The sequence below is a fragment of the Mesorhizobium sp. WSM4823 genome, from assembly GCF_055811195.1.
Map to the genome: position 1 here is coordinate 58537 of NZ_JBVVQL010000007.1, position 56245 is coordinate 114781.

Annotated in this window: 55 protein-coding genes (2 of these 55 running past the window's edge); 17 read left to right on the top strand and 38 right to left on the bottom strand. The window is 61.5% G+C overall.

Annotation, left to right across the window (positions count from 1 at the left end; translation table 11 throughout):
- The 8 genes from AC0L26_RS18835 to AC0L26_RS18870 all read right to left on the bottom strand — a co-directional run.
- A protein-coding gene (locus AC0L26_RS18835; RefSeq protein ID WP_473633909.1) for an efflux RND transporter permease subunit crosses the window boundary here: on the bottom strand, positions 1-1654 show its 5' portion. Its footprint begins 1550 nt before the window's first position; 1654 of the gene's 3204 nt are visible here — the first part of the coding sequence; the start codon lies at positions 1652-1654; its stop codon lies off the left edge, out of view.
- Positions 1651-2757, bottom strand: coding sequence for an efflux RND transporter periplasmic adaptor subunit (locus AC0L26_RS18840; protein ID WP_473634117.1), 1107 nt, complete (start codon positions 2755-2757; stop codon positions 1651-1653). The genes AC0L26_RS18835 and AC0L26_RS18840 overlap by 4 nt, the downstream gene beginning before the upstream one ends.
- Positions 2758-3450: 693 nt before the next feature.
- Positions 3451-4143: a hypothetical protein gene (locus AC0L26_RS18845; RefSeq protein ID WP_473633910.1), complete on the bottom strand. Its 693-nt coding sequence runs from the start codon at positions 4141-4143 to the stop codon at positions 3451-3453.
- A gap of 29 nt (positions 4144-4172) precedes the next feature.
- Complete coding sequence (locus AC0L26_RS18850; protein WP_473633911.1) at positions 4173-5372, bottom strand: gluzincin family metallopeptidase; 1200 nt, start codon at positions 5370-5372, stop codon at positions 4173-4175.
- A 64-nt stretch (positions 5373-5436) separates the two neighbouring features.
- Positions 5437-6165 (bottom strand): TfuA-like protein, encoded by a 729-nt coding sequence (locus AC0L26_RS18855; protein ID WP_473633912.1) that lies wholly within the window; start codon positions 6163-6165, stop codon positions 5437-5439.
- Positions 6166-6169: 4 nt separating this feature from the next.
- A complete protein-coding gene (locus AC0L26_RS18860) occupies positions 6170-7327 on the bottom strand; it encodes a YcaO-like family protein (RefSeq protein ID WP_473633913.1) in 1158 nt (385 codons plus the stop codon).
- A 25-nt stretch (positions 7328-7352) separates the two neighbouring features.
- Positions 7353-10514: an ATP-binding protein gene (locus tag AC0L26_RS18865; protein WP_473633914.1), complete on the bottom strand. Its 3162-nt coding sequence runs from the start codon at positions 10512-10514 to the stop codon at positions 7353-7355.
- Positions 10515-10976: 462 nt separating this feature from the next.
- On the bottom strand, positions 10977-12407 hold the full coding sequence (locus AC0L26_RS18870; RefSeq protein ID WP_473633915.1) for an NAD-dependent succinate-semialdehyde dehydrogenase: 1431 nt from the start codon (positions 12405-12407) through the stop codon (positions 10977-10979).
- Positions 12408-12516: 109 nt separating this feature from the next.
- Between AC0L26_RS18870 and AC0L26_RS18875 the strand changes: the two genes are divergently transcribed.
- From AC0L26_RS18875 to AC0L26_RS18925, 11 genes are all read left to right on the top strand, one after another.
- Positions 12517-13197: a GntR family transcriptional regulator gene (locus AC0L26_RS18875; protein WP_352931064.1), complete on the top strand. Its 681-nt coding sequence runs from the start codon at positions 12517-12519 to the stop codon at positions 13195-13197.
- 3 nt (positions 13198-13200) lie between these two features.
- Positions 13201-14193 carry a proline racemase family protein gene (locus tag AC0L26_RS18880; RefSeq protein ID WP_473633916.1) on the top strand — a complete coding sequence of 331 codons (993 nt, stop codon included), beginning with the start codon at positions 13201-13203 and terminating at the stop codon, positions 14191-14193.
- Between the two features lie 30 nt (positions 14194-14223).
- Complete coding sequence (locus tag AC0L26_RS18885; RefSeq protein ID WP_352931068.1) at positions 14224-15066, top strand: transporter substrate-binding domain-containing protein; 843 nt, start codon at positions 14224-14226, stop codon at positions 15064-15066.
- Positions 15067-15140: 74 nt separating this feature from the next.
- A complete protein-coding gene (locus tag AC0L26_RS18890; protein WP_352931070.1) occupies positions 15141-15797 on the top strand; it encodes an amino acid ABC transporter permease in 657 nt (218 codons plus the stop codon).
- Positions 15794-16657, top strand: a complete 864-nt coding sequence (locus tag AC0L26_RS18895) for an amino acid ABC transporter ATP-binding protein (protein ID WP_473633917.1) — start codon at positions 15794-15796, stop codon at positions 16655-16657. Before AC0L26_RS18890 ends, AC0L26_RS18895 begins: the two co-directional genes overlap by 4 nt.
- Positions 16658-16754: 97 nt before the next feature.
- Positions 16755-18233 carry an aldehyde dehydrogenase family protein gene (locus AC0L26_RS18900; RefSeq protein ID WP_473633918.1) on the top strand — a complete coding sequence of 493 codons (1479 nt, stop codon included), beginning with the start codon at positions 16755-16757 and terminating at the stop codon, positions 18231-18233.
- Positions 18234-18248: 15 nt separating this feature from the next.
- Positions 18249-19943, top strand: a complete 1695-nt coding sequence (locus tag AC0L26_RS18905) for a GMC family oxidoreductase (RefSeq protein ID WP_473633919.1) — start codon at positions 18249-18251, stop codon at positions 19941-19943.
- A 17-nt stretch (positions 19944-19960) separates the two neighbouring features.
- Positions 19961-20743 carry an HpcH/HpaI aldolase family protein gene (locus tag AC0L26_RS18910; RefSeq protein WP_473633920.1) on the top strand — a complete coding sequence of 261 codons (783 nt, stop codon included), beginning with the start codon at positions 19961-19963 and terminating at the stop codon, positions 20741-20743.
- A 17-nt stretch (positions 20744-20760) separates the two neighbouring features.
- Positions 20761-22026, top strand: a complete 1266-nt coding sequence (locus AC0L26_RS18915) for an NAD(P)/FAD-dependent oxidoreductase (RefSeq protein WP_473633921.1) — start codon at positions 20761-20763, stop codon at positions 22024-22026.
- Positions 22027-22084: 58 nt separating this feature from the next.
- On the top strand, positions 22085-23524 hold the full coding sequence (locus AC0L26_RS18920; protein ID WP_473633922.1) for an NAD(P)-dependent oxidoreductase: 1440 nt from the start codon (positions 22085-22087) through the stop codon (positions 23522-23524).
- Between the two features lie 571 nt (positions 23525-24095).
- Positions 24096-25289, top strand: a complete 1194-nt coding sequence (locus tag AC0L26_RS18925) for a DUF930 domain-containing protein (RefSeq protein ID WP_473634118.1) — start codon at positions 24096-24098, stop codon at positions 25287-25289.
- A 164-nt stretch (positions 25290-25453) separates the two neighbouring features.
- Here AC0L26_RS18925 and AC0L26_RS18930 read toward each other — a convergent pair whose 3' ends face one another.
- Entirely contained in the window at positions 25454-25870 is a 417-nt protein-coding gene (locus AC0L26_RS18930) for a GFA family protein (protein ID WP_473633923.1), read from the bottom strand.
- A gap of 23 nt (positions 25871-25893) precedes the next feature.
- Positions 25894-26370, bottom strand: a complete 477-nt coding sequence (locus tag AC0L26_RS18935; RefSeq protein ID WP_473633924.1) for an SRPBCC family protein — start codon at positions 26368-26370, stop codon at positions 25894-25896.
- A gap of 105 nt (positions 26371-26475) precedes the next feature.
- Here AC0L26_RS18935 and folP point away from each other — a divergent pair, with 105 nt between their 5' ends.
- Positions 26476-27309: a dihydropteroate synthase gene (folP, locus tag AC0L26_RS18940; protein ID WP_473633925.1), complete on the top strand. Its 834-nt coding sequence runs from the start codon at positions 26476-26478 to the stop codon at positions 27307-27309.
- Positions 27310-27318: 9 nt separating this feature from the next.
- Here folP and pqqE read toward each other — a convergent pair whose 3' ends face one another.
- The 4 genes from pqqE to pqqB are packed head-to-tail and all read right to left on the bottom strand — an operon-like array spanning position 27319 to position 30423.
- Positions 27319-28440, bottom strand: coding sequence for a pyrroloquinoline quinone biosynthesis protein PqqE (gene pqqE / locus AC0L26_RS18945; protein WP_473633926.1), 1122 nt, complete (start codon positions 28438-28440; stop codon positions 27319-27321).
- Entirely contained in the window at positions 28437-28733 is a 297-nt protein-coding gene (gene pqqD / locus AC0L26_RS18950; RefSeq protein ID WP_473633927.1) for a pyrroloquinoline quinone biosynthesis peptide chaperone PqqD, read from the bottom strand. Before pqqD ends, pqqE begins: the two co-directional genes overlap by 4 nt.
- Positions 28730-29488, bottom strand: a complete 759-nt coding sequence (pqqC, locus tag AC0L26_RS18955) for a pyrroloquinoline-quinone synthase PqqC (protein ID WP_473633928.1) — start codon at positions 29486-29488, stop codon at positions 28730-28732. Before pqqC ends, pqqD begins: the two co-directional genes overlap by 4 nt.
- On the bottom strand, positions 29485-30423 hold the full coding sequence (gene pqqB / locus AC0L26_RS18960) for a pyrroloquinoline quinone biosynthesis protein PqqB (RefSeq protein WP_473633929.1): 939 nt from the start codon (positions 30421-30423) through the stop codon (positions 29485-29487). Before pqqB ends, pqqC begins: the two co-directional genes overlap by 4 nt.
- Positions 30424-30643: 220 nt before the next feature.
- Between pqqB and AC0L26_RS18965 the strand changes: the two genes are divergently transcribed.
- On the top strand, positions 30644-30781 hold the full coding sequence (locus AC0L26_RS18965) for a hypothetical protein (RefSeq protein ID WP_164547143.1): 138 nt from the start codon (positions 30644-30646) through the stop codon (positions 30779-30781).
- Between the two features lie 58 nt (positions 30782-30839).
- Here AC0L26_RS18965 and AC0L26_RS18970 read toward each other — a convergent pair whose 3' ends face one another.
- The 4 genes from AC0L26_RS18970 to AC0L26_RS18985 all read right to left on the bottom strand — a co-directional run bounded on the left by AC0L26_RS18970 (position 30840) and on the right by AC0L26_RS18985 (position 34885).
- Positions 30840-31391, bottom strand: a complete 552-nt coding sequence (locus AC0L26_RS18970) for a PQQ-dependent catabolism-associated CXXCW motif protein (protein ID WP_473634119.1) — start codon at positions 31389-31391, stop codon at positions 30840-30842.
- Between the two features lie 28 nt (positions 31392-31419).
- On the bottom strand, positions 31420-32283 hold the full coding sequence (locus tag AC0L26_RS18975; RefSeq protein WP_473633930.1) for a substrate-binding domain-containing protein: 864 nt from the start codon (positions 32281-32283) through the stop codon (positions 31420-31422).
- A gap of 1 nt (position 32284) precedes the next feature.
- Positions 32285-32809 carry a c-type cytochrome, methanol metabolism-related gene (locus AC0L26_RS18980; RefSeq protein WP_473633931.1) on the bottom strand — a complete coding sequence of 175 codons (525 nt, stop codon included), beginning with the start codon at positions 32807-32809 and terminating at the stop codon, positions 32285-32287.
- Positions 32810-32983: 174 nt separating this feature from the next.
- On the bottom strand, positions 32984-34885 hold the full coding sequence (locus AC0L26_RS18985) for a methanol/ethanol family PQQ-dependent dehydrogenase (RefSeq protein ID WP_473633932.1): 1902 nt from the start codon (positions 34883-34885) through the stop codon (positions 32984-32986).
- 688 nt (positions 34886-35573) lie between these two features.
- Here AC0L26_RS18985 and AC0L26_RS18990 point away from each other — a divergent pair.
- On the top strand, positions 35574-35927 hold the full coding sequence (locus tag AC0L26_RS18990; protein ID WP_352931115.1) for a hypothetical protein: 354 nt from the start codon (positions 35574-35576) through the stop codon (positions 35925-35927).
- 27 nt (positions 35928-35954) lie between these two features.
- Here AC0L26_RS18990 and AC0L26_RS18995 read toward each other — a convergent pair whose 3' ends face one another.
- The 6 genes from AC0L26_RS18995 to AC0L26_RS19020 all read right to left on the bottom strand — a co-directional run bounded on the left by AC0L26_RS18995 (position 35955) and on the right by AC0L26_RS19020 (position 40736).
- A complete protein-coding gene (locus AC0L26_RS18995) occupies positions 35955-36818 on the bottom strand; it encodes a quinoprotein dehydrogenase-associated SoxYZ-like carrier (RefSeq protein WP_473633933.1) in 864 nt (287 codons plus the stop codon).
- 117 nt (positions 36819-36935) lie between these two features.
- A complete protein-coding gene (locus AC0L26_RS19000; protein WP_473633934.1) occupies positions 36936-37907 on the bottom strand; it encodes a quinoprotein relay system zinc metallohydrolase 2 in 972 nt (323 codons plus the stop codon).
- Between the two features lie 36 nt (positions 37908-37943).
- Positions 37944-38702 (bottom strand): ABC transporter ATP-binding protein, encoded by a 759-nt coding sequence (locus AC0L26_RS19005; RefSeq protein ID WP_473634120.1) that lies wholly within the window; start codon positions 38700-38702, stop codon positions 37944-37946.
- On the bottom strand, positions 38671-39492 hold the full coding sequence (locus AC0L26_RS19010) for an ABC transporter permease (protein ID WP_473633935.1): 822 nt from the start codon (positions 39490-39492) through the stop codon (positions 38671-38673). Before AC0L26_RS19010 ends, AC0L26_RS19005 begins: the two co-directional genes overlap by 32 nt.
- Entirely contained in the window at positions 39489-40490 is a 1002-nt protein-coding gene (locus AC0L26_RS19015) for an ABC transporter substrate-binding protein (protein WP_473633936.1), read from the bottom strand. Before AC0L26_RS19015 ends, AC0L26_RS19010 begins: the two co-directional genes overlap by 4 nt.
- 36 nt (positions 40491-40526) lie before the next feature.
- Positions 40527-40736, bottom strand: coding sequence for a hypothetical protein (locus AC0L26_RS19020; protein ID WP_473633937.1), 210 nt, complete (start codon positions 40734-40736; stop codon positions 40527-40529).
- Between the two features lie 643 nt (positions 40737-41379).
- On the opposite strand from AC0L26_RS19020, the gene AC0L26_RS19025 reads away from it, so the two are divergent.
- Positions 41380-41760: a c-type cytochrome gene (locus tag AC0L26_RS19025; protein WP_473633938.1), complete on the top strand. Its 381-nt coding sequence runs from the start codon at positions 41380-41382 to the stop codon at positions 41758-41760.
- Between the two features lie 132 nt (positions 41761-41892).
- Here the strand turns inward: AC0L26_RS19025 and gph are convergent, their stop codons facing one another.
- The 10 genes from gph to AC0L26_RS19075 all read right to left on the bottom strand — a co-directional run bounded on the left by gph (position 41893) and on the right by AC0L26_RS19075 (position 51916).
- Positions 41893-42594 carry a phosphoglycolate phosphatase gene (gene gph, locus AC0L26_RS19030; RefSeq protein WP_473633939.1) on the bottom strand — a complete coding sequence of 234 codons (702 nt, stop codon included), beginning with the start codon at positions 42592-42594 and terminating at the stop codon, positions 41893-41895.
- Positions 42591-43148 carry a thioredoxin family protein gene (locus AC0L26_RS19035; protein ID WP_473633940.1) on the bottom strand — a complete coding sequence of 186 codons (558 nt, stop codon included), beginning with the start codon at positions 43146-43148 and terminating at the stop codon, positions 42591-42593. Before AC0L26_RS19035 ends, gph begins: the two co-directional genes overlap by 4 nt.
- A gap of 23 nt (positions 43149-43171) precedes the next feature.
- Entirely contained in the window at positions 43172-43858 is a 687-nt protein-coding gene (gene rpe / locus AC0L26_RS19040) for a ribulose-phosphate 3-epimerase (RefSeq protein WP_473633941.1), read from the bottom strand.
- Positions 43859-43920: 62 nt separating this feature from the next.
- Positions 43921-44859, bottom strand: a complete 939-nt coding sequence (gene cbbX, locus AC0L26_RS19045; protein ID WP_352931135.1) for a CbbX protein — start codon at positions 44857-44859, stop codon at positions 43921-43923.
- A gap of 7 nt (positions 44860-44866) precedes the next feature.
- Entirely contained in the window at positions 44867-45301 is a 435-nt protein-coding gene (locus tag AC0L26_RS19050) for a ribulose bisphosphate carboxylase small subunit (protein ID WP_473633942.1), read from the bottom strand.
- An 18-nt stretch (positions 45302-45319) separates the two neighbouring features.
- The gene (locus AC0L26_RS19055; RefSeq protein ID WP_473597607.1) at positions 45320-46813 is read right to left on the bottom strand and encodes a ribulose-bisphosphate carboxylase large subunit; all 1494 of its coding nucleotides are present in this window, start codon (positions 46811-46813) and stop codon (positions 45320-45322) included.
- A 21-nt stretch (positions 46814-46834) separates the two neighbouring features.
- Positions 46835-47914 carry a class II fructose-bisphosphate aldolase gene (gene fba / locus AC0L26_RS19060; protein ID WP_095489014.1) on the bottom strand — a complete coding sequence of 360 codons (1080 nt, stop codon included), beginning with the start codon at positions 47912-47914 and terminating at the stop codon, positions 46835-46837.
- A 30-nt stretch (positions 47915-47944) separates the two neighbouring features.
- The gene (gene tkt, locus AC0L26_RS19065; protein ID WP_473633943.1) at positions 47945-49966 is read right to left on the bottom strand and encodes a transketolase; all 2022 of its coding nucleotides are present in this window, start codon (positions 49964-49966) and stop codon (positions 47945-47947) included.
- A 10-nt stretch (positions 49967-49976) separates the two neighbouring features.
- Entirely contained in the window at positions 49977-50849 is an 873-nt protein-coding gene (locus tag AC0L26_RS19070) for a phosphoribulokinase (protein ID WP_354487363.1), read from the bottom strand.
- 5 nt (positions 50850-50854) lie between these two features.
- The gene (locus AC0L26_RS19075) at positions 50855-51916 is read right to left on the bottom strand and encodes a class 1 fructose-bisphosphatase (RefSeq protein ID WP_473633944.1); all 1062 of its coding nucleotides are present in this window, start codon (positions 51914-51916) and stop codon (positions 50855-50857) included.
- Positions 51917-52038: 122 nt separating this feature from the next.
- Between AC0L26_RS19075 and AC0L26_RS19080 the strand changes: the two genes are divergently transcribed.
- The gene (locus AC0L26_RS19080; RefSeq protein ID WP_473633945.1) at positions 52039-53010 is read left to right on the top strand and encodes a LysR family transcriptional regulator; all 972 of its coding nucleotides are present in this window, start codon (positions 52039-52041) and stop codon (positions 53008-53010) included.
- A 146-nt stretch (positions 53011-53156) separates the two neighbouring features.
- Here AC0L26_RS19080 and AC0L26_RS19085 read toward each other — a convergent pair whose 3' ends face one another.
- Positions 53157-53444, bottom strand: coding sequence for a GIY-YIG nuclease family protein (locus AC0L26_RS19085; protein ID WP_123148570.1), 288 nt, complete (start codon positions 53442-53444; stop codon positions 53157-53159).
- A 392-nt stretch (positions 53445-53836) separates the two neighbouring features.
- Between AC0L26_RS19085 and AC0L26_RS19090 the strand changes: the two genes are divergently transcribed.
- The gene (locus AC0L26_RS19090) at positions 53837-54037 is read left to right on the top strand and encodes a hypothetical protein (RefSeq protein ID WP_352931147.1); all 201 of its coding nucleotides are present in this window, start codon (positions 53837-53839) and stop codon (positions 54035-54037) included.
- A gap of 27 nt (positions 54038-54064) precedes the next feature.
- Here the strand turns inward: AC0L26_RS19090 and AC0L26_RS19095 are convergent, their stop codons facing one another.
- The 3 genes in view from AC0L26_RS19095 to AC0L26_RS19105 are tightly spaced (at most 35 nt apart) and all read right to left on the bottom strand, a layout consistent with a single transcriptional unit that may run on beyond the window.
- Positions 54065-54700 (bottom strand): hypothetical protein, encoded by a 636-nt coding sequence (locus tag AC0L26_RS19095; RefSeq protein ID WP_473633946.1) that lies wholly within the window; start codon positions 54698-54700, stop codon positions 54065-54067.
- A complete protein-coding gene (locus tag AC0L26_RS19100) occupies positions 54700-55536 on the bottom strand; it encodes an ABC transporter permease (protein WP_473634121.1) in 837 nt (278 codons plus the stop codon). The genes AC0L26_RS19095 and AC0L26_RS19100 overlap by 1 nt, the downstream gene beginning before the upstream one ends.
- 35 nt (positions 55537-55571) lie before the next feature.
- Positions 55572-56245: the 3' portion of an ATP-binding cassette domain-containing protein gene (locus AC0L26_RS19105; RefSeq protein ID WP_473633947.1), read on the bottom strand. Its footprint extends 79 nt past the window's final position; the window shows 674 of its 753 coding nt (coding positions 80-753); its start codon lies off the right edge, out of view; the stop codon is at positions 55572-55574.

Here is a 56245-nt window from a genome sequence, read left to right on the forward strand (position 1 = left end):
TGGCGGCCATCGTTATCCACGAGCCGACCAGCACGCGGATGATGCTCGAATACCAGTGGGCGACCCTGTCGAAACCGCGATTGAAGCCGTCGGCGAGCGCCCGTCCGAACCGCGCCAGGAAAAAGCGCGGCGGCGCCGCCGCGGCGTGGTGCGGCTTGAACAGCAGTGCGGCCAGCGCCGGCGAAAGCGTCAGCGAGTTGAATGCCGAGATCGCCGTCGACACCGCGATGGTGATCGCAAATTGCAGGTAGAACTGCCCAGAAATGCCGGGGATGAAGGCTGTCGGTATGAACACGGCTATCAGAACCAGCGAGATCGCGATGACCGCCGTTCCGACTTCGTCCATGGTCAGGTGCGACGCCGGATTGGGCGCCAGCCCTCTGGCGATATTGCGCTCGACGTTCTCGACCACGACGATCGCATCGTCGACGACGATGCCGATCGCCAGAACGAGGCCGAACAGCGTCAGCATGTTGAGCGAGAAACCGGCGGCGTAAAGCACCGCCAGCGTGCCGATCAGCGACACGGGGATCGCCACGATCGGCACGATCGCCATGCGCCACGATTGCAGGAAGACGATGATGACGATGATTACCAGCAGCATCGCCTCGAGGATCGTCTTGTAGACCTCCTGGATCGACTCGGCGACGAACTCGGTTGGATTGTAGACGATGTCGTAGCTCAACCCCTTCGGGAAGTCGCGGGAAAGCTCCTTCATCTTGTCTTGAATCTCCGCGGCTGCGGCGAGCGCATTGGTGCCCGGCCGCTGAAAGATGGCGAGCGCCACCGCCGGTTTGCCGTTGAGATAGGAGTTGGTGACGTAATCCTTGGCGCCGAGCTCGATGCGCGCCACGTCCTGCAGCGAGATCAGGCGGCCGTCGTCGGTCGATTTGACGATCACGTATCGGAAGTCGCGTGCGTCGTTGAAGCGGCCTTGCGTGGTGACCGTATACTGGAACGCCGTGCCGGTGTTGGTCGGCGGCGCGCCGATCGAGCCGCCCGACACCTGGACGTTCTGGTCGCGCAGCGCCTGAACCACATCGCCCGAGGTCATCCCCAGAGCGGACAGTTTCTCCGGATCGAGCCAGATGCGCAGCGAATATTCGCGTTCGCCGAAGATGATGAGATCGCCGACGCCGTCCAACCTGAGCAGTATGTCGCGCACCCGCGAGCGGGCGTAGTTCGAGACGTAGAGCTGGTCGTAGGTATTGTCGGGCGACAGCATGTGCACGACCATCATGAGGTCGGGCGAGCTCTTGATGGTGGTGATGCCGAGGCGGCGGACTTCTTCGGGCAGGCGCGGCTCGGCGACCGACACGCGGTTCTGCACCAGCACCTGCGCCTGGTCGAGATCGGTGCCCAGCTTGAAGGTGATGGTCAGCGCCATCGCCCCGTCGCCCGACGAATAGGACGACATGTAGAGCATGCCTTCGACGCCGTTGATCTCCTGCTCGATAGGCGTTGCCACCGTCGCTGCGACCGTCTCGGCGTCGGCGCCCGGATACTGCGCGCGAACGACGATGGTCGGCGGCGCGATCTCGGGATATTGCGCGATCGGCAGTTGAGTATAAGCAATCCCGCCCAGGATCAGCAGGACGATGGAAACGACCGATGCGAAGATCGGACGGTCGACGAAGAAATGTGCGAACCTCATTGCGGCAACCCGGCGGTCTCGGCCTTGGGCGGCAACGTCACCATCTCGACCTTCACCTTGGTGCCGGGCCTGGCGTGCATCAGCCCGTTGACAATGATCGTCTCGTCGCCGGTCAGGCCCCCGCGGATCACCCGATAGCCGTCGAGAAGCGGGCCGGTGCGCACGGGCTTCGCCGAGACCATCCCGGACTCATCCACCAGGAACACGATGCGGCGATCCTGATCGGCGCCGATCGCCTCGTCGGGCACCAGCACGCCGCTATGCGGCAGCGACCCCGGCACGTTGATGCGCCCGAACATGCCTGGCTGGAGAACGCCGTCGGCGTTGGGAAACGTTGCACGCACCCGCATGGTGCCGGTCGCGTTGTCGATCCGGTTCTCGGCAAAATCGAGCTTGCCTTTGAATACCGCCTCCGCGCGGTCGGCGACGCGAACCACCACCTCGAGCCCGCCGGCGCCTTCCTGCATGCTGCCGCCGCGCTCCTTCGCGTCGCGGGCATAGCTGAAATACAGGCGCTCATCGACGTCGAAATAGAAGTCGATCGGATCGCGCGTAACGATGGTCGTCAGCAAGGTGGAATCCGGCTGCACGAGGTTGCCGACCGACACCAGCCGGCGGTCGATGCGGCCAGACAAGGGCGCCTTGATCTCAGTGAATTCCATGTTCAGGCTGGCCGTCGTCAGCGCCGCCGTCGCCCCCTGCATCTGCGCCTGCGCCGAGAGGTATTCCCGCCGGCGGTCGTCGACCGTCGCGGTTGAGATATTGCCGGTCTTGGCGAGTTCGTCGGCGCGATCCAGCTGCATCTTGGAGAATTCGAGCAGGGACTTGGCGACGTCCACTTGCGACTTGGCGGCATCATAAGCCGCCTGGTACGGACGCCGGTCGATGGTGAAGAGCAGGTCGCCCTTGTTGACCAGTGCGCCGTCCTGGAAGCTGACCTTGTCCAGATAGCCGCTGACGCGCGAACGGATGGCGACCTCGTCGACGGCTTCGAAGCGCCCGACGAACTCGTCGTCTTCGACGATTTCACGGACCACCGGCTTGGCCGCCGTCACCACGGGTAGCTGCTGGTCCTGCGCAAACGCATTGCTGGTGAAAGCCATGCCGAGCAGGAATGCCGCCGACACGGCGGCGCGGGCAAGCAAGCCGGCCGATCGACGGCGTCGCCCGCCCGCGTCGCGATACAATTGACCATTCTCTGGGGTATCCAATTGCGTCCTCGTTCGCTGGACCCGGAGGTCGGTTGATCCGCTTCTACGTTCAGGCTTTTCGTCGAGATCAGAGCACTGCAGTATTGTGCATGGCAACATGATCATTTTCCATGTGGGCTGAAATGTCCATCCTTTGGCTGCCCGCCACCGCGCTAAAGCCAGTCGCGATTTAAAGGATTCAGGATTCCTTTGGTGGACGGCTTATAATTCATATTGGTCGAAGGAGGTCGATATGGGCATTACCCCGCCGGCCGGATTCAAATGGACTGCAACACTGCGGCATCGCAAGCAACGTCGTTGTGGCCAAGATGGGGCGCCAGCGGAATGCCATCTTCTGGCTAGTTCGTCCCAGAACCGGGCCCGTCCGCTTCCGGCCCAATTGCCGCCGTTCTGGAGCATGTCTCCGAACGTTCGCAAACGAAGCGACCCGGGACCGAGCCTGGGGCGCCAAGCCCCGAAGTTGATTGGGGAGCGCCGCAGCCAGCTCGACGCCCCAAGCTCCGCGAGGTTATCGTTTCTGACTGCACCAAGCTCGGGCCGGCCGACACAACCCCTCGACGGGCCGCGAAGTAGCAGGATCTATCACTACTCAGTCAGCCTGCCACTACGGTGCCCGAGCGCCTGCCTCGCAGCATACATGGTCGGTGAGCGCTTGCCCGGAAGGTTAGCCTCCAGAACAAGCTGTTCGACAAAACCTTGGTTAATTTCAATCTCCACGCATTGGTCGAGTTTGTCAACGATCCAGACAGCATAACCTTCGTCTTCTTTCAATTTATAGTCGGAGTCATCCTTTGGAATCTGCAATTCTGGGAATTTATTAACTAGCATTATCTTGGGTTTTGGCAGGTCAAATGTATGACCTTCGTAGGCGTAGCCGACAATCAACCCGCAAGAAAGCTCTTTCTCTGGCTTGCTGCCCAGCATATATGTTTGTGCAGTTACAGTCACAACGGCTGTGCCAAATTCCTTTATATCCAATTTAATACTGAAGCTGGCTCTTATCGGTATACTGGGCAAATTGCCTTGGCCGAGCATTATGCTGCGACGGATCTTATTCGATGTGGCTTTCTTAAGTACTTCTTTCGCCGCGTTGACTTCCCGTTCGTCGGCGCTAACGCCATGTGCTGTTTGGACATAAATGTTGGTGTTCGAGATTTCGCTGGCCTGTCCGGGAATGGAAATACCAATTTCCGCCTCAATTCCGTAGAGCCTGACCTGCGTTGCATTGTATGCCCCGTTGGGGAATGTCAGTGTCGGACGGTGATAGTCGTCACTCATGTCAGTCCTCCTCGCTTTGACAATTCAGTTCATGAAATTTCTCGCCACCTGAAGTTTTCCTCGAACTTAGCGCCCAGCGCCGGCGCGATGCGGCTGCCGGCTTCGGCAATGGCCATCGCGGCATTCTCAAAAGTCAGATCGTCCGCTTCGAGGCTGGACCAGGTCCGGGCGAGGGTCAGCGCCACATCGTCCCGCGCCCGGGTAAGCGCGCTCTTGAACAGGAACGGCCTGGCACGAAAGGCCAGCGCCGTGAAATCCGAGATGCGCTGCATGGCGGCCTCGTCGATATCCCTGATGTCGATATCGAGAAGCCGTTCGTCGGCTAGTCCATCACCCACGAGATTCGCGTGGTAGGTGTCTACGATCGTGTCGAATACGGCCCCGGTGAAAGGCCGCGACCTGTCATGGATTTCGTCGGAGACTTCAGACATGCGGCGCGAATTGCTGGCGAGGCGAATCTGTCGGTCACCGATCAGTTCGGCGATGCGATTGAGTTCGTTCAGGACGAGGAGGTTGCCGTTGCAGTGGCGCAGCAGCCGGTCGAGACCGCTGTCGAAATGCAGGAAGGACAGAAGCGACGTTATGTCGGCGCTCGCCTCATGGAACGACGCGAAGTCGCCGGCCCTCAAGCCATTTGCCGGCACTCCAAAAAGGGAAAACAGAATCGCATGGCCGACCTCATGCGCAATCGTATCGAAGTTGAGGGCATAGGGATAATTTCGACCGTCGGGCGCCCTGTCCACGCCGAGTTCCAGATAACCGTAGCCAGACTGGGCGTTGTTCCAGTCGACCCACGGAATGATCTCCAGCCGCTCATAGGTTTCGGCGAAGTACCAGGTAATCGGCCGCCCAAGGTAGCTTTCCCAGATGTCCAGGACCCGGCTGACTGCCCCGAAGGCGTGTGCCGCCAGGAACTGACGTGAATTCAATGAAATCTGGTCGAAGTGACCGTCGTAGGCGGGTTCCGCCGGCGGGAAGGCCTCGCCAACGAAGGGCGGCAGGTAGGGATACTCGTAAGGCTCCTTGTCGAGGAGCGGATCGCGGACATAGATGCGATGGTCCTCCGGACCGGAGCGTAACCGGCCCGGCGGGGTCGATATCCAGACGGTCTCGGGTGTGCCGTAATCGGCAAGGTGGGGCACCTGCGGAAATAGTAGGAAGCGCGTGCCGACGGAGCGACTCTGGCCGTTGGATCGATCGAGCGTTCCTAGTAGCTCAGCCCCTCTCATTTTAATACATTAGCAAAGTGTCACGTATTGTAAATTGAGATTGAGAATTCTCGCGCTGATGCCTTCAAATCTCTAACCCGGCTTCGTCGAGATCCCTAAGGAAAGCCGCCGTCAATTGGAAATCCGGCAGGGGTGCGGGCTCTTTGAATAAACCGTGATGCAATAGCCGGAGCGCATCACGCGCATCCTGCTTCTTTTGCTGAACGAAAGCTGCGGCGAGGATCTCCTGATATTTCTCGACAACAAGATCACCTTCGCATGACAAGGCGTCACCGACCATGCGGGCGAGCGTGCGCTCGCGAAAATTGAGAGTTCGCGCGGCGCGCTCCAGGCTGATTCTGTATTCAGCCGAAATGATGCCTCGACGGCAGGCCCTGCGAACCGTCATGCGAAGATCGATCAGCGCGTGGGTTATGGGCGCGGAGTTTACCCCCCATGGTCCGTGCAGCACGGCCACTGCATCGTCAGGCGCAAACGCAAAACGACGATACCACCGGTAGATGAGCCCCACTCCCAGCATGTATGGAAAGAGTTCTGCAGCGCGAAGAGCCCCCATGCTCGCTGCGCCTATTACCGGAACACCTTTCGCTACTGCCCAAAGGATTTCCTTGTGCCTGACCGCCGGCTCCGATTGAAAGCCGCCGTCGATGATGACTATCGCACTCGGATCAAAATGCTGCACAGCCGCAATGATCGAACCCTGCACAGCCGGCGGAAGGCAGATCGCCTCCACCACTTCCAGCACTTCGCCCTGTGACAGGGTGGGACCGGCAAAGACCAGCTTGGGACGCATTTGCCTAGCCATGCAACAGAGGCGTTAAGGCCGGTATGACGATCCTGACGACCGACAGGTCGCCGAGCGGTCTCGTATCGAGCTGAATCATGTACACTGTATCGATTCCTGCGCCCTCGATCTGTGCGAGAAGAGCGGACATCCTATTTCCCGCGCTGGTGCAATTCTGCCCGGCAATCGCATGGAAATGTACGTCGCGGGGGCCGTCCGACAGGAGGCGTCGGTGCGCCGTAATTTTTTGCCAATCGGGATATTTTGGATAGGACGCGCGCGTCAGGTCATCACGGGCGCCGGAGATCGCCGTCAGTCGCGACTGCGCCGCCTCGTAAATTGCGTGAACGATCGCGGACGCGGCATCGAAACCTGCAGCCGAGCCCTCTGCCGGATAGTGAAGAATTGCAGTTTCCGGCGGCCGATCCTCCATGAGATGGCACCAGATCACCGGTAGCCCCAGCGGTGAGGGGGCGTGCCAAAGCCCCACTAGCAGGCCTTTGGCTTCCAGGCTTTCGAGAAGGCTCGCAACCGTTGGATCGTCGATCGTCCTCGGGTCAATTCGACGGCGCTGGAAAAAGCCATGGATTCGCTCCGCCCGCGTGAGTGCGTCGCGCTCGATGCACTCCATTATCCCGTGCAGGATAGAGTCCGTTTCCTCGAAGGAGGCCGCCAGGCCGGACGTCGATGAAGCGAAGATTTCCTCATGGCGCCGCGGCGGGAACACGTAGGCAGTGTGTACAAGCTCGAATGGGACCCAATCCTGCAGACCACCCTTGAGGATATTCTCGGCATGAATCCAAGCTATTTCCCTCCTGCGCCAGCCCGGGTCGACACCAGGCTGGAGATGGGCTTCGAATCTTTCAGGAGGAATATTCAGGGAGTCTGCGGAGGCCGCGATGGGGTCGTAGTGCGCCAAGCGCTCGGCAAAGTAGGACTCTGCGGCCTCGAGGATGGCCGATACTGCAGCGTCGGTTCTGGTCGGCCCCTTGCCTTGCGAAACGGAATTTAAAAGGGAGAAAGGCCTGACCGCCTGAACCACGGGTATGTCGAGCACGTCGAGACCTGTGATGTCTGCAATCCGTGTGATCCCCAAGACCTCGCGCATCGTAATTAGCCGCATGAATGCTTCGCGCGACGGAGGACCCGAGCGCTCGTATCGTTCCAGCATGGAGGCTTCCTGATCTCCGCGCGGGCTAGTGGCGCAGGCTCGGTTCTAGATTGACGAACAACGCCGCGCCTTGCTCGATGGTTGATTTCGCCAGTTCGACGCGACTGCGGTACTGCCGGGATAGTTCCTCTGATACGCCCCATGTTTCGAGCATCTCGTATGCATTGAGCAGGATTGGCACCGCGTTTTGCTCATCGGCGGTAGCCAGGCTTTTGGAGAGCGCGGCAACAACATCCATGCCTGAGGAACCTCTAAGTAGAAGGAGATGGGCCTTTCGCCGATAGAGTTCGGCGAGCCAAGAAAGACTGCCGCCTGCTTCGGCTTCCGCAGCCGCGGAAGAGACAAGCGTAAGGGCCTCCTCAGTCTCGCCTGTCCGGGCCAGAAGCTCCGCCAGCATGCCGTAGTAGACAGGATAGTCTTCCGGCGTCTGGAGTTCGCCGTGGATCGCAAGGCCCTCCTTAATCTGGTCCCTGCCTTGTTCTACCCGAGCAGCATTTCCTTCGCACCAGCCTTCGAGAATTTGCGCCAAGGCGGCAAGGGAGGGCAGATGGTGGCGCTTCGTCAATTCGCGGATATCGGCGATGACGTCTCGCAGCGCCGAGAAATCGCGGCGATAGCAATCAAGCATCGCTTCGTTGATGTAGACATGGGCGATACTACCAACATGCGCCGTTTGCATTGCCCAGCGCCTGGCTTCAGCCAACGACCGAACTGCGCTTGCGGCCCGGCCGGTAAACCATTGAGAGAGAGCCCTATGCGACAGGCCGCAGACCCTGGCGTCGTGGCCGCCGAACAGAGTGGCATTCCCTGATCTTTGGCCCGTCCCATAGAGCGCAAGTCCTTCGTCGACCGCCGCGATGCAATTCCTGTGATGCCCAAGATTGAATTCGATCGCCCAAACGCAGTGTCTGGCCTGAAACTGCACTTCGGGGTCGTCGACATCCCTCAGGTCGGTGAGGACAGTTCGTGCGCGTTCCCCGTCGATGGTGGGGCCGGTGAACCACCAACCCCAGTAGATCGGAAACCACTTCGCACGCTCGGCGAGTGGCCGCCGCCTGGCGATCTCTACCCCGTCCTCGTAAAGTTTGCGGGCCGGCAGCGAGTTTGGACCTTCCGTGGCTGTAAGTATCGGCCCGAGCGGCATCATCGCGGCGAGGCGCAAAACATCCTGCTTGTCCGGCCCTCTCACTCGCTGGCAAAGGGCCACGGCATGGTCGAGAATCTGTCTCGCCTCGGCCATTGCAGAGCGGACGTAACTTTCCCGGCCGGCTGAGATGAACTGATCGATAGCTTCCTCGATAAGGCCAGCGCGTTCAGCATGTTCTGCCAGTTCAGCCGTACCCAGCCACGGGGCCAGATTTCGGTCGCGGCCGACAGCGGAGAAAAGCGACTGATGGAGGGCCTGCCGTCTCCTCCGCAGCAATGCATTGTAGATTGTCTCCCGGATCAGGGCATGACGAAATCCATAGTCGGGCTCGCCGGAAGGCCTGACCCGGATCAGGAATCCCGCCTCGATGAGGGTGTCCAGTGCATTCGCGATCGTCTCGTCGCTGTATTCCGGCGACAGCTTCTGGAGCAATTCCAGATTGAAACGATTCCCGGCGACGGCGGCCGCTCGTGCCACATCCTTTGCAGGGCCCAAGGCCTCCAGCCTGGCTTGAAGGATGCTTTCAAACACCGATATTCGGCTTGATGAACCGGCTGGCGCAAGGCGATCCGTTATGGAGGCCGCATTCTCGGCGATCCATTGGCAAATTTCCTCGATGAAAAGAGGCACGCCCCCGGTTACCTCCTCCACCATGCTGATGAGTTCCGAATGCGCGGCTGACCCGATTTCCGGCCGCATGGCCATGATTGCCTGTCGCGTTTCCTCGCGATCGAGCGGCTTCAGAGTAATATGCGGCAAGTCCCGGAACCCTGAGTAAGTCTCAGATCCAGGTCGCGCAGTCATTATGAGGAGCACGGGCACCCGATGAATGAAGAGTGCAAGTTCCGCCAGCAATTGTCTCGACGTGAGGTCGATCCAATGTATGTCTTCGACCACCAGGATGAGTGGTCCGTGTTCGCATATGGCTTCTATGCTTCTGCGAACTGCCCAGCTGGCTTTCTCCCGGATAACCTTGAGATCAGCCTCCTTCAGAGCGGGATTCGATCCTTCAGCCCCAAGTAGAAACGAGAAGATGTCGACCACTTCGTCTTCGTGAACGCCTTGATTTGCGAAGACCTCCGCTACGTCTGAAGTCTCCAGCCGACCCTCTTTGCCAGCCAGGTCACTCCGAACATTTTGCAGCAGAGGATAAAGGGCTGAGTGGGAGCCGCCGGGCTGACATTGAAAAAGCAGCAATTTTGCCCGCTGAAAGCGTGTCCTCTTGCGGACTTCATATAGCAGGCGAGACTTGCCGATACCGGCCTCACCCTGGACTAAAATGACGCCGCCCTTGCCGGCGACCGCATCATGCCAACATGCGGCGATGGTGGCCAGTTCGTCCCCACGGCCTATAAACGTATTGTTCAAGCGCCCGAAGGCGAAGAAGCGGTCAACATCCCGCTTATGGCTGATGGCCCGCCAAGTCCGCTCCGGCTCGGCGAAACCCTTAATAACGTGAATGCCACGAAAACTAAAAACGTGGGACCGCCGTGCCAGATTTCGGGTCTCGTCGGACACCAATATTGCATCCGGCTGAGCCATAGCCTGAAGCCGCGTCGCCATGGCCAAAGCCGGGCCCGTGACGCTGGCATGCGCCGGGTCACCGCCGTCGCCGTGAACGAGGGTCATGGATGTAGCAATCCCGACCCGAACATGTAGGTCCGTATGGTCTTTCTCCAGCCCGACCCGCTTGCACGCTTCAATGATTTCGAGTCCTGCCCGGATCGCTTGCGAAGCCGCGTCCTTTGCCTCCATCTCTGCTGGAAAAAGTGCGACACCGCCGTCGCCGGCCTCGCCGACGACAACGCCCGAGCACGATGAGATTGCCTGTCTTGCCGCACGCCGAAAGGCCGACATCAGTTCTTCATAGTCCTCGATATCCAGAACTGCGAGCAGGTCGGTTGATCCGACCAGATCATAACAGAGAGCTGTCATAACGCGCCGCTCGCTGCGAACGTCGGACACACTACTGTCGTCCTTGCTCAGAACGCCCTTGGCAAGGGCCACGATTGGAGGCCCTACTCGACGCTTTTCCGACATGCTACAGTGCCTTGGCTGGCGGAGTGAGAGCGATACTATCAAATGTGCTAATATTCACCAGAGCGCTCGGACGACCCTCATCTAAGCGATACTTCGGACGATGTGCGTCACGCTCCCTGACCGCCTAATCTCACGAGATTGCCGAAAGCAGGATGAGTAGCTCGCAGTTCGGCCAACTCAGCCACGTGCCGCCTGTCCGAATCCTAAATTGCCGAGCAGCGCGCATTGGGTAAGCTGGTTCGCGGAACCATACGGAACGATAGGGGAAGGATGTCTGACCTGTGCCCACAATAAAAAATAGCTATTTGAGGACATCCTCCGGGGCATCATTATCGTTATTTATCAACAAGTTGATATATTCCTTGGCTGGATTAGCCAAGGTAGCAATGGCGACCTCCGTAGATCCCGTCGAATGCATTGATTATGGTGGGCTTCCGAGGACCGCCATCGATTGCTGCACCCTTACATCTCGGTTACGAATTTTGTCCGCAGATATGCATCGAGGCCTTCGACGCCGCTCTCCGAGCCATAGCCGGATTCATTGACGCCACCAAACGGCGTTTCCGGTGTCGACACCATCATATGGTTGACGCCGACCATGCCGGCTTCCAGCGCCGCCTCGGTCTTTTGGGCAAGGGTGAGGTTGCGGGTGAAGACAAAGGAGGCCAACCCGTAAGGAAGCGAGTTTGCCCGCTCGATCATGTCGTCGAAGGTTGAGAAGGTGGTGGTCGGTGCGATCGGCCCAAACGGCTCCTCCGACATAATGCGCGCGGTGTCCGGCACGTCTTTCAGCAATGTCGGCGCGTAGAAATAACCCTTGTTGCCGATCCGCTTGCCGCCAGTGACGACCGTCGCGCCTTTCGCGGTTGCATCGCCGACGAACGCGTCCATGGCATCCAGCCGCCGCGGCGCGATCATCGGGCCCATCTGGACGTTTGCGTCGAGGCCGTCTCCGATCCTCAGCTTTTCTGCGCGGGAGGCAAAGCCGTCGATGAAGCGGTCGTAGACGGCCTCATGCACATAGAAGCGGGTCGGCGAGGTGCACACCTGGCCGGCATTGCGGAACTTGAATGTGACGACGGTATCGAGTGTCTTTTCGAGGTCGGCATCCTCATAGACGACGACAGGGGCGTGGCCGCCAAGTTCCATGGTGCAGCGCTTCAAGGTGTCCGCGGCCTGTTTCTGCAAGAGCTTTCCAACCGCCGTCGAACCGGTCAGGGAGACCTTCCTGGGGATCGGCGAGGCGATCAGATAGGACGAAACCTGCGCAGGTTCCCCGAAAACAATGTTGAGGACGCCTGCCGGAAGCCCAGCATCCTGGAAGCAGCGGGCGATAGCCACGGCGGTTCCAGGCGTTTCCTCGGCAGGCTTCAGGATAATCGAGCAGCCGGCGCCAAGCGCACCTGAAATCTTGCGGATGACATTGCTGGCCGGAAAATTCCAGGCCGCGAACGCAACGACGGGGCCAACCGGCTCCTTGAAGACCATCTGCCGTACGCCGGGTAGCCGGGCAGGGACGATGCGCCCGTAGGCGCGCTTGCCTTCTTCCGCATACCAGCGGGTCGCATCGGCGGCGAACTGCACCTCGCCGGTGGCCTCGACCAGCGCCTTGCCGTTCTCCATCGTCAGTATACGGGCGATGGTGTCCTTGCGCTGCTCGATCAGGTCGGCGGCCTTATCCATGATCGCCCAGCGCTGCATCGCTGTCATGGCCTTCCATAGCTTGAAGCCTTTGGCTGAGGCCGCAAGAGCGCGGTCGAGATCTGCCTTCGTAGCGTGCGGCACGGTTGCCAGCACTTCTTCGGTGGCGGGATTGATCAACGGTTCGGACTTGCCGTCCGCTCCCTGGCACCACGCGCCGTCAATCAGCAACTCGATCGTTTCTGGATACATGTCCTAGCCCTTCCTAGCGGTCCCACGGAAAAGCCGCCGGCAGATTGCACCTTGGAAGAAAATCTCCGTGATGGCTTGACCAGTACATTGTATACAGTATGGTGTCGACATGATTTTAGCGCGCATCCAGAAATTGTCGGTCGCCATCCCTGAGAATCTCGCCGAGATGCTGGAGGAGGAGATTATCTTCGGTCGCCTCAAGTCCCGGGAGCGATTGACCGAGGAGATGGTTGCCGCACGCTACGGCGTCAGCCGGTCACCCGTGCGCGAGGCGCTGAGGCTGCTCGAGCGGGACGGTCTTGTGATGCGCGAGGCAAGGCGCGGCATCTGGGTCTCACCGATGTCGCAGCGCGATTTCGATGAGGTCTACACCTGTCGGATCGAGCTGGAGGGACTGGTTGCCAAACAGGCAGCCGAATCCGCCGATATCGAAAAGAAGGCCGAGTTTAAGAACCTGCTGTCGGAGCTGAAGCAGGCCCAGGCCAGAAACGATGCGCGACAGTTCTTCATCGTCGACGTGCGCGGTTCTCTCCTGACCTACACCCTGGCCGGCAACAAGACGCTGACGCGCCTGCTCGGCGGGTTGGAAAAGCAGGCCTTGCGGTACCGTTATCACGCCTATGAGCAGGACCCCAAGATCATCCAGCTCTCGCTAGATGACACGGCGCGTATCTATGACGCAATCACCGACGGCGATGGCGAAAGTGCCAAGGCGATGACCGAAAACCTCATTCGGGAAATCTGGCAAAGCATGCGGGCCGGCATTCGCGACGCCTTCGGAGAGGGCTAGTCCGTGTCCACCTTCTCGTCAGCGTTCAGCGTCATCGATTCCCATACGGCCGGTCACCCCACGCGAGTCATCCTGAGCGGCGTCCCGAAGCTCATCGGTTCGAGCGTGCGTGAGAAACGAGACCATTTCCGCCAGCATTTCGATCACCTTCGCCCGGCACTGCTGCATGAGCCGCGGGGCCATGCAGCGATGGTCGGCCTCGTGCCGGTCCCGTCGGATGTTGCCGATTACGGCGCGTTCTTCATCTCGTCCTATGTCTATCTCGACATGTGCGGTCACGGCACAATCGGCTTTGCCAGGACGCTGGCCTTCACCGGGCAGACTAATGCTGACATGGGCAGTAGTTTCACGCTGGAAACACCGGCCGGCACCGTCACGGTTCATCTCAATTGGAAAGAAGATGGCTCGCTTGACCGCGTGCGGATAGCCAATGTCCCAAGCTATGTTGGGCTGGAGCGTCTGAACGTATCCGCAGAGGGTGTCGGCAAGGTCAATGCCGCGATCGTCTATGCCGGCATGTGGTACGCGCTCGTGGACGCGGCCCCACTCGGGTTCAAACTGATTCCGGACAATGCGTCGGCCTTGATGCAAGCCGGTGCAAGGATCAAGGACGCGATCAAGGCGGCAACGCAGCACCTGCCACTGCTGGTGGGGGCGGCCGCGCCGAGCGTGCTTTTCTACGATGCCGACAGCGAGAGTTCGGCGACGCATTTTCTTGTCCTGGAATCCAACAAGTTCGATCGCTCGCCCTGCGGCACCGGGACCTCCGCGCGCCTGACATATCTGCTGCAGAAGGGGCTGATCGGCCCCGACCAGACCTACCATGCCAGGAACATATTCGGCATTCCGTTCGAGGCACGTCTGCAGGGCCGCGTCCAGGCCGAAGGTCGTGAAGCCGTGATTGTCGAGATCGAAGGCGCCGCCTTCATCACCTCGACCCAGACCATCTTCTTCGAGAAAGACGATCCTCTCTCGCAGGGCTTTCTAAGCCGCTAACCAATCAACAACTCAGAAAAGGGGAATGAAATGAAACTCACTGTCATTCGTACGTTCATAGCCGCCTTGACCATCGGTCTCGGCCTGCTGTCGGCGCCCATCGCCGCTTCGGCGGACGACAGCCCGTCGGCTGTCATCGATCAGATCCGCGCCAGTGGCGTGCTGAAGGTTCCGGTAATGACCGGTGAAGAGCCGGGCTACATCAAGGATCCTGCGACGGGCCAGTGGAGCGGCTTCTATTACGAATTCCTCGGCGAGATCGCGACCCAGCTCGGGGTCAAGCTCGAGCCTGTCGAGACCACCTGGGGCAATCTGGCCGCCGACTTCCAGTCCAACAAGATCGACATCGCCATTGGCGTCAATCCGAACCCGAAGCGCGGTCTTGTCGTCGATTATCTGTGGGAGCCGCTGTTCACCGACGCCTGGGCCGTGCTGACGCCCCCCGATAAGCCGGTCAAGACCTGGGCCGAGCTTAACTCGCCTGACAAGACCGTCGTCGTGCAGAAGGGCAGCACTATGCAGGTCGTTGCCGAAGCGCTGCTGCCGAAGGCCAAGATCACGCCGGTGGAAGATCGTGGCTTGGCGTTGATGGAGCTCCAGGCTGGCCGCGCCGATGGCGTTGTGTTGTCCGTTTTCGATGCGCTGCAGATCACCAACCAGAAGATCGGCAATGTCTCGCTCCCCGAGCCGATCCTGCGCAATCCGGCAACGCTTGCCGTTGCACGCAAGCCCGGCAATGCCGGCTTCATCAACTTCCTTACGAACTGGGTCCTGCAGGAGCGTTCGCTCGGCCTTGCCCAGGGCAAGCTTGCCCGCTCCTGGGAAGCCCGCGGCATCGACCTGTCGATCCTTCCGGCAGGCTTCTCCTTCTGATTGCAGCAGCCTGACCGCCACGTGGCGCGGCGGTCAGGCCACCACTGGACGTGCATCGCACCAGTGAGGACACCATGTTTGATTATACCGTCATAACCAACAATATCGGGCTGCTCTGGCAGGGCCTCCTGATGACGCTCTACTTCACCGTGATCACGATCGCTGCGGGCATGCTGATTGGCCTGTTCATCGGGCTTATCCAGCTGAGCACCTTCCGGCCGCTGATCGTTCTTGGCCAGATCTACGTCGAGTTCTTCCGCAACATTCCGCTGCTCGTCACACTTTTGTGGGTCTATTACGCCTTTCCGATCTTCGCCGGCATAAATGTCACGAAATTCTGGGCCGGCTTCATCGGGCTGAGCTGTTACGTCGGCTCTTTTTACGCCGAAATTCTGCGCGCCGGCGTCCAGTCGGTCGACCCCGGCCAGACCGATGCGGCAACTGCCATCGGCATGTCCTATGGCCAGCGCATGCGCCGGATCATACTGCCGCAGGCCTTTCGCAAGATGATCCCGCCGCTCGCCGGTCAGTCGATCATCCAGATGAAGAACACGACATTGCTGTCGATGATAACGGTCCCCGACCTTCTCTACCAAGCCAGCTACATCTCGAGCTTCACCTATCGGCCGATGGAAGTTTACACCGCCGTCGGCGCCATCTTCCTGATTATCCTGGTTCCGCTGACGCTGCTGTCCCGGAAACTCGAAAAGAGCGGGGCCAGCGTAAAATGAGCATCACCCAATCGAATGCGCCTGCGCCGGAGAAGAACGGCAAGCCGGTGCTGCTGCTGGACCGCATCTGCCTCAAGTTCGGCGACAAGCGCGTGCTGAACGGCATCGACCTCTCGGTCATCGAAGGCGAGGTGGTCGTGCTGATCGGCGCCAGCGGGTCGGGCAAGACATCACTGCTGCGCTGCATCAACCTGCTCAATATGCCAAGCAGCGGCAGCATCGTCATCGACGACGAGGTTCTGTTTCACAAGCAAGCCGACGGCTTGTCCGGTTCCCAGATACCCAATCAGGAAGTCAACCGGATACGCTCGAAGACCGGCATGGTGTTCCAGCAGTTCAATCTGTTTCCGCACATGACGGCGCTCGAAAACGTCATGGAAGGCCCGGTCATCGTCAAGAAGGAACCGAAGGAACAGGCTCGTCAGACGGCGCTGAAGCTGCTCGACCTGATGGGTCTGGCGCAGCATGTGGAAAAGTACCCGCGCCAGCTTTCCGGTGGCCAGCAGCAGCGCGTCGCGATTGCCAGGGCCATGGCCATGCAGCCCAAGGTGATGCTGTTCGACGAGCCAACCTCAGCGCTCGATCCTGAACTGGTCGGCGAAGTCATGAAGGCGATGGTCGAACTGGCCAAGAGCGGCATGACCATGGTGATCGTCACCCATGAGCTGGGCTTTGCCTTCGAGGTCGCCAATCGGGTGGTGTTTCTCGATCAGGGGCTGGTCGCCGAGCAAGGGCCGCCCTCCAAGGTGCTGCTGCATCCCGAACACCCGCGTCTACAGAGTTTTGTCGGACGCTTCCATGAATCGGCGGATCTGCTTCGACCGTTCCTCGAGGCTCGTGAAGCAAAGAAGGCGTGCTGAAGGCACGCTGCTTCACACCAAAACAGGCCATCGCCGGCAAAGGGACCGCGCCGGTTCATGCGGACCTCTCGATCTGGCCGCAGAAGGAAAGATATCAATGACGCTGAGTTTCGATCCCGCCACAATCGCTGTCCCAAGGGGGCATCACATCGGTGGCCAATTCATGGAATTGCCCGGTACCGAGATCGAGGTCCTCAGGCCCTCGGACCTTCAGCACATGGGCCTGATCACCGACGGTGGCCAAGCCGCGGTGCAACAAGCGGTCGACGCCGCGAAGAAGGCATTGGCGCTAAGCCGCTGGGCGAAGATCGCGCCGCGCGATCGCACTGCGGTGCTCATGCGTTTCGCGGCATTGATCGAACAAAATGCCACCTACCTTGGGCAGCTGGAAGCGATGGGGTCGAGCCGGCTGATCTCGATGACCATCACCCGCGATGCGATGCGCACGGCTGGCGTCGTGCGCTACTACGCCGAGTTCTGCGACAAGATTGAAGGCATGGTCACCTCGACTGAGGCGAATGCACTCAGCATCGTCAAGCACGAGCCTTATGGCATTGTCGGGGCGATCGTTCCCTGGAACTTCCCGATGATCACGGCTGCCTGGAAATTCGCCCCGGCGCTGGCCGCCGGCAATGCCGTGGTGATGAAGACATCCGAACTGACCCCACACAGCCTTCTGGCGCTGGCGGAGCTTGCTGCCCAAGCCGGCGTTCCGGCAGGACTGTTCAACGTCGTGAATGGCTACGGTCACACGACCGGAGCGGCGATCGTGCGCCATCCCGACATCCTGAAGATCTCGTTCACTGGTTCGACGCAGACGGGTGCGGCGATCATGACGCTGGCGGCCCAGTCCGGTATCAAGCCCGTCACACTCGAGCTCGGCGGCAAAAGCCCGCAACTGGTGCTGGCCGATGCCGGGGATATCGACGCGGTAGCCGGCCGCGTCGCGACGGCCTTCATGGACAATGCTGGCCAGGTCTGCACGGCGGGCTCTCGGCTGATCGTCGAGGACAAGATAGCGGACCAGCTTGTCGAACTCGTCATCGCACGGACCAAGGCCATCAAGGCCGGACCGACCTGGGACGAGACGACGACCTTCGCTCCGATCATCAGCCGCAAACAGCTTGAGCGCATCGACATGATGGTCCGCGGCAGCATCAGTGGAGGCGCCTCCGTCGTTACCGGCGGGACGGTGCTGGAAGGCCGCAACGAGGGCAGTTTTTATGCGCCGACGATCCTGGATAACGTCGCCGACGACAATGTCGGGTTCAAGGAAGAGTTCTTTGGTCCCGTCTTGACGGTGCGCACCTTTGCCGATCTCGAGGATGGCCTCGCCCAGGCGGCGCACCCTGTCTACGGGCTTGCCGCCAGCGTCCACACCACGGACCTGAAAAAGGCACTTAAGGCCGCGGATTCGATCGAGGCCGGCATGGTCTGGATCAACCAACACGGACGTGGCCCGGAATTTACCTATCCGGCCGGCGGCTACAAGGGCTCCGGCTTCGGCAAGGACATGGGCCGTGCCGGTATCGAGGCGTTCCTGCGCCAAAAGGCCATCTGGGCCAATTACGCCTGAAGCGAGCGCATACCTATGCAATTCGATTACGTCATCGTCGGTGGCGGCTCGGCCGGAGCCGTGCTTGCCAGCCGTCTTTCGGAAAACGGCGCCCGGCAGGTGGCGCTTTTCGAAGCGGGGCCGGATACGCCTCCGGACGATGTTCCCGATGTGATCGCGGACAGCTATCCCGGCCTTTCCTACTTCGACCCGAAATACCACTGGACGGAGCTGCGCGTCTTCAACCGCTCGCCGAAGCAGAACGCGCAAGCGGTCAAGACGGCCAAGCTCGAACAGGCCAAGGTGATGGGCGGTGGCTCCAGCATCAATGGTCAGTTCGCGGTGCGCGGCCTGCCGCACGACTATGACGAATGGCAACAGCTCGGCCTTCAAGGATGGGGGTGGGACGGCATGCTGCCCTACCTCAAGAAGCTTGAACGCGACCTCGATTTCGATGGCGAACTTCACAATAAGACAGGGCGGATTCCGATCCGCCGCGTTTTTCCGCAGGACTGGGCCGGGTTCACCAAATCCGTCCTCAAGCAGACGGAAGCCGAGTACCCCTACCGACCCGACTACAATGGCAGTTTCGAGGACGGATCGTTCCCGTTGCCTTTGTCGAATGAGAACGACCGTCGCGTGTCGACGGCGATCGGCTATCTCGATGCCGAGGTGCGCGCCCGCAAGAACCTGCACATCTTCGCCAACGCCTTCGTCGAAGGCCTGGTGAGCGAGGGGACCCGCTTCACCGGGGTCAGGGTGACCATTGATGGCCATACGAGGATTTACAACGCCAACGAGACGATCGTTTCAGCCGGCGCCCTGCACTCGCCAGCCATCCTGCTTCGCGCCGGCATCGGGCCGGCGGCGCAGCTGAAGCGGCTGGGCATCGACGTGGTCGCCGACCGCCCGGGCGTCGGCGAGAACCTGACCGATCATCCGCATCTGGCCGTCGGCGCGCATTTCAAGAAATCCGCGCGCCTCAAGCCCGGCCAGCGACGGCACATCTTTCTGGGCGTCAGATACTCCTCGAACTATGCTGGCTGCCATCCCGGTGACATGCTCCTGATGCCGGTCAACCGTGCCGGCTGGCACCCACTTGGCAAGGCGATGGGCGCGCTCAATGTCTGTGTCAACAAATCCTATTCGCGCGGCACCGTTACGTTGAAGTCGGCGGTCCAGACCGATGAGCCGATCGTCGATCTGAACATGGCCTCCGACGGACGCGACCTGATGCGCCTGGTCGACGGCTTCAAGCGCATTTGCAGGATCATGGACGCGCCTGAGGTGCGGCAGCATGTCAACACATGGTTCCTTGCCGGCTACAGCGACGAAGCCCGCGCGCTCAGCGTCCGCAAGCCGTGGAACTGGGTCAAGACAGCGACCGCTGCCTATCTGTTCGACTATGCGCCCTTCTTCCGCGAGACCTTGCTCAGGCGCAAGTTCGGCACCACCGACCGTATCCACACAATGCTCGACAACGAAGAGCTGATCGCCGATTGGGTCAAGCAATCCGTCTGGTCGGGCTGGCATGTCTCCGGCACCTGCAAGATGGGCGCCGACGGCGATCCGCTGGCGGTGCTTGATGCCGAGTGCCGCGTGCGCGGCGTGCAGGGCCTGCGCGTTGTCGACGCCTCGATCATGCCAACGATCGTCGCCGCCAACACCAACATCACGACGATCGCAATCGCTGAAAAGGCGGCGGACCTGATTTTGAATTCCCAACAATAGCAAAGGACCTCAAGGCTATGCGCAAGAACAAGGTGAAGGATATCTGGGCCGCTGGTGGCGAAGTGGTGACGGGCTGGCTCGGCATTCCGTCGTCGATCTCGGCGGAGCTGATGGCCCAGCAGGGCTGGGACGCGCTCACCGTCGACCTCCAGCACGGCGCGACCGACTATGTCGACGCGGTGCCGATGCTGCAGGCAATCTCGACAACGGATACGACGCCGATGGTGCGCGTGCCGTGGAACGATCCGGCGATCATCGGCAAGGTGCTCGATGCCGGCGCCTATGGTGTGATCTGCCCGATGGTCAACACCGCCGAGGAAGCGGATGCTTTCGTCAAGGCCTGCCGCTACTTCCCCAAGGGCGGCCGCAGCGTTGGCCCGCTGCGCGCATCGCTCTACGCCGGCGCGGATTATTTCCAGCACGCCAACGACACCATCGTCACCATGGCGATGATCGAGAGCGACCAGGCGGTGAAGAACCTGGAAGAAATACTGAAGACGGCGAACCTCGATGCCATTTTTGTCGGCCCGTCGGACCTTGCGGTCACCATGGGCGAGGCGCCCGGCTTCGATCCGCGCTATCCGGCCGTTTACGAGGCGATCGAATACATCGCCGCCAAATGCAAGGATGCCGGCGTCATTCCGGGCATCCATTGCGGCTCGGTCGCCTATGGCGTCGACATGCGAAAGCTGGGTTACCGCTTCATGGCCTATCTCTCCGATTTCCGCATGCTGCAGCAGATGGTGGCGCGTTCGCTGCCGGCCTTCCGCGCCGGCACGCCGAGCGAGATCGCGCCCTGATCAGCGGATCGATCATCATGACATCGGCAAGCACCCGGCGTGGCAAGGTGACGGTCATCGGCGCCGGCATCATCGGCGTTTGCACCGCAAGCTATTTGCTTGAGCAGGGTTTTGCCGTCGAAGTGGTCGATCCAGCCTTGCCGGGGTCGGAGGAGCAGTGCTCCTTCGGCAATGCCGGCGGCATCTGCCCAGGATCCTGCATCCCGAATTCGATGCCGGGCGTGCTGCGCAACGTGCCGAAATGGCTGATGGATCCGGAAGGACCATTGATCGTCCGGCTGGCCTACCTGCCGCACGCGCTGCCTTGGCTGCTGCGCTTCCTGGCCGCCAGCCGCAAGCCTCGCGTCGAGGAGATATCGGCGGCGATGCGGTCGCTGCACCGCTATACATTCGAGTGCTACGAGCCATTGATCAAGGCCGCCGGCTGCGAGGACCTTTTGCAGAAGCGCGGCCAGCTCTTCGTCTACGAAACGGCGGATGGACCGTCAAAGGGCGCCTATGGCCTGGGGCTGCGTCGCGAGCAGGGCGTCAAGGTCGACATCCTCGATGCCGACGAAATCCGCCAGCTCGAACCAGCCCTGGCGCCGATCTTCAAGAGTGCGGTCTATCTACCCGAACAGGGGCAGTGTCCTAATCCCGGCCGGCTTGTCGCCAAACTTGCCGAGTACGCGGCACGACAGGGCGCCCGCTTCGTCAGGGAGAAAGTGATCGGCTTCGAGATGGCGGCGAATGGACCCTCGGCGCTGCGGCTGGAAGGTGGCGGGCGCATGCCGGTCGAGACCGTGGTGCTTTGCGCCGGCGCCTGGTCGGGCGATCTTGCCCGCAAGCTCGGCGACAGCATTCCGCTCGAGACCGAGCGCGGCTACCACGTCATGGTCAGGGGTGCCGATACGGGCCTGCGCATCCAGACCATTTCGGCCGACCGCAAGTTCGTCGCTTCGCCAATGGAGGATGGCCTGCGGATCGCCGGCAATGTCGAGTTCGCCGGCCTGAAGGCTCCCGCGAACATGAACCGTGCGGATGTTCTCCTGAAGCAGGCGAGGCCGATGTTCAGGAAGCTGGAGGTCGGCGAGGTCACGCGCTGGATGGGACATCGTCCCGGCACGCCCGATAGCATTCCGGTCATCGATCGGGCGTCGCGGGCCAAGAACGTCATCTACGCCTTCGGCCACGGGCATCAGGGCCTCATCGGAGGCGCCGTTACCGGCAAGATCGTGTCGCAGCTTGCCGCCGGTCTGCCGCCGGCGATCGATCTCACGCCCTTCCGGGCGGATAGGTTCTGATTGTTCAGAGCGCGCTGCTACACCAGCATGCCTTTCCGTTTTTGCATGGGGAAACGACGTGACCGCAAACACCTATACACAGGCCGCGGAGCCAATCGATCCGCAAAGCGCCTACGCCGTGCTGATCTGCGATCTTGTCGGCCTGCGCTTCGGGCCCGACGGCAAGCCAGACCCGAGTGAAGTTCGAGCACATATCGAAGCCAAAGGCGGCCGCTTCCACGCCGCTGCCCTTGGAGACAGCGCGGGCCTGGAGCAGGGGCGGGTGCATTTTTTCTATCAGCCGGACCTCAGCACCCGGGAAGAGCTGATCGAAGCCGCCGGTGACGGACGCTATGACGCCGTCATCGCCGCCGCGACCTTCCTGCCTGCCGAAACCGTCTTTCCGCTGGCCGGCGTGCGGATCGGCGCCGGCACCGGCAATATGGGTTCGCACTCATGGGGCGGCGGCAGCGGCGAGGGTGGCACCGCGGTACTGATGAACACGCCCGGCATCAACAGCCGCGCCACCGCACAGATGGTGATGAAGGCGATCCTGAAAGTGCTGCCGGACCTGCCGGTCGACATGCTTCACGACCGGGTGGGGCGCGGCGCCTTCGATACCGGCAGGGATCTGCGCGACTTCCCGACCGAAAAGCTCGAAGGCAAGACGATCGCGATCATCGGCTATGGCAATATCGGCAGGGAGGTCGCCAAGCTTGCCCGCGCCTTCGGAATGCGCGTGGTGATCCATGCACGGCCGCGGCATTGGGACTGGATCGAGGCCGAGGGTTTTGCGTATGCGTCAAGCCCGGCCGAGGCGGCCGATGGTGCCGACGTGCTCAGCGTCCATGTCGGCCTGGGCAAGCAGGATGGGCAGACCGGCCGCTACACCAATGCCGGGCTCGTCGGCGCGGAAGTCCTGTCCCGCATGAAGAGCGGCGCGGTGCTGGTCAACTACGATCGCGGCGAGCTTGTCGATATCGAGGCTCTGGATGACGCCTTGTCCTCGGGCCGGCTACGCCACGCCGCGATCGATGCCGATCTGTTCAAGGATGCCTCGACCGGCAGCCTGTCCGGCCCCATGCTGCCTTATCTCGATCTTGTCGAAAGACACGGTGCCAAGCTTGAGCTTCTGCCGCATGCCGCGGCCGATACGGACCATCCTTCTCGCGTCGCCGGCGCTAAACAGGCCGTCGACCAGCTGTTCGATGTCATCTGTCGCAAAACCGTTACTAATGCGAAAGGCAGCGTGCCGCCGGGCTATTTTTCCCTTGGGGCGACGACGCCCTCTGGCATCGGACCGGTGACGGCACGTGATCTTTTGAAATTGACGGTGCAGCAATGTTCGGAACTGACTGATCTCTGTGATCGGCAATCCCGGTTGTGGAGGTCTCTTTCAGGCGCGTATCCGCACGAGCGCGGCCAGATCGTCGCTGACCAAGGCGAAGAACTTGTCCGGCTGATAAATCGCCTTTGCCTAAGTGCCGAAAAATCGAACCTTAGAGGGCCGTATGGCTAATGCATCACTTCCGGGGAGCGTGAGCCAGCGGGCAATGCTTTTGGGTCTGCACCAATCAGGTCTCTTCTTCGGGTCACCAGACCATACGAAAACACACCAAGGATATGTCTGGGCTAACCGCCGGAGGCGGTAGCGACAGGAAACGAGGAATCGGGCTTTGAGCGCAAAACGTTGCAGCAGCGGGCCGATCCCGCTAAACTATCCTTTGCCAAGACCTTGGGGCGCCTTCGGGATCACTCGGGCGAAACCCTATATTGGGGCGCTTGCGTCCTTTGCGCCGGCAGTTTTGGTTCCGTGATGGACACAGAGACGGAGCACTCCCCGGTGGACAAGTATGGCGGCTCGGCTTCCGGCCGCAACCGGGTTCGCCCTGGATCGAGCTTGGTGCCAGAAGTTTTCCTCGAGGTGCGCGTGCCGCAACAAGTGGCAGCTTCATGGACACAGCCTCAGTCCGACTGTGCGCGCACTTTGACGGCTTGCGCGTGGTTGACTAACCTGTCCAGCGGCTAAATTGCACCTATCCCGGCGGCTATGCTTGATGCCGCCGCTATTTCATTCCACATCGGTCAGGATGAAGGACGAGATACGTGAGCGGCGTTGGACTTTGCTGTGGGGCTTTCCCGCATCGCTGATCCTGCATGCGCTCATCACCGCGCTCTTGGTCTACGGCCTGCCCAGTTATCCCCAACAGCCGCAGGAGGAGCAAGCGGTAAATGTCGCACTCGTGCCTCCGCCCGATCAGCCAAAACCGAAACTTGCTCCCGCGCCGTCTCCAAGGAAGCCCGAGGCCAAAAAGCCGCCGGAAGCGAAGGTAGAAAAACCGCCCGAGCAGAATGTTGAAAAGCCACCTCCGCCGCAAAAGCCGTCGACAATCGAGGTGCTGAAGCCTGTTTTTCAGTTTGGCGACAAAGACACCGGCCCCAGGAAATCTCTGGATGGCGGCAGCGCTCAAGACAACTCCCCGCCGCCGGCCAAGGATAAGGATTCGAAGCCGCCTGTCGTGCCTAAGGATGCAGAGAACAAATCTGCCGGATCGGCAAACTCCGACGAACGGGCAAATTCAACCAAGGTCGGCGAGAAGTCGGTAACCGCAGCGAAGGACACGGAGCCCACACAGGATGTGGAGAAGCAGGCAACTTCAAGCCAGGACATAAGCAACCAGCAAGCAGACAAACAGAAAGCGGGAGCCCCCGACTCCGACAAACAAACAGCCGCGGCAGCAACGCCGTTGGCTGCTGCCGGCGGCAACGGCGAGATCGAGCTTCCCGCGTTGGCGGAAGCGCCGAAGCCCAGACCCGAAAATACGCCGAAATCCAGTCCTGCAAAGGTATCGAGGTCCGGAAGCGGGAGTGCCAGGAGGCCAAGCTCCACGGACGTGGCCGTTGCTGCATCAAGGGCGTTTTCGGGCCTTCCGGGCGTCCGCAGGCTCTACTCGCAAGGCGCTACCGGCGATGCAATCGCTACGACCTCGATGGCCGACGTGCCTCGCGATCAGCGGGCCGCCAAACTTTGCGCCAGCGCATTGCAGCAGCAACTGCAGGACGCCTCCTATGTTCCCGACCTCGTGCCACTTGTTCCGCTGAAGACGGGCAATGTCCTCGACGTCCCGAAAGCCGCTTTCCACGCGCGAACAACATGGTACGCTCTGAGCTTCCGGTGTGAGGTCGACACCAATGCGACGAGTGTCCTGTCCTTCACCTTCCGTGTCGGACCTGCTATCCCGCGCGAGGAATGGGCCCGCCTGGGACTACCTGTTCGCTTCTAGAGCATTCCGGGGAAACAGGATCGTCCGCATTGCCGACGCTCCGCTCACCAACACAGCCGAGCAAATATGGCAAAAAGTGCACTGTCACCGTGATTCGAGTGTGGCCCGTCGCGGACCGGTGGTCTCCACCGGAATTGTCGTGGAGCCGTCAGCTCCGATGCCGGTCAGCCTGATGGCATCTTATCGAAGGTCTTCAGCCCGGTCTCCATCTTGTCCCAGGGGAGGGCTCGGATACCGTAGGTCACTACGGTCGGATTGAACCGGCCCGGATCGTCGAGACTTGCTGCATGGATCGTGATCGGGTCCGGCATGGCGGTGTACGTCAGGTAGACCGGGGTTCCGCAGACCGGGCAGAAGGAATGGATTTTCACATTTGCGTTGTCCGCCGCGACACGCCACTCCGTCGTCGTGCCGGTGATCGTCACGTCCGCTCGCGACGAAAACGTCAGATAGGATCCATGACCGGTGCCGCTTCTTTTCTGGCAATCGCGGCAGTGGCAGTGGTTCTCGAAGATGGGGGCTGCCTTTGCCTCGTAGCGAACCGCGCCGCATGCGCATCCGCCGGTGTAGAGAGTGCTCATCTGCTTGGTTCCTTGTTCGCGGATCAGGCTGCCAGTTCGGACGCGCGCGGCTTCGCGAAAACATCGATCGCCTGACCCGTCTCGAGGAAGGATTTCAGGCTGGAGAGGACGATCGGCCACCCCTTTTTGATGCCATTCGCCATGCCGCTGCCGGCTTCGAGTTCGTCATGAGTGACGGTCAGCCGGACCATGGCCTCATACGCCTCGAGCTCGAAGGTTACCCGGCTGTAGCTCGCCGGATCGGACGCCTGCGAGGCGTTTGCCCAGGTGATGACGAGACGGGTCGGCGGGGAGACCTCGACCACCTCGCCGACGAGTTCGACGGTCCGTTCATCGTTGGCGCGGATATGCTCCCATCTCGAACCGGGTTTCCAGTCGGAGACGTTTTCGTGGCCCCAGTAGCGCCGTGCGAGGTCTGGTTTCGTTATGGCCTCGAACACCTTTTCCGGTGTTGAGACGATATAGGTCGTGTAAGCAAAGCTGATCGTTTCCTTGGTCATTGCTACGCTCCTTTTTATTTCATGAGTGTAGGTAGATGGGGAAACCGGACTCGTGTGAGTGACAATCGTGTCGCGAATGGCCTCTAGTAGACGGAAGGTTGATGCATGACGCGCTGGCAGCTTGCTCATGGACGGCATCTCGATCTTGGCGCGAGATCGCTGCTGATGGGGATCTTGAACGTTACGCCGGACAGTTTTTCCGACGGGGGAGAATTCGATCGGCCGGAGCGGGCGCTCCAGCAGGCGCGGCGCATGATCGACGAGGGCGCTGCGATCATCGACGTCGGCGGCGAGTCCACCCGGCCCGGCGCCGGCGCTGTTTCGGCGCGCGAGGAACAGTCGCGCATCCTGCCGGTCATCGAGGCGCTGTCGTCCGACGGCGGCAGCCTGGTTTCCGTCGACACCTACCGGGCCGAGACGGCGCGTCTGGCGGTCGCGGCCGGCGCACATATCGTCAACGACGTGCATGGGCTGCAGCGCGAACCCGACATTGCGCATGTCGCGGCGGAAACCGGCGCCGGCCTCGTCATCATGCACACCGGGCGCGACCGTGAAAAACTGGCGGATGTGATCGCCGACCAGTTCCTGTTCCTGAACAGATCGCTGGAGATCGCGCGCGGCGCCGGCATTCCGGACGACCGCATCGTGCTGGATCCGGGCTTCGCCTTTGCCAAGGATGGTGAGGAAAACCTTGAGCTGATGGCTCGCTTCGGGGAGTTGCGCGCTCTCGGTTTTCCATTGCTCGTCGGCACGTCTCGCAAGCGTCTTGCCCGTCACCTGGTCGGCGGAAGTGACGAGGGGCGGGACGTCGGCACAGCGGCGACCAGCGTCATCCTGCGGTTGAAGGGCGCTTCGATCTTTCGCGTGCACAATGTCGCGGTCAATCGCGATGCACTGGCTTTCGCCGACGCGGTGCGCGAGCGCGAGACCGTGAAATAAAAGAGCGCGTTAGGCGGGCTCGGTCACGACGCCGATCCGCCGGTAGACGAATGGTTCGTCCTGCGACGGAACTGCCGCAGCACGCTGGGCTTCGTCGATCAGCATTGCCATGCGCGCATGGATCGGCGATTTCGCGCAAGCCGGGTCCGTCGCGGCGGCGTCGCCGGCGATCGCCATCGCCTGGCAACGGCAGCCGCCCCAGTCGATCTCACGCCGCTCGCAACTGCGGCAGGGCTGCTGCATCCAGTCGGTACCGCGAAAGGCGTTGAAGGCCGGCGAATCGATCCAGATATCGGCCATGCTGCGTTGGCCGAAACGCTCGAAGTTGAGCGACGGGATGGTCTGTGCGGCATGGCATGGCAGCACGGTGCCGTCCGGCGTCACCATGAAGGCATCGCGCGCCCAGCCGCCCATGCAAGGTTTGGGATAGATGGCGAAATAATCCGGCGTGACGAAATCGATGTTCATGATGCCGGTGAGCCGTTCGCGCGCCGCCGCGACGATCTCCGCCTGCCGGTCGACCGCATCACGCTCGGGCATCAGTTGATCGCGATTGGTGAGCGCCCAGCCGGCATACTGCACGTTGGCGATCTCGAGCCGCTCCGCGCCCAGCGAAAGCGCCAGATCGATGAATTCGGGCACTTCCTCGATGTTGTGGCGATGGATCGGCGCGTTGATGGTGAGCGGCAGGCCGGCCGCGCGGGCGCGGCGTGCCGTCTCCAGCTTCTTTTCATGGCCGCCCTTGTGGTTGCCGATGCGGTCGGTGGTCGCCGGCCGTGCGCCCTGAAAGCTCAGCTGCAGATGGTCGAGCCCGGCTTCGGCAAACGCCTCGATGCGGCCTTCGGCAATGCCGACGCCGGCGGTGATCAGATTGGTGTAGACGCCGCGCGCCGAAAGCCCGGCGATCAATTGTTCGAGGTCGCGGCGCAGCGTCGGTTCACCGCCGGACAGATGCACCTGGAGAACGCCGAGATCGGCGGCCTGCGAGAACAGGTCGAGCCAGGTCTGTGTATCGAGTTCGCGATTGGCCTTCAGCAATTCGAGCGGATTGGAGCAATAAGGGCATTGCAGCGGGCAGCGATGCGTCAATTCCGCCAGCATGCCGATCGGAGGGAGAAGGGGCTCGCTCATAGCTTCACCAGCAGCTTGTCCGACCATTCCTGCAGGAAGGCAACGACGTCGGCGGCCACGGCCTCCTGTTCGGCGTCATATTCCGCGGCAAGATCGGCAATGATGTGGCCGACCGTGGACCGCCCGTCGCAGCGGCGCAATATGTCGAGGCTGATGTCGTTCGGCCAAAACACCTTTTCCGGCGAAAGCACGGCGAATGCCTGTCGCACGGGGTCGTACTGTATGCGCACGTGTTTCGGCAGCGACGGCACCGACTGCGGTGACACCAGGGCTCTTTCGCGCAGCGCCATCATAGGGCTGCCTCCGGACGGAAGGCGCCGGGCGGTATGTTTCCCGGCTCGGCATAGGCGTGTTGAAGCGCGTCGAGCATGGTCCACAGTATATCGCATTTGAACACCAGCGCATCGATCGCCTGCTGCTGGAGTTGTGCCGTATTGGCATGGCCGAGCACGTAGGCGAGGGCGAAGTCGGCGTCGCGCGAGGCCTGTTCGGGCCGTCGGCTGAAATAGGCCAGCGTATCCTCGGTGATGTACTCGTATTTGGCCAGCATCGCCGGCACCCGCTCGCCGATGATGAGCGGCGAGAACATCTCGGTCAGCGACGACGCGACCGCCTCGAACAGCGTCCGGTTCGTGCAAAAGGAGAGGTAAGCGCCGACCGCGAAACGTGTCGCCGGCAGCGCCAGCCTTTCGCTCTTCACCGCATCGGCATCGAGACCGAGCGAGGTCGCCAGATGCAGCCAGCGCGCAATACCGCCGCTCCAGCCGTCCTCGCCGTCATGGTCCTCGATACGCTTGCGCCAGGCGGCGCGAAACGCCGGGTCCTCGGCATGTGCGAGGATCATGGCGTCCTTGCGCGGAATGACAGCCTGGTAGCAATAGCGGTTCAGCGCCCAGGCCTGCATCTCGGTCCTCGACAGCGCACCGCTGGTCATCCTGTGATGGAAAGGATGGCGGTTGTGATAGCGCTCGGCACCGACCTGCCGCAGCACGGCTTCGAGCTCGCTGGAGGACAGGCCGTTCCTGGCCGCGTCGTGGAAATCACTCAAAATTCCATCTCCATCCCGTCGCGGGCGACTTCCCAGCCAGCCGCTCTGACTGCTGCGTGTTCGGCGGAATTCTCGTCCAGGACAGGGTTGGTGTTGTTGATGTGGACGAAGACACGGCGGTCGATCTTCACATCGGCCAAGCCGGCGATCGAACCCGCCTCTCTCGACATTGCCAGATGCCCCATGCGCGCACCGGTTTTCTGGCCGACGCCGGCCGCAATCATCTCGTCGTCCGTGTAGACCGTGCCGTCGAACAGAAGGCAGGCGGCATCAGCCAGACGCGTGCGCAGGGTCGCATCGATGCGCGCGCAGCCGGGGATGTAGAAGACGGAGCCGCGACTGACGGCGCCGGCGATACGGACGCCGACCGTGTCGCCGGCGTCGGAGCTGAAATTGGCATCCGGCTGGCTTCTTTCCTCCAGATAGAGCGCTATCTTCCCGGGCACGGGAAAGCTCTCGACAGCCACGCCGGTGTCGTGGCCGTCCGCATCGCAGATCGCCAGTTCTTCCGCCGGCGGCAAGATGCGTCGCGGCACGAGCGCCGGATCGAGAACATTGAAGATCGAATTCGCCTCCAGCGTCGCCAGAACCTGTGTCGTTGCATAGATAGCGAAAGGCTGCCGCTCACGCAGGCTGAGCAGGCCGGCGACATGATCGACATCGGCATTGGTCAGCACCACCGCACGGATAGGCGTCGAGCGCAGCGGCGCATCGTGCGCGGGCTGCAATTCAGGCGTTTGCGCAATCTGCTGGCGGATATCGGGCGAGGCGTTGAACAGAACCCAGCCGGCTCCATCCGCTGACGCGGCGATGCTCGATTGAGTTCGCGAATGCACGCCAGCCATCCCGGTGCGAGCCGCGCGGCTCAGGCGATAATTGCAGTTCCATTGCGGAAAGCCGCCGCCTGCCGCCGAGCCGATGATCTTCAAGCGCATTGCAATGCCCGCTCTGCGGCTCGTTCAACCAGCAGGAAATCCTCGGCTGCGAATCGCTTCGCACCCGTATTGAACGCGTCAAAGCCTTTCACGAAGACCTCGCGCGGCAAGGGAGTGCGTGCCCCCGTTGCCAGGGGCACGCACCTCTGCGGCCTACTTCTTGGGAGGAATTTCAGCAGGCAGATACCGCGAAATTTCGAAGCCCGCAGCAACTTGGCACATGGTCGGTTTCGTCCAGCTCTTCTTCATGGCATTTCTCCTCTTCTACCAGCCCGAAGGGGCCGATCCTTTTCTCAGTCAACCATTGCTGGGCACCATTGCAATGGCTCGTCCATCAGCTCTCAAAATGGACAAATGAAACGGTAGGTTCTGAAAAGTCGAAAAACAAGACGATCGAAAATAACAATGTTCATGCTTCAATTGCTAATTACGTAGGGCTTCTTCTCCTCCAGCGGAAGGTTTGCGCGTTCCCAGCCATCGGCGCCGAGCGGATACCAGATCACCGAACTGTAGCCCCATTCGATGGCCCGTTTCGCGGCATTCCAGGACATCCAGCAATTCGTCATGCAATAGAACAGAATAGCGCGCGATTTGTCGGCTTCGGCCGCGAGGCCTTGGCGAAAATAGCTGGCGGTCTCCTCGGAGATAGCGCCGTAACCGACATTGGCCAGCCAGATGCTGCCCGGGATGTCCTTTCTGGTCGCCTCTCTCCAAATCGTTCCTGCCGGCAAATTGGCCGGCTTCGGCGTGTTCGGCATGACGTCGAAGAACACCGCCTTCTTCTCCCGCCACAGCGCCTCCGCCTCTGCAGTCGTCACCACCCTTGCGCCTTGCAGCGTCTGCGGCACCGGCGCCCGATAGTCGTCCATCCGGTAGCCGCCGGGCTCGGCGATATCGCCAGCCCACATCGGTTGGGTCAGACTGAGGAGGCTCGCAGCGACCAGCAAAATCGTCTCCTTTCCCTTCATACCGATATTGTCCCCCATACCGGTATCGTCATTGCGTGATCGGATTGTCGTGTTCGTCGATCAGCGGGACATTGTAGTCCAGTAGAATCCTCGTGATCTCCGCCTGGTTTTCCCGGATCACCCGGTTGAGCGTCCGCTTCCATTCCTGGTCGGATAGACGCACGCCCATGGTGATGCGGTAGGACATGCGCGAGCCGGTCTTTTCCTTCACCAGCGGAACGATCGTGAGATCGGCGCCGAGTTGCTTGGCATAATATCCTGCCATCGGTCCCCAAATGACCGCCGCGTCGATCTTGCCGGCGAGCATGTCCTTGATCATGACCTCGCCCATGGAAGGGGTGAGGCGTGTATCCACGGCCAGCGGATATATTTTTGCCGTTCGCAAGAGCTTGTTGGCGGCCATGTTGGCAGTCGGCGGCGTGCTTTCGACGACGCCGATCCTCTTGCCGGCGAGTTTGGGATCCTGGATCGTCTCGACGCCTTCCATGCCTTTGCCCTTCGGGTGCACCAGCACATAGGAGGAGCGATAGTAGGCGTTGGTGTTCTGCACCAGTTCATCGCCCTGGGCATAGCCCATGATGATGTCGCATCGATTGGCGGCCAGCGTGTTGCGCACGAAGCCGGCAACAAGAGGAAACCATGTGTACGCGACGGACTTCCGACCGGTTTTCGCGGCAACCAGTTCGGCCAGCCTGTTTTCGAAGCCTTCGCCGCTCTTGTCGGTGAAGGGCATGTTCGAAGGATCGGCGCAGACGCGCAGAATGTCGGGGTCGACCAGTTCTCCCGCCGCACCGAGCCCGGCGCCTTGCGCCTGGGCATTCGAAGGCAGCAAGGCGAGTGCGCCGAGGATCGGCAGGACAAAACGCAGCTTCAACGCGTCACGGCCAATCATATCATCCACCCATACAGGATGCTTCGGCATCCTTCGCTGCCTGTGGCTTGTCTGCTTTCTTCGGTGGCCTGCCGCGGGGCGCCGCACCGTCGGCGCGGGCACGAAGATAGACGTAGAGATCGTCCATGTAGCAATAGACGTTCTTGTTGTCGCCGAAGGCAGGCATGACGTTCTCCTTGCCGCCGCCGACATTCTTGCGGCCTTCGGCAACGATCGAGAGGAACGTGGCGTAATCCATTGTTTTCAGGCTGTTGACCAAGGCCGGCGCATAGGTCGAACCTGTGCCGTCCGGTCCGTGGCAGACATGGCAATCGGAATGATAGCGGCGGTAACCGCTGAACGTGTACCAATCCACGGTTCCGTTTTCGATCTTGTAAGTCGGATTTCCCTCCGCGTCGAAATACTTGCCGTTCTCTTCCGTCACCACCTTGGCCTTTTCCGCGCTGTCCTGGGCCTGTGCGAGATTTGAGCTTGCAAGAGGCAGCAGAGTCAGGGCGAGAGCGGAAACTACAATGCGAACGGACATTCAGTGTCTTCCTTCATTTGCCACGCACACGGATTTTTCTGTCGTGAAGCAGCATTGATCGATGTTAGGGGCGCGGCGAAATCGAGAGCCCGGTCCTGGCTTCCCGGTGATCCGGGCTCTCGGTTTTCAAGCCTTTGGGTCACCGACCCGAGGCATGCCTAAGGTTCCCGTGTATCAGTCCGGGAGACCGAAGACGGTGAGCTGGCCGCCCAGCGTCGTGTAGTCGGCAAGTGCTGCGTAGCCACCGACCGCACCCAGACCAGCGGTCCCAACGACCGCGGCCTCGTCGCCTTGCGCACGGCCCTGATCGACGGCACCATGCCAGGCAGCGGCGTTATCAGGCGACAACAGTCCACCTGCCAGACCGATACCGGCCCATCCACCGACGCCGGACAGAACGGCGATGTACTGCTTGCCGCCATGCTCGTAGGCCGTGATGTTGCCGATGATGCCGGACGGGGTCTTGAACTTGTAGAGTTCCTTACCATCATGATCGACCGCCTTGATGTAGCCCTCGAGCGTGCCGTAGAAGACGACATCGCCGTCGGTTGCCAGCGCGCCCGACCACACCGAGAACTGCTCGGGCTTCGACCAGACGATCTCGCCCTTGGCAGCATCCCAGGCAATGAAGTTGCCCATGTTGCCGTCGCCTCCAGGGGGAGGATACATCGACACGGTGGCGCCCACGTAAGGCTGGCCGGCAGTGTAGCTCACCTTGTAAGGCTCATAGTCCATGCAGACATGGTTCGTCGGCACGTAGAACAGCCCGGTCTTCGGCGAATAGGCCGCCGGCTGCTGGTCCTTGGTTCCAAGCGCCGCCGGGCAGATGCCCGTCGTGTTGGTGTCTTCTCCGTTCTGCTGGGTCGAATATTTGGCCACGACCTGCGGGCGGCCGTATTGGTCGCTGCTGGGGTCCATGTTGACTTCCGTCGCCCAGTTCACTGCCGGATCGTATTTCTTGGCGACGAGAAGTTCGCCATTGGCGCGATCCATGGTGTAGGCAAAGCCATTGCGGTCGAAATGCACCAGCACGTCGCGCTTGGCGCCGCCGACCTCCATGCCATCAACGAGAATCATTTCGTTGATGCCGTCAAAGTCCCACTCGTCATGCGGGGTCATCTGGTAGAGCCATTTGGCAACACCAGTATCCGCATCGCGAGCCATGATCGTCATCGACCAGCGATTGTCGCCTGGGCGCTGGACCGGGTTCCATGTCGAGGGATTGCCGGTACCATAATAAACCAGGTTCAGCTTGGGATCATAGGAATACCATCCCCATGTCGTGCCGCCGCCTGTCTTCCACTGTTCGCCTTCCCAGGTGTTCGTGCCGGAATCCTTTCCGACAGGTTTGCCGAGATGGGTGGTCTTTTCGGGATCGATCAGGGTGTCTGCGTCCGGACCTTCCGAATAGGCTTTCCAGGCGAGCTTGCCGTCAGACAGATTGTAGGCGGCCAACCAGCCGCGAACGCCGAATTCAGCGCCGGAGACGCCGACGAGCACCTTGTCCTTGATGACTACGGGTGCTGACGTACCGGATTCGCCCTTTCCACCATCGGTCTGCTCGCCGTTCTTGATCGACCAGACGACCTTGCCGGTCTTGGCATCGAGCGCCACGACGGTGGTGTCTGCCTGGTTGAGAATGATCTTGCCGTCACCATAGGCGACGCCACGATTGACCGTGTCGCAGCACATGATTCCAATAACATTCGGGTCTTGCTTGGGCTCGTATTTCCAGAGGATCTTTCCGTCATTGTTGAGATCGAGAGCGTAGACGGTGTTGGGGAACGGCGCGTGGACATACATCACATCGCCGATGATCAGCGGCCCGCCTTCATGGCCGCGCAACACGCCAGTGGAGAAGCTCCACTTGACCTGCAGGTTCTTCACATTGTCCTTGGTGATCTGGTTAAGTTTGGAAAAGCGGGTGTTGGCGTAGTCACCCGTCTGCATCACCCAGTCTTTGGGGTTTTCGGCCATTTTCATCAGTTCTTCATTGGCCGATGTCATGTGGACCGCGCCGAACGACATGAGCGCCGCGGTCGTTAGTAGGTAGGCAGTTTTCGCAAATACACGCATCAAAGTCCTCCCAGGGTTCACAATGACGAATCGTCCGTTGAGCCCACGAGGGCTTGCCCAAGCGATTCATGTGGGGGAAGTATTTCCGGCAGCGTGTCACGACCTAAGCCGAATGAGCAGAGGGCACCGTTACTGCCCATCCCACTTGGCCTACGAAAGACTGTCGCCGCTCCCTAATGACGGTGACGCCCTTGAAGCCGGAAACAGGATGAAGCTATGTCATCCCCAGGCGGATGGCAAGAAAAATCACTTCCGTCTATGTTGCACTGCAATATAGAGAAATAAATATAAAAAAACTCATACATAAAGCTATTGATCGACTGTGACAAAGGGAGGATTTATATAACTTGCCATGTTTTGCGTATTTTTTTGGCCAAATGTATCGATTTTTATTTAGTAATATTCACTAGAGCCTATGGCGTTAAGTATGCGCCCGTCGCTCCGGGTGGCGATAGTGAGAGCGGCATGAAATGAACGCCAACACCAGGATTCGGAGCGGATGAACGCGTCATCTGAGAGGCCTTTTGCCGGCCGGCAAGGCATTGCTCCTTTGGTACTATACGCCGGGCATGAGAGCTTGACCGGGGTGGTGGTACGAGGCCAACTGGTGTGGTGGATCTGTCTCGACCGATGGGGGCCGATCCATCAGGCTCGATAAATCGCGTCCAGGCCAATAGGAGGATTCTGCATGATCAGACATGTCGGCTTTTCGGCCTTGCCGCTATTGCTTACATCGGCCCTGGCATTCGCAAATCCGGCCGGCGCCGCCGGCGATTATCCAACAGCGACGGTTGTCGAGTATGTACTCGGCTGCATGCAGACGAACGGCCAGACCCGTCGGGCGTTGGAGAGCTGTTCCTGCTCGATCGATGTCATCGCCTCGATCGTTCCCTTCGAGCATTATGAAAGGGCCGAGACCTTCAAGAGCATGTCCCTGACGACGGGGGAGCGTTCGGGACTGTTTCGCGAAAGCGCGCCGGCGAAAGCCGCCGGCACTGAACTGAAGCGCGCGCAGGCGGAAGCAGACGTGCGCTGCTTTTGAACGCGTTGCGCACGTGGCTTCGAGACTTCAGAGTCCCGTGGCCTCCAGCGGCCATTGATTGCGAAACACCTTGCCATCGGTATCGATCGCTTCGACCTGGATTTCGCCGTCGCCGTGCGCCTTGAAATCGAACCGGAAATTGGGATCTTCCGAAATCGATATTCCACCTTCCATCGAGAGGATCGGCCGGTCTGCCTGCGAGATCGACAGTTTCTGAACAAAATGCGCGGGGATGAAATACTGGGTCAGCGGATTGCGCTGCAGGCCCGAATTGTTCGGGTGCCGGATCATCAGCTGCAATTCCTGTGCCTTCGTCATCGTCTCTTGAGGCGGGAATTGGCGCAGCTTCATCTGCCCCATCGTCGCCTTCGCCTCGTCCTGGTTCTTGACCGCCGGAGCCGAGCATCCGCCTGACGCCTTGACAAAGGTCTGAGCCATATGGAGTTCGCCGCCCTGCGTTTCTGCAATGGCGCGCAAATAGGAATAGTCGTTGACGCGCACGCGCGTCGACAGATGCGTCACGCCGGCATCCTTGCCGATCTGGAACGTCGCGGCCACCGGCGCCGGATTGACGTCGATGATCAAGGTGACGGATTTGATGCCGTCGGGCGCCTTGGCGGGGTCGATATAGATGTCGACGGGGACGATGGCGGCATCCTGCGCCCGCTTCGGCGCCTCGATCCTGACGACGCCGCTATCGACCAGAATTGCCCGATCGCCGAACACGTCGCCTTTCAGATCCTGCCAGATCATGTCCGAAGACGCGGTTGTCTGCTGTGCGTTGGCGGTTCCGGAGGAACCGAGGAGCGTACCGACGGACAGGATGATCGCGGCAAAGATAGCTGCGAGCGGCAAGGCTAGCTGCCGGCTCCGATAAGCATGGTCTTGCATTCCAATGCCTCCACCAATGTCAGAGAGGTGGTGCCCAGGCTGGCGTCGAGGATAAGCCTTTGACGATGCCTTGGCAAATCGATCCACCTCGTCGTGTCCAGCGCTTGTCGGTGGGATCTATTCCCATTCCAGTTCGGCAAAAGCGGCCGTCGCATTGCGCTCGTTATAGTCGCCGAACAGACGCCAATTGCCCCGTTCGCTTGTGCCAGCGGTCTTGACTGCCTCGCTGAGCGGTGTGCCGTCGGCGATCGCCTTGCGAATATCGCCCGCCAGAACCTCGAAATAGCGCCGTTCGGCCGTCAGCGCTTCCGGCCAGTCGGCCGGCACCGGGCCATGGCCCGGCACGACGCGTGCGGCGCCGATCGCGGCGAGCGCATCCATCTGGCGCAGCCAGCCGAGCAGCGATCCGTCGAGCGTCGGCAAGGAGTCGATGAAAACGAGATCCCCGGCAAACAGCGTTTGGGTCGCGCTGTCGAAGACGGTCAGGTCGTTGTCGGTGTGCGCCGCCTTCCATGCCCGCAATTCGAGCACGCGCCCGCCGAGGTCGAGCTGCAGGCGATCATCGACCAGCATCGTCGGCGGTATGATCTCGACCCCTTTCATGAGCGTATCGCCAATCTGTTGGTGAAAGCTTTGCAGGTAGAACGCGCCGCGCGCCTCGAGCGCACGCGGCAGATTGCGATGGCCGACGATGGTCGCGCCGATCTCCCGAAACGCCGCATTGCCGAAGATGTGGTCGGGGTGCATGTGGGTGTTGATCAGGTAACGAACCGGCTTGACGCTCATTTTGCCGATCGCGGCAATGAGCGCGTTCGCCTCGACCAGGCTGCCGCCGCTGTCGATAACGGCAACGGCGTCGGTGCCGACGACGACGCCCAGGTTCGAGATCGCGCCCTGGTTGGCTGCGTTCATCAATTCATCCACGCCCTGGATGGCGAAGACGCCGTCGGCGACTTTCCTGACCTTGAATTCAAGGCCGCCGGCAGCGGCGAGAGCTGCTCGCCCTAGGCAGCAAGGCGGCATCGCGGCGCCGACTGCGGTGCAGGCGAAGCCGCTCACAAGCTTGCGTCGTACCCTGTCGATCGGCATGGCGTTCCCCGATATGGATTGCGAACTGTTGGGCGATCAGGCAACGCCCGGAAATTTTTGATGGAACGACCGCGAGAGGTCGCTCATCACCTGTGGATTGCGATAGTGCCGCGGCAGCCTTACGTCGAACATGCCGAGCACATGGGCCGGCCGCTGCGCGAGCACGATGATGCGATCCGACAGCATCAAGGCCTCGCGCAGATTGTGCGTCACCATGAGGGCGGTCGTAGGCCGCGCCGACCACACGGTCAAAAGCAGATGCCGAAGCCGCTCGGCGGTCCGCTCGTCGAGTGAGGCAAAGGGTTCGTCCAGGAAAAGCACCGCCGGCTCGGTGGCGAAGGCCCTGGCGAGTGCTGCCCTGCGCGCAAGGCCGAGCGAAAGCTCCGCCGGGTAGAGCGAGCGCATGCCGGCGAGACCGAGCGTGTCGAACAGCCCGTCGAGGTCCTTCGTTCTCAGGCTTTTCGGCAGCGCCAGCCTGACATTCTGTTCCACCGTCCGCCACGGCAGCAAGATCGGCTCCTGGAATACGGCGGCGATGCGGCCCAAGCTTCCCTCCGGTAACTGGCCGCCTTCAGGCAATTGGAAGGAGCCGGAAAAGTCTTTGTCCAACCCAAGCAGGATGCGCAGCGTCGTGGTCTTGCCGCACCCCGACGGTCCCAGCAAGCAGGCGAACTCGCCTTGCCGGACCTCGAAGGAAAGGTCCCTAAGCGCCGTGATCGAGACGCCTTGCGCGGACCTGAAAGTCTTTTCGGCGATATCGACCCTAAGCGGGACGACGGCGCCAACGGGTTGCATGTCGTTCAACGGGCTGCACCAGAAGGAGTTCGATGACAAGCATCACCGCCACGAAAGCCAGCGTGTAGGCAAGAATGGCGGCGACGTCGAAGAGCTGGAAATAGAGATAGATCTGGAAGCCGACACCATTGGAGCGGCCGAGCAGTTCGACCACCAGCACGATCTTCCAGATGAGGGCGATGCCGGATCGTGAGGCGGCGGCAAGATAGGGCTGCAATTGCGGCAGCAGGACGTGGCGAATGCGTTCGAGGGGACCGAAGCGGTAGACGGCGGCCATTTCGGCATAATTCGGATCAAGCGCCTTGGCACCTTCGCGCATCGTCACCACGACGTTCGGGATCTTGTTCACGGCAACCGCTCCAATCGCGGCCGCTTCGTTGAGGCCGAACCAGATATAGGCGAGCACGATGACCACCAGCGCGGGAATGTTGAGAAACAGGATCACCCAGGGACTGAAGAATCGGTCTGCGCTGCGGTAACTGCCGAGGGCAACGCCGATGACCGAGCCGACGACCATGGCAATGACGTATGCCGCGGCAACCCGGCCGAGTGTGGCGCCGAGATGGTAAAAAAGGTCGCCGCTCGCCGCCTCCGCGAGCAACACCTGCCAGACCTGTCCCGGCCCTGGAAAGGCGCGGCTCGGCCAGGCATTTGCTGCAAAACCCCACAGCAGGCAAAGCCCGAGCAGAGAGACCGCGACCGTCAGCGCAGGTGTCAGCACCGTCGCAAAGCTGGATTGGCCGTCGGCCACCGCGCCAGGCGTGCGATCGCCAGTGTCAGGGGCGCTCATTTCAGGAGTTCCCGCCAGAACGTGCCGGGCGCCATCTCCGGCGCGCGGCCGACCAGCCTTTCGCCGCCGATCTCGGCCAGCACGCGATAGAGCTTGGCCGCATCGGCCGCATCCTCGGCGACGGGGCGTCTGGGAATGCCCTCGCGATAGCGGTCACGCAGTTTTGCCAATTCCTGGCCTTGCGCACGGATGATCGGCGCAAGGCGCAGCCACTCATCGTCGGATCTGGCCAGCAAATCCTTGGACTGCGCGGAAGCCTTGATGAAGCCCCTGATAGCGACCGGATTTTCACTCGCCCATTTGTCGTGAAAGACGTAGCCGAGCGCCGAGACCGCGCCCGAGGCCCCGAGCGCTTTCGCCGCATCATCCGCGCCGATCAGCCGACGAAAGCCGTTGGCCTCGAGCCGGGCGCAAAAATGCCAGAAATTGAGCACCGCATCGAGCTCGCCTTGCATCGCTTTTTCCGAAATCAGCGGCGGCGCGCCAAAGACGATGTCGCTGGTTGCCGGCAGGTCGAGGCCGTGATCGCGCCTGGCCAGCGCCTGGATCAGCAGCCAGCTTTTATCGAGGGGGCCGCCAGCGACACCGATCTTTTTTCCCTCGAGGTCGGCTATCGTGCGGATCGGCGCTCCCTCTTTCACCATGACCGCCCCGACAGCGGTCGAATAGGGGACCAATGCGAGGTCGACGCCTTCCGAGCGCTGGCGCGAGACCCACAGCCAGTCGGTCACGATCATGTCGATCGCTCCGGCCAGCATGGCGACGTTGGTTGCATCCTCGCCGGCGAAGTCGACGACCTCCAGATCGACGCCGTTGGCTGCGTCGAATTTGTGGTGCTTCATGGCGACAAGCGCCCAGCTCACGGTGCCGAATTTCAGCACGCCGATGCGGACTTTGCCCATAGCGAAGGAGGGGGTGACGAAGGGGGGTCTTGAGACAAGCGCCGCGGCTGCTCCAAGGGCTCCCAGACGGAGCGTTCCTCGACGCGAAATCATCATGATGCCTCCTCCCGGGCCAGGATAAGCCGGCGCCGATCAGATCGCACGGTCCTTGTTCGGGAAAGCGCATTTCCAGCGTTTGATCGTGAGGGTAGGGTGTTCCTGCGACCATTTCGCGATTTCGCTGGGCGCCAGCATCATACATTGGAACAGGGAGCCACGGCTCTCGAAATAGAGATGTTCGTCTCGGCAGTTGCCCGGATTGGCAATCAGGCAAACCGTCAATATGAGGTCGACCATATCCATTCAGCACCTCTTGCGCGCTTAAGACGCCCGCTTCGGCGAAATCCGGCCCGATCCGCGAGCCTGGACAAAATCGCCAATTGCCGGAGTCCCGAGGTGCCCATGGAAAACCGGAATGGGTTGAGGCTACGCGTTCGTCCAATGGCCGTCAACAAAGGCCAATGGACAAGACGGCGCTCTATCGGAGCCAATCTGCGCCGAAACAAAAAACCCGCCTCGGCGGGCGGGTCGCTGGCGCAAATCAGCACCATGAATAAATTCCTAGCATAACTGCCGTCACAAAGCAATGAAAATATGAGGGCAATCGCTTCGGTTTGCACTGCCGCCTGCCCAGTCTTCCGGCGTTGGTGGCTGGCGAAAGCCGAGGCGGCATCCAATCTCCCCCGCAAGAGGGGAGATCTGCAGCTCGCCGACTGCGTCTACGGTCCCGCGAACGGCAATTGGTCTGAAGCGATTGCCGGTGCTTGCGCTCTCCGGACTTCAGTATGGTTGACATCCCTCGTCTGCCGGGTAGCTTCCATCATGCAGGCGCCGCAACTCCGCAAGGGAGAAGTTATCGCTCTGCCATAAAACGACGCATGCCGATGATCAAACAACGGCCTGCGCAAATCGTCCAGGGCACCTTGACGATCAATGAGGAAATGCCATGCGTGCAATCGCATTTTTCGCCGTCGTGTCCGCTGCGACGTTCATCACGAACCAATCCCAGGCACAGGATGCCGCCGCGGGTGAGAAGGTCTTCGCCAAATGCAAGGCCTGCCACGTCGTCGACAAGGACCAGAACAAGATCGGTCCGTCGTTGAGCGGCGTTATCGGCCGGACGGCCGGCACGCATCCGGGGTTCAAATATTCTAAAGCCATGACCGAGGCCGGTAAATCCGGCGTGAAATGGGATGAAGCCACGCTGACGAACTATCTTCGCGATCCCAAGGCCATGGTCAAAGGTACGAAGATGGCGTTTGCCGGCCTCAAGAAGGACGAGGACCTTGCCAACGTCATCGCCTATCTGAAGCAATTCTCCAAATAACCCGGTTTTTCCTCAGGAAATAACCCGGTTTTTTCCTCAGGAAATAACCCGGTTCTTCCGCAGGATGTAACCCGACTTCGCCGGCCGTTCGAAACCGCGTTCGGCCGGCGCCCGCCCTGGTGGTTGGCGCGGTCAAGCGGCGTCTTGCAGCCGCCGCATGGCGGAAGGCAGGTCGAACAGGCTGTCGCAAACAAGGTCGGCGCCAAGCTCTTCGACGGGAATCTGGGTATAGCCGCCACGCAGCAGGATGACGGGCATGCCGGCGGTGCGCGCGGCGGCCACGTCGGCGCTGCTGTCTCCGACCATCAGCGCGTCGCGAGGCTCGACCTGAAGCTGGTCGAGCGCCAGCAGCAAAGCGTCGGGCGCCGGTTTCAACGATGTCACAGCGTCTCCCCCGACGATCGCGCCGAGATAGTCCGTCAGCCCAAAATGCAGCAGGATTTCGCGTGCCGCCAGCTGCGGCTTGTTGGTCACCACGCCCATGGCTATCCCACTCAAGTGGAAGTGCGTGAGAGCCTCCCTGACGCCAGGCATCAGCCTTGTCAGGCCGATCAGATGTCTGCGGTAGATCGGCGCCATGACGCGGTTGGCCTCATCAAGTGCGCTGCCGAGGAGCGGCGTTCCGGAAGCCGCGAAGGCTCGCTCGATCAGTTTCCTGACGCCGCCGCCGATCATGGCCTTGACCTGTTCCAGGCGCAGCGGCGGCAGATCGCGGCCGGCCAGCAACTCGTTGACGGCAGCGGTTATATCAGGCGCCGAATCGACCAGCGTGCCGTCGAGGTCGAACAGGATCGCCTTGGGCGATCGAAACGGCCTGCCCGTGCCAACGTTCATGCGGCGTCCTTCCATTTGATCGAGCAGCCGATCGAAGCGATCTGGTCGAGCGGTCCGTCGCCGGTTCTGGCAATTTGCTTCATCGCCTCGAACAGGTCGCGTCTCAGTCCGGGCGGTCCGGCCTCGCGCCGCGCCGCGTCCAGCCGGCCGCGATATTGCAGCGTCAACTCGCTGTTGAGCCCGAAGAAATCCGGGGTGCAAACGGCTCCATAGGCACGCGCCACTGTCTGGCGCTCGTCGTGGAGGTAAGGAAACGTGAGGCCGTTCGTCCTGGCGAAGAGCTTCATGTTGTCGAAGGAATCATCGGGGTAGGCGTCGGCATCGTTGGCGTTGATCGCGACAAAACCGATGCCTTGCGCCTTGAGGTCGTTGGCGTCGCGGACGATGCGTGAAATCACCGCCTTCACATAGGGGCAGTGGTTGCAGATGAAGGCCACGACCAGCCCGTTCGGGCCGGCATGGCTGAAGATCGAATGCGATTTGCCGTCGACGCCGGGCAAAACGGCATCGACGGCTTGCCAGCCGAAATCGCAGACAGGTGGGATTGCCGCCATAGTTGCCCTCCGATGAGACGGTTTTACGCGGCTTTCCGGATCGCTCCGTCGGCCGCCTGTCTGATGGCGCCGATATTGGCGCGATAGGCAGCCTCGGTGCCACCCCTAAAGATGGCCGAGCCGGCGACCAGCACATTGGCGCCGGCCGCGGTGACCAGCGGAGCGGTCTCGGGCGTGACGCCGCCGTCGATCTCGATATCGATCGGGCGGTTGCCGATCAACGCTTTGACCCGCCTGACTTTGTCGACGACCGCTGGAATGAACGCCTGGCCACCGAAGCCCGGATTGACGGTCATAAGAAGCACCAGATCGAGCCGGTCGAGCACGTATTCGATGACGCTTTCCGGCGTCGACGGGTTCAGCGACACGCCGGCCTTCTTGCCGAGATTCCTGATCGCCTGCAGCGAACGGTCAAGATGCGGCCCGGCCTCGGCATGCACGGTGATGATGTCGCAGCCGGCATCGGCGAAGGCGGCGAGATAGGCGTCGGCCGGCGCGATCATCAAATGGCAGTCGAAGACCTTGTCCGTACGGTCACGGATCGCCTTGATCACAGGCGGACCGAAGGTGATGTTGGGCACGAAATGGCCGTCCATCACGTCGAGATGGATCCAGTCGGCGCCGGCCCGGACGACCGTTTCGACCTCGTCGCCGAGCCGCGAGAAGTCGGCAGAAAGCACCGAGGGCGCGATGATTGTTTTGGTACCCATGGTCGTCGGCTCCCATCCTGTCTTCCGTTTGCAGTCGCTGCACGCCAACCGGCGTCGTCTTGTCAGCGCGCCTTCGTCTCCGGTTCGCCTTCGAGCTTGCCTTCCGCGAACACGCGGCTGCCGCGAATATCGGATTCTTCAATGGTGATAAGATCGGTCTTCGTCAACGCCCGGTCGCGCGACGCGAAAAGCCGGTTGGCCTGGCGAAGCCGCGCCCGGTCGAGCCCGTTGCGGACCGAGCGAGCGTTGGAGAAATGCGGCAGCCGCATGCGGATCGGGAGATACTCTTCGAGCGCCTTGGCCGCCGCCTCGCTGAGACGGTAATTCTGTTCCGCCAGCATGATCTCGGCGATCGATTTGAGCTCGCCGACGCCGTAGTCGGGAAAGTCGAGGTGGTGGGCGATGCGCGAGCGCATGCCGGGATTGCTATCGAAGAAGCGGTCCATCTTGTCCTTGTAGCCGGCAAGGATCACAACCAGGTCGTCACGGTTGTTCTCCATGCATTGCAGCAGGATTTCGATCGATTCCTGGCCGTAGTCGCGTTCGTTCTCGGGCTTGTAGAGGTAGTAGGCCTCGTCGATGAAAAGCACCCCGCCCATGGCGCGCTTGATCACTTCGCGAGTCTTCGGCGCGGTGTGGCCGACATACTGGCCGACGAGATCGTCTCGCGTCACCGCGACCATGTGGCCTTCGCGGACATAGCCGAGACGATGCAGGATTTCGGCCATCCTCAGCGCCACGGTGGTCTTTCCGGTGCCGGGATTTCCCGTAAAGTTCATGTGCAGCGTCGGCGCGCCCGAGGTCAGCCCGAACTTGCGACGAAGCCGGTCGACCAGGAGCAGCGCCGCGATCTCGCGGATGCGGGTCTTGACCGGCTTCAGGCCAACGAGTTCGCGGTCGAGCTTGTCCATCACCTCGTCGATGTTGGACGCCTCGAACTCGGCCTGCAGATCGACAGATTCGTCCTGCGCGGCAGCGCCCTTTGCTATCGCGTCCAGCATGGTTCGCCTAGCTCCACTCGCCTTCGGGCCTGTCGGTCGCATAAGGCACGATCGAATAGCCCTGGCTGCGGCCGTCGCGCTCCTGGCGCAGCAGCCGGAAGCCGGGTTCGTTGGGCGGCCGGTTGACGATGAACGACATGCGCGGCGCTTCCCAGCCCTTGGTCGAATCGAAGGCGGTGACCCGAACATACATGTTGGGCATGGCTTTCCGGCAATTGTTGACTTCAAGCAGGATGCCCGCCGGGTCCTTCAGGTCGAACATCGGGTTGCCGTACATTTCCCAATAGGTGTTTCGCGGATGCGGATCGTCCGTGTACTCGACGCTGACCGCCCAGTTGTTTTTCAGCGCGTATTTGATCTGCGCCGAAATCTGCTCATCGGTCAGGTCGGGCAGGAACGAAAACTGTCCCTGCGTGACCTTGTTTCCCGGATTGGTCATCATGGCGACGGTTCCTTTCGTCTAGAAGCTGGGCGTTGCGGTTGGCACGAAGTCGGCCGTGTCGGTCGATTCGTAGTTGAAGGTGACGTCCTTCCAGGTCTCCAGGGCCGCCTTCAGCGGCGTGCACCATCTGGCCGCCTGTTCGAGGATTTTGGTCCCTTCGCGCAGATAGTCGCGGCCCTCGTTGCGGGCGAGGATCATCGCCTCCAACGCGACGCGATTGGCCGTCGCGCCGGCCTGGATGCCGTCCGGATGGCCGATCGTGCCGCCGCCGAACTGCAGGATGACGTCCTCGCCGAGATAATGGATCAACTGGTGCATCTGGCCGGCATGGATGCCGCCCGAGGCGACGGGCATCACCTTGTTGAGCGAGGCCCACTCCTGATCGAAGAACAGCCCGGTTTCGAGGTTCTGCGGCGTGCGCTCCTCGCGCAGCGTGTCATAAAAACCCTTGATCATCAGCGGGTCGCCTTCCAGCTTGCCGACCACCGTGCCGGCATGGATGTGATCGACGCCGGCCATCCGCATCCATTTGCAGATGACGCGAAAATTCATGCCGTGGTTCTTCTGGCGCGAATAGGTCGAGTTGCCGGCGCGGTGCAGGTGCAGGATCATGTCGTTGCGGCGTGCCCACTTGGCCATCGACTGGATCGCCGTGTAGCCGATGACCAGGTCGATCATGACGATGCAGGAGCCAAGCTGTTTTGCAAACTCGGCGCGCTCGTACATCTCCTCCATCGTGCCGGCGGTGACGTTGAGATAATGGCCCTTGACCTCACCGGTGGCGGCCGACGCCTTGTTCACCGCCTCCATGCAGTAGAGGAATCGGTCGCGCCAGTGCATGAAGGGCTGCGAGTTGATGTTCTCGTCGTCCTTGACGAAGTCGAGGCCGCCCTTCAGCGCCTCGTAGACGACGCGGCCGTAGTTGCGGCCTGACAGCCCAAGCTTCGGCTTCGTCGTCGCGCCGAGCAGCGGCCGGCCGAACTTGTCGAGCCGCTCGCGCTCCACCACGATGCCGGTCGCCGGGCCCTGGAAGGTCTTGAGGTAAGCCACCGGGATGCGCATGTCCTCGAGCCGCAAGGCCTTGACCGCCTTGAAGCCGAACACGTTGCCGATGATCGATGCCGTCAGGTTGGCGATCGAGCCCGGCTCGAACAGGTCGAGGTCGTAGGCGATATAGGCGAAGTACTGCTGCTCGGTCTTGGTGCCGGGACCAGTGTTCGGCACCGGCTCGGATCTGAACGCCTTGGCGCGGTAGAGCTCGCAGGCGGTCAGCCTGTCGGTCCAAACCACGGTCCATGTCGCGGTCGAGGATTCACCGGCGATGGCGGCGGCCGCCTCCTCGTGGTCGACGCCGGGCTGCGGCGTTATCCGAAACATGGCGATCAGGTCGGTTTCCTTGGGCCGGTAGTCCGGCTCCCAATAGCCCATCTTCTTGTAGGGGATGACGCCCGACTTGTAGCGTTCCTTGCCTTCCTTGAGCGTGCCCGCTGACGGCATGTCGATCTTGTTCATGACAGGTCTCCTGTTTGCCGCTCAGGCGGCTTTCGCGGTTGCGATTTGCGGGTCGAGCTTTCCCGCGGCGTAACGTTTGGCCATCTCGTCCATGGCGATAACCCTGATCTTCGAAGCGTTGCCCGCGGTGCCGAAGCGCTCGAAGCGATCGCGGCAGAGATCGCGCAAGGCGTCCATGGCGGGTTTCAGGAATTTGCGCGGATCGAATTCGCGCGGGTCCTCCGTCGCGACACGGCGGAACTGCCCGGCCATGGCCATACGGCAATCGGTGTCGATGTTGACCTTGCGCACGCCGTAGCGGATGCCGCGCTCGATCTCCTCGACCGGAACGCCAAAGGTCTGGGGCATCTCGCCGCCATATTTGTTGATGATGTCCTGCAATTCCTGCGGTACCGAAGAAGAGCCATGCATGACCAGATGCGTGTTGGGCAGCTTTTCGTGGATCGCCTCGATCACCTGCATGGCGAGAATGCCGCCGTCGGGCTTGCGGCTGAATTTGTAGGCGCCGTGCGAGGTCCCGCAGGCGATCGCCAGCGCGTCGACCTGGGTGGCGGTGACGAAGTCGACCGCCTGATCGGGATCGGTCAAAAGCTGGTCGTGGGAAAGCGCACCTTCGGCGCCGTGGCCGTCCTCGGCCTCGCCCTGGCCGGTTTCCAGCGAGCCGAGCACGCCGAGCTCGCCTTCGACGGACGCGCCGACCCAATGCGCCATGCGGGCGACACGCTCGGTGATGGCGACGTTGTAATCGTAGCTCGCCGGCGTCTTGGCGTCCGCCATCAATGACCCGTCCATCATCACCGAGGTGAAGCCGTGGCGGATCGCCGAAAGACAGGTGGCTTCGTTGTTGCCGTGATCCTGATGGATGCAGAGCGGAATGGCCGGATGCATTTCGGTCAACGCCTCCATCATCTTGGCCAGCATGATGTCGTTGGCATAGGAGCGGGCGCCGCGCGAGGCCTGGATGATGACCGGCGCGTCGCAGGCCTTGGCGGCCTCCATGATGGCGAGGCCTTGTTCCATGTTGTTGATGTTGAATGCCGGAACGCCGTAGCCATGCTCGGCGGCATGGTCGAGAAGCTGGCGAAGGGTGATGCGGGCCATTGTCGGGTCCTCTTAGCTGCGGAAGTTGGGCTAGATGATGAGCTTCAGCGCCGCTGCGGCGACGGCTTCGGGCGTAATGTCGAAATGCCGGTAGAGATCCGGGGCAGGGGCGCTGGCGCCGAAACCCGCCATGCCGACGAAAGCGCCGGTGTCGCCGATCCAGCGGTCCCAGCCGAGCCGTGCTGCGGCTTCGATGGCAATGCGCGGCGCCGAGCCGAGGACGGCCTTGCGGGTGTCCGCATCCTGTTCCTCGAAAAGCTCCCAGCACGGCATCGAGACGACCGCGGCGGCGACGCCGTGCTCGGTCTCCAGCCGTTCGGCGGCGGCAATGGCGATCTCGACTTCCGAACCGGTGGCGATCAGCGTCACGGCGCGGTGCTCGGCCGGCTCGCGCAGGATGTAGGCGCCCCGGCTGGTCTGGTTCTCGTCGCTATGTGGCTCGTTGCTGCGTGATTGGCGCAGCATCGGCAGGTTCTGGCGCGAGAGCACCAGCACGCTCGGGCGGTTCTTGCTCTTCAGCGCCAGTTCCCAGCACTCGGCCGTCTCGATGATGTCGGCCGGACGGAAGACATTGAGGTTCGGCGTGGCCCGCAGCATTGCCAGGTGCTCGATAGGCTGGTGGGTCGGGCCGTCCTCGCCGAGACCGATGGAATCATGCGTCATCACATAGATCACGCGCTGGCCCATCAGCGCCGAGAGCCGCATCGCGCCGCGCGCATAGTCGGCGAAGCACAGGAACGTGCCGCCATAGGGCACGAAGCCGCCATGCAGCGCGATGCCGTTCATGGCCGCGGCCATGCCGTGCTCGCGGATACCGTAGTGGATGTAGCGGCCGGCATACTCATCAGGCGCTATGCGATCCATGCCCTTGGTGATCGTCAGGTTCGAATGCGTCAGATCGGCCGAGCCGCCGACTGTCAGGTCGGTTGCGGCGTTGATTGCGCCGAGCGCCATTTCGGAGGCCTTTCGCGTTGCGACCTTGGTCGCCTTCTCGGCATGCTCCTTGCGGAAGGCGCCGAGCGCTTCGAAGACCGCGTCGGGCAGGTTGCCGGCGATCGCGCTCTCGAAGGCCTCACGCCGCGGCGAGGCGGCAAGCCGCTGCTCCCAGGCGCGCCGCGCTGCTTGCCCGCGCTCGGCAATTTCGCGCCAGGTGAAAAGGATTTCGTCAGGCACCTCGAACGGCGCATAGGCCCAGCCGATGTTCTCGCGCGTCGCGGCGATCTCGGCATCGCCCAGCGGTGCGCCATGCGTCTTCTCCGAGCCGCCCAGATTGGGCGCGCCCTTGCCGATCACCGTGCGGCAGGCGATCAGGGACGGCCGATCCGACTGCTGTGCCGCTTCGATTGCCGCAGCGACGGCTTCCGTGTCGTGACCGTCCACCGACTGGACATGCCATCCGGCGGCCTTGAACCGCGCCGGCTGGTCCATCGATGTCGACAGCGACGTCGGTCCGTCGATCGAGATCGCGTTGTCGTCCCAGAAAACGATCAGCCGGGAGAGCTTCAGGTGACCGGCAAGGTCGATCGCCTCGTGGCTGATGCCTTCCTGCAGACAGCCATCGCCGGCGATGACGTAGGTGAAATGGTCGACGAGATCGGCGCCGTGGCGGGCAGCAAGCATGCGCTCCGCCAGCGCCATGCCGACGGCGGTCGAAATGCCTTGTCCGAGCGGGCCGGTCGTCGTCTCGATGCCGAGCGCATGGCCATATTCGGGATGTCCGGCGGTGCGGCTGCCCAGCTGGCGAAACCGCTGCAATTCCTCGATCGGCATGTCTTCGAAGCCGAGCAGGTAATGCAGCGCGTATTGCAGCATCGAGCCGTGCCCGGCCGAAAGCACGAAGCGGTCGCGATCGGGCCAGTTGGGCGCCGACGGATCGATGTTGATGAAGCGGCTGAACAGTACCGTCGCGACATCGGCCATGCCCATAGGCATGCCCGGATGGCCGGAATTGGCCTTTTGGACGCTGTCCATCGCCAGTGCGCGAATGGCATTGGCCATGTCGCGCTCCGAGACGGCGGCGACAGGCTTCAAAGCTGCGGCTTGGCTGTTCATGGCGTCCTCCTCACGACACACGGTTCTTGCGTTCGATCAATTGCAGGATGAGCGGCGTCAGGATCAGCTGCATGGCAAGGTCGAGCTTGTTGCCTGGCACCACGATGGAATTCGGCCGCGACATGAACGAGTCGTGGATCATCGAAAGCAGGTAGGGGAAATCGATGCCGCGCGGATTGGCGAAGCGGATGACCAGCATCGATTCGTCGGGCGTCGGAATCCAGCGCGCGATGAATGGATTGGACGTGTCGACGATCGGCACGCGCTGGAAGTTGATGGCGGTCTGCGAAAATTGCGGGACGATGTAGCGGACATAGTCCGGCATGCGCCGCAGGATCACGTCCATCACCGCCTCGGTGGAATAGCCGCGCGTTGCGCGGTCGCGGTGGATCTTCTGGATCCATTCGAGATTTATGACCGGCACCACGCCGATCTTGAGGTCGGCGTGCCTGGCCAGGTTGATCTTGTCGGTGACGACGCAGCCATGCAGCCCCTCGTAGAAGAGCAGGTCGCTCGGCGGGAATTCGCGCCATTCGGTAAAATGTCCCGGCGGCGTGCCGTACTGCTTCTCCTCGTCCTCGTCATGGATGTAGGTGCGGGTCTTTCCGGTTCCCCGGCGGCCATATTCCTCAAACACCTCTTCGAGGATTGCGAGCTCATTGGCTTCGGCATTGAAGTGGGTGAAGTTCGGATTGCCGGCCTTTTCCTGCTCGGCCACCTTTGTCTTCATCGTGGCGCGGTCGTAGCGGTGAAAGGCATCGCCTTCGATGAAGGCGGCTTCGATATTCTCGCGCCGGAAGATCAGATCGAAGATGCGCTTGACCGAAGTGGTGCCTGCGCCCGACGACCCGGTGATGGTGATGATGGGGTGCTTTGCCGACATGGTGCTCAGGCCCTGAACAGGCCGCGGCGGCTGAACAGCGGCGCACGCTCGCCGATGGCGCTGGGCTCGGTGTGATAGCGGGTGATGCGCGCGACTTCCCGCGCCGATCCGAACACGACAGGCACGCGCTGATGCAGGCTCTCGGGTTCGATTTCGAGGATGCGAGTGATCGTATCGGTGGCGGCTCCGGCCGCCTGTTCGATGAGATAGGCGATCGGGTTGGCCTCATAGACGAGGCGCAGCCGTCCCTGCCGGTAACCCTTGCGCTTGTCGCCTGGGTACAGGAACACGCCGCCGCGCATCAGTATGCGGTAGCAGTCGGCGACCAGGGAGGCGATCCAGCGCATGTTGAAATCCTTCTCTCGTGGGCCTTCGACGCCTTCGAGGCAATCGTCGATGTAGAGCCGCACCGCCTCGTCCCAATGCCGGTAGTTGGCGGCGTTGATGGCGAACTCCTGGGTGCGCTGCGGGATGATCCGGCTCTCATAGGCCTGGACGAAGGTGCCGAGCCTGGTCGAGAGAACGAAGACATGCGTGCCGCTGCCGAGCGACAGAACCAGCGCCAGCTGCGGCCCGTAGATGAAGAAGCCGGCGCCCAGCTGGTTCACGCCTGCCTGCAAAAAAGAGGCGGCCGGATTTCCGTCCGGCGCGCCAGTTGCAGGGAGGCCAGTTGCAGGGAGGAGCGAGAAGATCGTTCCGATCGACACGTTGGTGTCGATGTTGGAAGAGCCGTCGAGCGGGTCGATGGCGATGGCGAGAGGCGCCTGCCTATCGAGCAGGACCGGCTGTTCCAGTTCCTCGGAGGCGTAGAACGCGACCGGAGCGTGGCGCATTGCGTCGAGGAAGATGTCGTCGGCGAAGATGTCGAGATCCTTCTGGATGTCGCCGTCGACATTCGCGCCGCGGGTCCCGGCAAAGGCGGTGCCGAGCACGCCTTGATTGATGGTGTTACGGATCTTGGTGGCGGCCTGCGTCAGCTGACGGATGGTTGCTACGACTGCCGAGCGCAGTTCGTCCGGTGGGCCGAGATAGGAATTCAGAAAAGCGTCGAGCGTTGCCGCTGGCATCGTAACCTCCCATCCAACCGCATCTCCTCGGACCGATCGGATTGGGGAATGAAAACAAACGGTCTTGGATAAGTAAAATTCAATAACTTTACTTTCGCAGTAAAAAAATTTTAGTATGCCGTATGAGAAATCTCACGCTCAAGCAATTCAAGACCGTCCAGGCGATCATCAGCCACGGGAAAATCGTCAGCGCAGCCAAGGTGTTAGGCCTGTCTCCTCCAGCGGTGACAATCCAGTTGCGGCAAGTGGAGGAGGAGTTCCAGCTGGCCTTGTTCGACCGGACCTCGGACGGCATGCGTCCCACTGCCGCAGGCCTGGCTTTCGTCGAGACGGCGCAGGCCATCGAAGAACGGCTTCGCCTGCTCGAAGACAAGATGGATGCAATCAAGGGCGTGCGCATCGGCAGCTTGAGGCTCGGCGTCGTTTCCACCGCCAAATATTTCGCTCCGCGGCTCATGGCCGGCTTCATGAAGGACCATCCCGACATCGACATGCGGCTTGCCATCGGCAACCGCGCCGAAACCATCGACAGGCTGAAGAACCACGACATCGATATCGCGCTGATGGGACGCCCGGCGAAGGAAGTCCCGGTGCGGGCCTCGGTCTTCGGCGATCACCCGCTGGTCATCATCGCGCCGCCCGACCATCCGCTGGCATCGGCCCGCGAGATATCCAAGGAGCGGATCGCCGAAGAGCATTTCCTCATTCGCGAGCCCGGCTCCGGCACGCGCATCTCGCTGGAAATATTCCTGAGCGACGTGCCCGGCCGCATCGACGATCTCGGCGTCGAGATGGGCTCGAACGAAACGATCAAGCAGGCGGTGATGGCCGGGCTCGGCATCGCCTTTATCTCAGCCCACACCATCGCCGCCGAAACCGAAGCCGGCCGGCTGGTCATCCTCGACGTCGTCGGCATGCCGATCCGCCGGCAATGGTTTTCGGTAATGCGCAGCGATCACGCGATCTCGCCGGCCATGGCAACGTTCCACGATTTCCTGATGCGCAAGGGCGCGATGTACCTGCCCCTGTTCGGCAAGCTCTATCCGCACGACGAGCCGAACGCGAAGGGTCGCGCGAGTTCCTCGACACAGTAAGCGGCAAATCACCAACGAACGAGATTAGCCGAGACATCCCCTCCTTCGTCATCCCAGGGCGAAGCAAGGAGCGAAGCGACGCGGCGCAGACCCTGGGATCCATGCCGTTACCTCGCGGCAGTGCTCCAGCGGACCAGAACCGAACGCTACCACCCAGTCCCGCGAAAAAGCTCGAACCACTCCGGGTTGGTCTTTTCGATCAGCTCGATCTTCCATTGGCGCGGCCAGCGCTTCAGCGACTTCTCGCGCTGGATGGCATCTCGAATGTCGAAATGCTCCTCGTACCAGACCAGCCGCTGCACACCGTAGCGGCTGGTGAAGCGCGAGCCTTGGCCGGATTTGTGCTCCGGCAAGCGGCGGCCGAGATCGTTGGTGACGCCGATGTAGATCGTGCCGCGCTTCTGGCTTGCGGTCATGTAAGCATAGCCGGTCATGGCGGAAGGGTAGCTGGCGCCGTTGCGGATACAAGCGTCGTTCTGAGCCGCTGCATTCTTCGGCTGAGGTAAGGCATGGATCCCAGGGTCTCCGCGACGTCGCTTCGTTCCTGCTCCGCCCTGGGATGACGAAGGTATGATTGCTGCGGGCTAGTCGCCAACGCACCAGGAGCTGCCATTCTGGAACTGGAAAACGCCCGGAGATCGTTGGGGTTAGATAAGCGATCTGTTATGTTGCAGTGCGAAAAGAACGTGTTATGTTGCAGTGCGAAAGAACAGGGGCCACGTCCTTTCCACCCGTAAGCGATCTGTATGTGCGACCCCTGCAGACTGGTCGGTATTTCGGAAACCTCCCGGGCACGGGTTCGGGAATTCGATGGGGAAAAGGGGTAATGCTTTACACGCTCGTTATGATGGTCTGCCTGACGGATGTGCCGCAGAGCTGCGAACAACGCGAACAGATGGTGGACGGCCTGGCGATGAATCCTGGGACCGCCTTCATGCAGGCGCAGCCGCTGGTCGCCCAGTGGATCGAGACGCATCCCGGTTATTTCGTGCGGCGCTGGCGCGTGCTGCCTGGCCGGGAATCGTGAGATCCGCCGCGGAGATCGAATGAGGTTCTACTTCTTCTTCGCGGCGAGCGTTTCCGAGACGACCTTGGACAGTTGATAAAGCCGCTGCTCGATTATCGTCGGCACCTCACAGACGTAAGTCAGCGATTGGACCCGTTCGTTGAAAATTCGCGTTGCGAATTTCAGCTGCTCGGTTCGCCGCTCGACCTCGTCGGGATCCGCATTGGGCTTTGCCCGCAACGCATCGACGTCGGACGCTTCCTTGCGCAAGGCGGCGGCCATTTCGAGCTGTTTGTGGGCGTAGCGGGCAATGCCTGAGATCACGTGCGAACGCTCGGTGTCCATGTGATCGAACATGCCTTGCACCAGCATCGCCATTTTCGGCGCAAGCTGCTCGACCGGCAGCGCGGCGGCGAAATCCCTAATCTTCTTCTGGGCTTCGGCAATCGGCAACCGCCGAGCCGCCACCTCCGCGACCAGAGCGGAAACGGCGGGATCCTTCGACAAATCCTTCGCCGCGGGAGGAAGCTCCGGCCCGTTCCAGATCTGGCCGAGCGAGAGCTGCGGCACCTTACGCTGTATGCAGGGCCAGTCCGGATCGCTATTCGCCGCCGCCTTGGCGTTCATGCTCGGCGCGAGCATGGCAGCCACAGCCAGGCTGCGAACAAGGCTCATTCGTGCCATCAGGCATTTCCTCCCGTATCCTGTTTCCGGCTTATCAGGCCGCGCGAAGGGTCGTAGGCGATGATGGCGGCGGCAAGGAACAGAACCGTGCAACCGGCAACGACGCCCAGCGACAGCCAGTCAATCTGACCGTAAAAGGCGAAGCGAATCAGTTCGACGGCATAGGTGAACGGATTGGCGAGGCAGATCTTGTAAAGAAGCGGGCTCGCCTCCTGGATACGCCACAAGGGATAGAGCGCCGGAGAGGCGAAATAGCCGGGAAAGATAACGAAGTTCATGATGCCGGCGAAGTTTTCGAGCTGCTTGATCATCGACGACAAAAGCATGCCGAGCGCGCAAAGCATCATGCCCGACAGGAACAGCGCCGGCAGCACCATGAGATAGCCGATCGGCGGCGCCTTGACGCCCCAGAACCAGGCAACGATCAGGAACGCGTAGACCTGAGCGATCGATACGGCGACGCCGGCGAGCATCTTAGAGACCAGCAGGAACCAGCGTGGGAAGGGGCTGACCAGCAGGGTGCGCATATTGCCCATCTCGCGGTCATAGACCATCGACAGCGAAGACTGCATGCCCGAGAACAGCAGGATCATGCCGCACAGGCCCGGCGTGATGTAGACCTCGTAGAGCACGTAGGTCTTGTAGGGCGGGATGATCGATACACCGAGCACCTGGCGGAATCCGGCTGCAAAAATGAACAGCCAGATGAGCGGCCGAACCAGCGAGGATATGAAGCGCTCGCGCTGATGCAGGAAACGCAGGCACTCCCGCAGGACGACGCCTTTGAGGCAGATGAGATAGTGGCGAAGGCCGAATTTTTCGAACTTCGCCGGCATGATGGCGGCGACTTTTCCGGGCATTGCGGGAGCGCTCATGGCGATATCTCCGCGGCGCCGGCCGCCTCGATGCGGCTGAGCCTCGAAAAGGCGTCGCGGATCGAATTGGCGCCGCTCGTCCTGACGACATCGGCCACCTTGCCCTTGGCGACCAGCTCACCCTGCCGCAAGACGACGACATGGTCGCCGTCGTCAACCTCATCGATCAGGTGCGTCGCCCACAGCACGCCGATGCCCTCGGTTTCGACGAGCTTGCGGATGGTGGCGAGAATGCCCGCGCGCGACTGGATGTCGAGACCGACGGTCGCCTCGTCGAGCAGCAGCAGGGCAGGGCGGTGGAGCAGCGCCCTGGCGATCTCGATGCGCCGCATCTGGCCGCCGGAAAGACTGCGTGCCTTGTCATGCTGGCGGCCCGGCATGTCGACTATGTCGAGCAACGCGGCGATGCGCTGCCGCGCCTCGCGTCCGCCGATGCCATGCAGCGAGGCGTGGTAGGAGAGGTTCTGGTGGACGCTGAGATCGAGGTCGAGCGTGCGGGCCTGGAACACGATGCCGACACGCCTGAGCGCTTCGCCCGAGGCGCGGCTGACGTCATGGCCGAAGATGCGGATCGATCCGCGGCGCGTGTCGTAAAGATGGCTGATCAGCGAGAACAGCGTTGTCTTGCCGGCGCCGTTGAGGCCGAGAAGAACGGTGAAGGTCGCCGGCG

Bases quoted from the DNA above. Each gene is read 5' to 3' on its own strand.
- AC0L26_RS18845 (WP_473633910.1), bottom strand. From the start codon at position 4,143: ATGAGTGACGACTATCACCGTCCGACACTGACATTCCCCAACGGGGCA.
- AC0L26_RS18855 (WP_473633912.1), bottom strand. From the start codon at position 6,165: ATGCGTCCCAAGCTGGTCTTTGCCGGTCCCACCCTGTCACAGGGCGAA.
- AC0L26_RS18965 (WP_164547143.1), top strand. From the start codon at position 30,644: ATGGTCGGTTTCGTCCAGCTCTTCTTCATGGCATTTCTCCTCTTCTAC.
- AC0L26_RS19070 (WP_354487363.1), bottom strand. From the start codon at position 50,849: ATGTCGGCAAAGCACCCCATCATCACCATCACCGGGTCGTCGGGCGCA.
- pqqD (WP_473633927.1), bottom strand. From the start codon at position 28,733: ATGATGGCGCTGCGCGAAAGAGCCCTGGTGTCACCGCAGTCGGTGCCG.
- AC0L26_RS18860 (WP_473633913.1), bottom strand. From the start codon at position 7,327: ATGCTGGAACGATACGAGCGCTCGGGTCCTCCGTCGCGCGAAGCATTC.
- folP (WP_473633925.1), top strand. From the start codon at position 26,476: ATGACGCGCTGGCAGCTTGCTCATGGACGGCATCTCGATCTTGGCGCG.
- AC0L26_RS19010 (WP_473633935.1), bottom strand. From the start codon at position 39,492: ATGAGCGCCCCTGACACTGGCGATCGCACGCCTGGCGCGGTGGCCGAC.
- AC0L26_RS18910 (WP_473633920.1), top strand. From the start codon at position 19,961: ATGCGCAAGAACAAGGTGAAGGATATCTGGGCCGCTGGTGGCGAAGTG.
- AC0L26_RS19035 (WP_473633940.1), bottom strand. From the start codon at position 43,148: ATGGCGGCAATCCCACCTGTCTGCGATTTCGGCTGGCAAGCCGTCGAT.
- AC0L26_RS18885 (WP_352931068.1), top strand. From the start codon at position 14,224: ATGAAACTCACTGTCATTCGTACGTTCATAGCCGCCTTGACCATCGGT.
- cbbX (WP_352931135.1), bottom strand. From the start codon at position 44,859: ATGCTGGACGCGATAGCAAAGGGCGCTGCCGCGCAGGACGAATCTGTC.
- AC0L26_RS18990 (WP_352931115.1), top strand. From the start codon at position 35,574: ATGATCAGACATGTCGGCTTTTCGGCCTTGCCGCTATTGCTTACATCG.
- AC0L26_RS18930 (WP_473633923.1), bottom strand. From the start codon at position 25,870: ATGAGCACTCTCTACACCGGCGGATGCGCATGCGGCGCGGTTCGCTAC.
- AC0L26_RS19000 (WP_473633934.1), bottom strand. From the start codon at position 37,907: ATGCCGATCGACAGGGTACGACGCAAGCTTGTGAGCGGCTTCGCCTGC.
- AC0L26_RS18850 (WP_473633911.1), bottom strand. From the start codon at position 5,372: ATGAGAGGGGCTGAGCTACTAGGAACGCTCGATCGATCCAACGGCCAG.
- AC0L26_RS18925 (WP_473634118.1), top strand. From the start codon at position 24,096: ATGAAGGACGAGATACGTGAGCGGCGTTGGACTTTGCTGTGGGGCTTT.
- AC0L26_RS19080 (WP_473633945.1), top strand. From the start codon at position 52,039: ATGAGAAATCTCACGCTCAAGCAATTCAAGACCGTCCAGGCGATCATC.
- AC0L26_RS19055 (WP_473597607.1), bottom strand. From the start codon at position 46,813: ATGAACAAGATCGACATGCCGTCAGCGGGCACGCTCAAGGAAGGCAAG.
- AC0L26_RS19095 (WP_473633946.1), bottom strand. From the start codon at position 54,700: ATGGCACGAATGAGCCTTGTTCGCAGCCTGGCTGTGGCTGCCATGCTC.
- AC0L26_RS19085 (WP_123148570.1), bottom strand. From the start codon at position 53,444: ATGACCGGCTATGCTTACATGACCGCAAGCCAGAAGCGCGGCACGATC.
- AC0L26_RS18905 (WP_473633919.1), top strand. From the start codon at position 18,249: ATGCAATTCGATTACGTCATCGTCGGTGGCGGCTCGGCCGGAGCCGTG.
- tkt (WP_473633943.1), bottom strand. From the start codon at position 49,966: ATGAACAGCCAAGCCGCAGCTTTGAAGCCTGTCGCCGCCGTCTCGGAG.
- AC0L26_RS19050 (WP_473633942.1), bottom strand. From the start codon at position 45,301: ATGATGACCAATCCGGGAAACAAGGTCACGCAGGGACAGTTTTCGTTC.
- AC0L26_RS18840 (WP_473634117.1), bottom strand. From the start codon at position 2,757: ATGGCTTTCACCAGCAATGCGTTTGCGCAGGACCAGCAGCTACCCGTG.
- fba (WP_095489014.1), bottom strand. From the start codon at position 47,914: ATGGCCCGCATCACCCTTCGCCAGCTTCTCGACCATGCCGCCGAGCAT.
- AC0L26_RS19005 (WP_473634120.1), bottom strand. From the start codon at position 38,702: ATGCAACCCGTTGGCGCCGTCGTCCCGCTTAGGGTCGATATCGCCGAA.
- AC0L26_RS18915 (WP_473633921.1), top strand. From the start codon at position 20,761: ATGACATCGGCAAGCACCCGGCGTGGCAAGGTGACGGTCATCGGCGCC.
- AC0L26_RS18975 (WP_473633930.1), bottom strand. From the start codon at position 32,283: ATGATTGGCCGTGACGCGTTGAAGCTGCGTTTTGTCCTGCCGATCCTC.
- rpe (WP_473633941.1), bottom strand. From the start codon at position 43,858: ATGGGTACCAAAACAATCATCGCGCCCTCGGTGCTTTCTGCCGACTTC.
- AC0L26_RS18875 (WP_352931064.1), top strand. From the start codon at position 12,517: ATGATTTTAGCGCGCATCCAGAAATTGTCGGTCGCCATCCCTGAGAAT.
- AC0L26_RS18970 (WP_473634119.1), bottom strand. From the start codon at position 31,391: ATGAAGGGAAAGGAGACGATTTTGCTGGTCGCTGCGAGCCTCCTCAGT.
- AC0L26_RS18935 (WP_473633924.1), bottom strand. From the start codon at position 26,370: ATGACCAAGGAAACGATCAGCTTTGCTTACACGACCTATATCGTCTCA.
- AC0L26_RS19020 (WP_473633937.1), bottom strand. From the start codon at position 40,736: ATGGATATGGTCGACCTCATATTGACGGTTTGCCTGATTGCCAATCCG.
- AC0L26_RS19025 (WP_473633938.1), top strand. From the start codon at position 41,380: ATGCGTGCAATCGCATTTTTCGCCGTCGTGTCCGCTGCGACGTTCATC.
- AC0L26_RS18895 (WP_473633917.1), top strand. From the start codon at position 15,794: ATGAGCATCACCCAATCGAATGCGCCTGCGCCGGAGAAGAACGGCAAG.
- AC0L26_RS18900 (WP_473633918.1), top strand. From the start codon at position 16,755: ATGACGCTGAGTTTCGATCCCGCCACAATCGCTGTCCCAAGGGGGCAT.
- AC0L26_RS18980 (WP_473633931.1), bottom strand. From the start codon at position 32,809: ATGTCCGTTCGCATTGTAGTTTCCGCTCTCGCCCTGACTCTGCTGCCT.
- AC0L26_RS18865 (WP_473633914.1), bottom strand. From the start codon at position 10,514: ATGTCGGAAAAGCGTCGAGTAGGGCCTCCAATCGTGGCCCTTGCCAAG.
- AC0L26_RS18995 (WP_473633933.1), bottom strand. From the start codon at position 36,818: ATGCAAGACCATGCTTATCGGAGCCGGCAGCTAGCCTTGCCGCTCGCA.
- AC0L26_RS18870 (WP_473633915.1), bottom strand. From the start codon at position 12,407: ATGTATCCAGAAACGATCGAGTTGCTGATTGACGGCGCGTGGTGCCAG.
- AC0L26_RS18890 (WP_352931070.1), top strand. From the start codon at position 15,141: ATGTTTGATTATACCGTCATAACCAACAATATCGGGCTGCTCTGGCAG.
- pqqE (WP_473633926.1), bottom strand. From the start codon at position 28,440: ATGAGCGAGCCCCTTCTCCCTCCGATCGGCATGCTGGCGGAATTGACG.
- AC0L26_RS19090 (WP_352931147.1), top strand. From the start codon at position 53,837: ATGCTTTACACGCTCGTTATGATGGTCTGCCTGACGGATGTGCCGCAG.
- AC0L26_RS19100 (WP_473634121.1), bottom strand. From the start codon at position 55,536: ATGCCGGCGAAGTTCGAAAAATTCGGCCTTCGCCACTATCTCATCTGC.
- pqqB (WP_473633929.1), bottom strand. From the start codon at position 30,423: ATGCGCTTGAAGATCATCGGCTCGGCGGCAGGCGGCGGCTTTCCGCAA.
- AC0L26_RS19075 (WP_473633944.1), bottom strand. From the start codon at position 51,916: ATGCCAGCGGCAACGCTCGACGCTTTTCTGAATTCCTATCTCGGCCCA.
- gph (WP_473633939.1), bottom strand. From the start codon at position 42,594: ATGAACGTTGGCACGGGCAGGCCGTTTCGATCGCCCAAGGCGATCCTG.
- AC0L26_RS19015 (WP_473633936.1), bottom strand. From the start codon at position 40,490: ATGATGATTTCGCGTCGAGGAACGCTCCGTCTGGGAGCCCTTGGAGCA.
- AC0L26_RS18985 (WP_473633932.1), bottom strand. From the start codon at position 34,885: ATGCGTGTATTTGCGAAAACTGCCTACCTACTAACGACCGCGGCGCTC.